Here is a 55,860-nt window from a genome sequence, read left to right as displayed (position 1 = left end):
TGACGGAGCGGTTCGTGCAGCAGGCGGCCGAAACCGGCGTCGACGTATTCCGCATTTTCGACTCGCTGAACTGGATGAAGGGCATGGAATCCTGCATCGGTTTCGTGCGCAACAAAACCAACCGCCTGGCCGAAGCCAGCATCTGCTACACCGGGGACATCATGGACCCGAACCGCACCAAATACACCCTCGACTACTACCTCAAGCTGGCCAAGCAGCTCGAAGATGCCGGCGCACACATCCTCTGCATCAAGGATATGGCCGGCCTGCTCAAGCCCTACGCCGCCACCGAATTGATTGAGGGACTGCGCAATACGGTGAAAATACCCATCCACCTGCACACCCACGACACGTCTTCGCTACAGCCCGCTACTTACGCCAAAGCCGTGGAGGCCGGCGTCAACGTTATCGACGTGGCCATTGGCTCGCTCTCGGGCCTCACCTCGCAGCCCAACTTCAATTCGGTGGTCGAAATGTTCCGGGGTACGCCGCGCCATCGCGAGTTCAACCAGCATTCTCTCAACGAGTTCAGCAACTACTGGGAGGCTGTGCGCGAGATGTACTACCCGTTTGAGTCGGGCCTGAAAGCCGGCACTTCGGAGGTGTTTCAGCATGAGATTCCCGGCGGGCAGTATTCCAACCTGCGCCCGCAGGCGGCCTCGCTGGGCCTGCTCGATAAGTTCGAGGAAGTGAAGCAGCGTTTCGCCGACGTGAACATGATGTTTGGCGACATCGTGAAGGTGACGCCCAGCTCTAAAGTGGTGGGCGACATGGCATTATTCATGGTGAGCAACAGCCTCACGCCGCAGGATGTGATGGAAAAAGGCGAGAGCCTGAACTTCCCCGAGTCGGTGCGCGAGCTATTCCGGGGCGACATTGGCCAGCCCGAAGGCGGCTGGCCCGCCGAGCTGCAAAAGCTGATTCTGAAGAACGAAACCCCGTTCACCGACCGGCCCAACGAGCACCTCGCGCCCATCGATTTCGACAAGGAATGGCCGGCATTCCAGGAGAAATTTGCCGGCGCGAAGTTCACGGATATGCTCTCGTCGCTGCTCTACCCCAAGGTGTTTGAGGAATACTGGGCATTCCGCCAGAAGTTCGGCAACGTGAGCAAGGTGCCCACTTCCACCTTCTTCTACGGCCTAAAATCGGGCGAGGAAACCATCATTGAAATTGCCCGGGGCAAGTCGGTAATCGTGCGCCTCGAATCGGTGGGCGATATTAACGAGGAAGGCTGCCGCACCATCTTCTTCACCCTGAATGGCCAGACTCGCAACCTGCAGGTGCGCGACCAGTCGGTGGCCGTCACTAAAATCAGCAACGCCAAAGTCGATAAAGCCAACCCGCACCAGATGGGCGCGCCGCTGCAAGGCATGCTCAGCAAAGTGCTGGTGAAGCCGGGCCAGGCCGCGCCCAAAAATACCCCGCTCTTCGTCATCGAAGCCATGAAGATGGAAACCACCATCACCGCCCCGCAGGACCTGACCGTGGCCGACGTGGTGCTGCCCGAAGGCACCCGCGTTTCGGCCGATGATTTGGTGCTGACGTTGGGGTAAGGACCTGCCAGCTATATTGCGCTACACATTCACCTTCCTTTCCTCATTTACCCCCATGCGCCCCTTCCTTTTGCTATTAGCTGGCTTTGGTTGCGTTGCGGCTCCTGCCGTTGCCCAGACCGTTGTGCTGCCATCTGCCCAAACTGCCTCCACCATCGCCCGTGAAAAAGCGGTGAAAGATGCGATAGCCGAAGCGGCTCTCGTCAATAAAATGACGGCTATTAACGGTGCCAATGATGGCGACGTGCTGGGGTTTGATACCCGGGCGCGTAAGGTGCGCGGCACTCCATTTCTCTTCCCCGGCTGGGCAATGGGCGATGCCCAGCTGAGTACCTCCGCCAAGCCCATGGCCGGAGTGTTCAAGTTCGATGCCTACAACCAGCAGCTGCGAGCTTTGCGGTCACAGGGCGACTCCATTATTTTGACTCCTGAAAAGTTGCAAGGGTTCACATTGCGGCCTACCGGTTCCGATGGTAAGCCGATGGAACGACACTTTGAGCTGTTGCCGAGCAGCCTTGTGCCCGATGTGCCCGTGGCCTACGCCGAAGATTTATCCATGGGAAAAGAATTGCGGCTGCTAAAATTTCAGCGCAAAACGGTTTTCAGTGAAAAGCCCGACCCTGCTTACTCCAGCGGTGCTCCCACGGATGCCTATCAGACAGCGACGCAATACTATTTGCGCTGGGCCGATGGCACCTATGTGCCTGTGAAAGGCAACAAGGCCAGCATACTGGCCACCATAGCCCAGCGCCAAGCCACCGCCGTAACAGCCGAAGCGCAGGACAAATCCAAAGCCCGCACCGATGCGGAGGTTGGAGCTTTGGTACAGCGCATAGATGCTCGGCTGGCGGCTAAGTAGTAGGGGCGTGCTCCATTAATGGCAACAAAGCGACTGCGCTGACTACCGCAAATACACCGCTTCCAGCCGCGCTACCGGTGTGCTCGTGGCGTTGAATAGCAGCAATGTGTCGCCGCTGATTCGGTAGCTGTTCGACTGTCCCAGAGCTTTGGTAAATTCGTTCTCGATGGCAATGGCCGCGCAGGCCATGCGGGTACTCATCAGCGGGCTGAATTTCAACTCGCCGGGTTTTTCGCTGAAGAAAGTGCCCCGGAAGCGGTTGCAGCTGCCGTTTCCCTCGGCCGTGCCGTCGGCACGGAGCAGCAGGTAAGGCTCTTGGGAGTCGGCCGGCACGGCCACTAGCTGGCCGGCCAACTGGCGCGGCACCCAGCGGGTTTCGCGCAGCTGGGCATCGGGCGCCACGCGAGCGCGTGGGGACGATGCCGCAGTTTCCTGAGGTGGGCGGGTTTGGCAACCCGCAACCAGCAGGGTCAGCAGAAAAAAGGAGAGACGCATAGCAAACAAGTTAAGAAGCTGATTTTACGTAAAAAGCCTGCGTTACTACGCAGGCTTTTTGCTGAACGTTGTTTTAGCGTGGTTCGCGCTAGCCGCCCTACTTGCCCACTTTGAACGTGAGCCCGGCCCCCAGCGTGGAGGTGCCGGCGGCCAGCCCGCTCACTGCCTGCCCGGCCGTGATGTCGAGGCGCATGGCTGGAATGGGGCGGAAATACAGCCCCGCCGTGGTACCGGCGGTCATAGTCTGGCGGCCGTAGCCGTAGGCTTCCACGAAGAAACCGGCCTTCTCGCTCAGGGGGCCATTCAGGGCCAGCGTGCCCAGAAACTGGCCTTTTTCAATGTCCTTGGTGGTGAGGCCGCGTTGGCTGAAGCCGAAGTTGGCTTCCAGCCCAAACCGCTCGCCCAACTGCTCGCTCACCAGCAGGCGGCCGCCGGGACCCCAGGTGGTGCCACGCAGGCCCGCGCTGCCGGAGCCCGGCACCGCCGACTCTACCAGAATAGCGACTTGCGTGCGGGTGTCGTAGTTAGGCGAAATCATGAACTTCGCGCCCACCACCACCGGGGCCCAGCCGCTGGAATCGACGCGGCCGGCCTCCGTCACCCGCGACGGGCCGTTGTGGAAGTAGGGCTGGCTCACGCGCAGCTCCATGCTGTTGAAGAAGCCGATGCGCAGCGTGGCCGCGCTCAGGCTCTGGGCCAAGCCCACGCCGCCAAACTGGCGCTGGAAGCCCGTTTCGAGCTGCAGGCGGCCGGGGCGGAGCACCTGAGCGGTGATGGTTTGGCCGGGGCGGTCGGCGCGAATGTTTCGCACGAACGGAGCGTCCACGTTGGGGTTGTTTTCGTCCGGCGTGTTCTGGGCCAGGGTGAGGCCGGGGCTGCCCAGCAGGGCGGCGGCGGCCAGCAGAGTGGTCTTGCGCATGGCCTAAAGACCGCCGACGGTACGGAATGATTCAACTTAGGTTGCGCTTTGCAGAAATTTCATCTGATAATACCATGTGCTTGTTTAATAATGCCACCATATGGCCGGATGCCGTACTTTTGCGTACAATCCTCTATTCTATGAAAACAACCGCTACTATTGCGTTTATGGGGCTTCTGCTGCTGGCTTCCGGGCGCTTGCTCGCACAGCAGACATTCCCGATTTACACGGGTACTGTGCCCGATTCCCAGCCCAGCGCGGTGCAGGAAACCAGCGTCACGCTAGCCAACGGCGGCGTGCGGATTTCCAACGTGGTGCAGCCCAACCTCACGGCCTTTCTGCCGGCGGCGGGTACGGCCAATGGCACGGCGGTTATCATCTGCCCCGGCGGCGGCTACACCCGGCTTTCCATCGATAGCGAGGGCTACGACGTGGCCAAGCGCCTGAACGAGTTCGGCGTGACGGCCTTCGTGCTGAAATACCGCCTGCCCAACGACGAAAGCCAGGTCGACAAGTCCATTGCCCCGCTGCTCGATGCCCAGCAGGCGCTGCGCCTCGTGCGCCAGCAGGCGGCTAAATACAATGTCAACCCCGAGCGCATTGGCCTGATGGGCTTTTCGGCAGGCGGGCACCTGGCGGCGTGGGCGGGCACCCAGTTTGCCCGGCCGGTGGGCGATAATGTGGGGCCGGCTTCGGTGCGGCCCGCGTTTCTGGTGCTCATGTACCCGGTTATCAGTTTCAGCGACACGCTCAAGCACACGGGCTCGCGCGATAACCTGCTGGGCAAAACCCCGTCGGCCGCGCAAATCCGGCAGTATTCCAACGAATTGCAGGTGACGGCCCAGACGCCGCCCACCTTCCTGGTACACGCTCAGGACGATAAAACGGTGCCTGTCAATAACAGCATCGTGTTCTACCAGGCCTGCCTGCGCCACGGCGTGCCGGCCGAAATGCACCTCTACCCAAAGGGCGGCCACGGCTTCGGGCTCAACAATAAAACCACCAAAGACCTCTGGACGGACCGCCTGCGCAACTGGCTCGACGCCAACGGCTGGCTCTCAAAATAATGCGCAATATAGTTGCCGTCGGGCTGCTGGCACTGCTGGCGGGCTGCGAGCAGAAGCTCCATTCTACGAGGTCGGATGCGCGGGCTATGCCCAGCGTGGCGGTTGCGCCTGCGCCGCTGCCGGAACCGCCGCCCGCCGCCCAGCCGCCCGTGGCCAAGCCCAAGCCGCCGCCCGAAATCCCCGGCTGGGCTCCGCCCGTTGCGGCCGATACGCTGGTGATGCTCAACGGCCAGCCCTACCACCTGCTGCTGGCCGCCGAAACCGATTCGACCCACCGCCTCACGGCTTCCTACGAGGAAACGCCCGGCCGCTTCAAGCGCGTGCGCGGCTTCGAGGGCTACTATACCGTGACGCTGCGCGAGAAGTCGGGCCGGCAGATTTTCAGCCGCAAGCTGCGCAAGGGCGCGTTTTTCAAGAAGGCCGGGGCTGATATCGTGACCGAGAGCGAGGCCTACCTGCCGCAGTTTCTGGGCTATAGCCGGCCGCTGGGCGCGCTGGTTTTCACCCTCGATTTCATGGTGCCCGACAGCGATGTGGGCGGCCAGGTGGTGCTCATGCTGGACCTGGCCGGCAACGTGCTGCGCCTGAGCGAAGGCCGGGGCCCCGGCGGCGGCCCCGAGGCCGAGCCCGCGCTCTCGCCCAACGGCTCGGCCCTGCTCACGGCGTCGGAGCTGCTGCGGCCCGGCCGTCCGCCCATGCGCTTAGAGCGGCCCGATGCCGAGCTGGTGGGCGCGTCCTTCCTCAGCGACAGCACCGTGCTGGTGGTGTACGCGCCCGGCAAGGCCCATCCCATTCGCTTTGCCGATGGCATGGAGGGCTACGGCCGCACGCCCACTGTGCAGCAGCTACGCGCGCCCAATGCCTTCGTGCGCAACATCCGCACCGGGCGCGTGCTGCGCCGCTTCCACTACAACGGCTACTACGAGGAAATGGGCTACACCATTCCCAGCTACCAATTGAAGGCCACCGCCACGCAGTACCTGCTCGATGACAAGCGCGGCCTCTACCTGCTGCCGCTGGGCGGCACGGGCGTGCCCGTGGAGATGCGCTTTGCCGCCATGCCGCGCTTCACACCGCCAAAAAAGCTGGCCGAGGTGCGCTTCGAAATCAACAGTGCTGAAACCAGCTTCGCCTTCTACGTGGATACGAGCAGCGTGCAGCCGCGCATCCGCTACCAGCGGCTGGCGGAGTAGCTGTAGCGCGGACTTTTAGTCCGCGTATACACCACGCACTCGCGGACTAAAAGTCCGCGCTACAACCCGGCCAGCACCCGTTCAATCTCCGCAAACAGCGGCCGGCCCGCCACTTCCGGCTGCACGCAGCGCCGCTGCAAATCCCAGAGCGCCGCAACCGCCGCCGGGGCCTTATCGGCCTCATCGCAATGCGTCAGCAATTCTTCCAGCAGGCAGCCGAAGGCCCGCACCTCCAGCCGCTGCAAGGCCTGGGCCGTGGCCGCATCCTCGGAATTGAAGAAACTGGCGGCCCCGAAGTCGCCCAGTAGGGCATTGCCTTCACGGGTTGTCAGAATGTTGTGGGCGTATAAATCGCCGTGCATGATGCCCTCATCGTGCAAATGCCCGGCGGCGGCGGCAATGCCTGAAGCAATAGCTAAAGCGGTTTCGAGGCTGAACGAGGTGCCGGGCGCGTACACGTCGCGGGTGCAGGTGGCCAGGCTGGGCGGGCCGGCCAGGTTGCCGAAAGCCTCGTCAATCAGCTCCAGCACCAGGCCTTCGGCTCCGGCGGGGTGGCCGCTCAGCTTGCCTTCCACCGCAATCAGATTGGGGTGCGCGCCGGCCAGCAGGCAGGCCAGCATCTCGCAGTGGGGCAGGCCGTCGCTGGTCACGGCGCCTTTGAAGAGCTTTACGGCCACCTCGGTGTCCTCCACATTGGGCTGCTCGCGGCGGGCGCGGTAAATGATGCCGGAAGCGCCTTCGCCCAGCTTTTCTTCCACCGTCAGGGTGCTCCAGGCGATGGGGCCGATGAGCTGCCGCGCCTCCACGCGGGCCTCAATGGCCGCGCTGAAGGGGTTGCCGGCGTAGGCCAGCCACGAGAGGCGCGGCAGGGCCAGCAGCCACGTCGGCAGCGCGGTGAGGCGGTTGGCGGCGATGCGCAGCAGCTCCAGGTTGGTGCAGTGGGCCAGGGTTGCGGGCAATTCCCGCAGCTGGTTGCCGGCCAGCATCAGCTTTTGCAGGTGCTGGCAGCGGCCGATTTCGGCGGGCAATGCTTCCAGCTGGTTATCGGTGAGAATGAGCCAGCGCAGGGCCGGGGTGAGGGCCGCCGCTGGCAGCGTCCGTATCTGGTTGGCCTTGAAGCCCACCATTTGCAGCCGGGGGCACTGGCCCAGCACGGCGGGCACTTCGGTGAACTGATTATCGGAGCAAAACAGCACCTCCAACTTATGCAGCCGGCCCAAATCATCGGGCAAAGACGACAGCGCGTTGCCGGTCAGGTTGAGGACTTCGAGCGTATCGGCCAGGGCGAAGATTTCGCGGGGAAATTCGGTGAGGCCTTCGGCTAAATCTAAGCGCGTGAGGCCGTGGAGCTGGCCGGCACGCAGTTGGGCAAGGGTGTGCATGGGGGCAAAGGTCGGCGTAGCGCGGACTATGAACGACAAAAAAGAACGTCATGCCGAGCGCAACGAAGCATCTTGCCCGCCACCGCTAACCTAATCGAAAGGGTATACTGGTGGCGGTAAAGATGCTTCGCTGCGCTCGGCATGACGTTCTATAATAACGCCTAAAAACCTGTACTAATAGCTTTCCTTCCGGAAGCCCCAGCTCCGCAGTTCCGCCTCAAACGTCTCCGGGAAATTGGCCTTCAGCGCATACACCACGGCTTGCAGCACCTTGCGCAGCTCCAGCTTGGCGGTGTCTTTCTGGCTCACCGACTTGCTGACTTTGCCGGCCAGACCGCCGGTCTGGTCCAGTAGCTTTTTGTATTCATCGAAGCGGGTTTGCCAGAACCCTGCGCCATAATCGCGGGCGGCGAAGGGCGCGCCGGCTACGGCGGGTATCAGCATGTCGCGCAGGGCCACGAGGCGCTCGTTGCGGTCTTCGCTCAGGGCGAAGCCGCGGCTTTTGCGCGTTATCAGCCCGAAGCCGGGCAGGCGGGCATCGGTGCGGGCCTTGTCGTAGCCGCTGTCTTCGTTGATGTATTTTTTCAGAATGCGCAGGCCCTCGTCAAACTGGTCGTCGAGCTCCTGTAGGCGCTGGCTTTGCGGGGTGCGGGCGGCGGCGGCGCTGCGCTTGTCGGTGATAGCCGCGCCAAATTCGGCGGCCAGCGTGGCAAAGTCGGCCTGGCTTTTCCAGCGCAGCACAAACCAGGGTTCCTTGCCCCAGGCCTCGGCCGCGAGCCGGCCCACCTCGGCCAGCGGGCCGTCTTTTTTGGGGATGAGTAATTTGGGGTTCACCACCGCATCGGCGGTAGAAGTGGGGGTGGAGGCACCGGCCGAAACGGGCGTGGTAGATTGGTCTGCCATGAGGTAAACAGGTAAAAATGAGGGATGAAAGGCACCGCAGAGTTACGGCCCGGCTAAGGTGCGTAAAATTTTGGTAAGCCCCCATTTTCCGCGCTGGCGTCGGCGGCCAGGAGCCGGGAGCCGGCGCGGTGCTCAACGGCTTTCGGCGGGTGGTGCCCGTGGCCGTCGCGGCGCTCAACGGCCACGGGCGCGTGGTGATATGGCCCGTCGCGGCGCTCAACAGCCCTTGTCACCTCGCGCCGGGTGCTCCCGCGCTGCTCGACGGCTCCCAACTCAAGGTGACAAGGGCCGTCGAGCATTTTTCCGGGCCGGGTGGCCCGCCCGCCTATCTTCGCCCCACGCGTAGGTAGTCCCCGGCCAGCGGTTGCCACTAAAAAGGCGAACCCCCGGCTACTGGAGTAGCCGAGGGTTCAGGAAGGGGGACAGCGAAACCCTTACTCAAATCCGATAACCCCGCAGACGCGCGCCAGTAGATGAATAGGGTTTGATGCTACTAGGTCAATGCATCAATGATTTCAAACGAGGTAGAATATCTTTTTTAAACCGTCTTAAAGCAGCATCAACTTCATTTTTGCTTTTTACTGTGTAATCAGTTCGTCCATCATCAAAAACCACATTCGTTATTCCCAACTCACAGCCCCACCTCAATTTGGAGCTTGGAGAAGTATTTACACAATTCATGATTTGTATTGCGTAAAATGTAGTACTCACTTTATCAAAAAGTATAAACAGACTTCTGCCTCTGCCATCAATTTCGTAATTATTCTTCTCAAAGAATTCCTTGTTAATCACGATGCCTCCCGATTTTGCCGCTATTGACTGTTCAATTTCAGCCCATCGCCGCTGGTTTATTTCTACTAGCTTTCCAGCTATGATGTTCTTCATCGCAACATCTATGTCGTCATAGTTTTTTGAGCGAATAGTATAAGTTGCTAACGGTCTGTTTTGGGCATGACCATTAAAGCTGTATACAAGAAATAGATACAGCAAGGCGAATTTTACTTTCATTAGATTTCTTGATGTATGTGAAAAACGAAGTTAGATTAAACCTCCTCACATCTCCACCACTTCTCCCGTCCCGAAATAATAAATAACCCCGCGCACCTCCGCGTACCCCAATTGCTCGAATAGCGTGGCGTAATTCCGCAGCAGACGCTGGTGTTTCTCCTGCGGCGGGGGCAGGCGGAAATCGAGCAGCGTGACGCGACCGCCCAGGCGGTGGTGGGCTTCGAGGGAGGGTTCGAGCACCACGCGGTCGGGCTTGTAGTCGCGCAGCTTCACGCCGCCCACCAGGATTTCGCGCTCCGTTTCCACGCTCAGGTGCGGGGCGAAGTAGGGGGCCAGGCGCGGGTCGCTCACTAGTTGCTCCAGGCTCTCCACCAGCGCGGGCCGCTCCTTGGCGCTGAGGATGCCCTCGGCTACGAGTTGGCTGGCCACCCGGCCCACATCGGCGGCCGTGAGCAGGCGGCGCAGGGCAAAGTGCAGCTTGCGGTTCCACTCGCCCTGGGCCTTTTGCTCGTCAAAATCGAAGAGCGTGGTGGCGTGGCGGCGCAGCTTCAGGCGCTCCTCCCAGGGCGCGGCGGCCAGGTTCGTTAGCTCGTAGGTAGCCGCCATTGGGGCGCTGCCGGCCTTTTTCTCCGCCGCCAACGAGCCTTTCGATACTACGAAAGACACCTGTTCGTCCTGCCACTCGCCGCGCCCCAGCAGGTAGCCGTGGAGCAGGTCGGCCACGGTGCGGGCGGCCGTGGTGGGCGCGGCGGCGTCCAACTCATCGGTTTTGGTGGTTTTCTTCTCTTCCGGCCGCTTGCTGATGACGTAGAGGCGGTGGCGCGGCCGGGTGAAGGCCACGTACAGCGTGTTCAGCCCTTCGAGGAAAGTTTTCTCACGCTCCTCGTCGTACTGCCCGCCCAATACCGTCTGCTGAATGCCCTTGCTCAGGCTCACCACCGCCACGTCGGGCATCAGTTCGATGGGCTTCTGACCCGCCTCCAGATGCCCCCACAGCAGCGTGCCCCGGTGCGGCTCCAGGCTCCAATCGGCAAACGGCACAATCACCACCCCATACGCCAAGCCCTTGGCCTTGTGCACCGTGGTGATGGTAATAGCCGCCCGCCCGCCCGGCGCGTTGATGCTGATGCGCCCCTTGCGCTCCTCCCAGTGCGTGAGGAAATTGCCCAGGTTGTTGCCAAATTTCAAGCTGTATTCCAGCGTCAAATCGAGGAAGCGGAACAGGTACTCGCTTTCCCCGTTGCGCCCCAGCAGCCCGAACAGATTCAGCAGCCGCTCGGCCAGCTCGTAGAGGCCCAGGTTGCCGGTTTCGGCCTCGTTCACGTCGTAGCCCAGGTCGCGCAGCTCCTCAAAAAACGACGTGCCGCCCGCCGCATTCGCCACTACCGCAATGTGCCGCGCCCGCGCCGGCGTGGGGGCCAGCCCGCGCACCACCTTGTCCACGAGCAGCAGGGCCTCGGCCCGCGCCAGCGTATCGGCCGGCTGGTGCAGCACCCGCAGAATGCTCACCAGCAAGTTCACCACCTCCGCAAATTCCAGCGCCAATGAGTCGGCCGAAATAATGGCGTAGCCCCGCTCTTTCAGGAACTTGGCAATGATTTTACTGGCCCCCCGCGTGCGGCACAGCACCGAAATATCCTGCAACTCGTAGCCGTCGCGAAGGGCCTGTTCCACCAGCTGTAGGGTGAGGTAGCAGGTGCTTTCATCGTAGCCCAGCAGCGCCTCCGCCGCGTGGCCGGGGAGGGGCTCGGCGGTGTAAGCGCCGGCGGCCGGGTCGAAAATCAGCGCCGGCGCATCCTTTTGGGTGAATAGCAACTCCACATGCCCCTGCTGGTCCGCTCGCTGCGATTCCGGCACCTGCTGCCCAAAATGCGCGTCATAAATCCCCGTCACCAGCCCCAGCACCTCGTGCCGCCCACTCACCGCCTCAAAAAACGAGTTATTAAAATCAATAATCTCCCGCGCCGACCGGTAATTCACCTGCAACGCCCGCGGCTCTAGCTTCCCCCGAAATGACTCATAGCGCCCCCGTAGCAGCTCGCGCATCTCCGGCTCGCGGGCCCGCGCCGCCAGCGCCTCCGTGTTGCCCTGGTGCAGCCTGAGAATCTGCTCCATCTCGCCCCCCCGCCAACGGTAAATGGCCTGCTTGGCATCGCCCACCGCCAAGCTGGAGTGCCCATTCGCCAGCGTATTTTCCACCAGCGGCAGCAAGTTATTCCACTGCAAAACGGACGTATCCTGAAACTCGTCAATCAAAATATGCTCGTATTTCTCGCCCAGCCGCTCATACAAAAACGGCACCGGCTCGGTGAGCACAATGCTGGCAATACGCCGGTTAAATTCCGAAATCAACACCACGTTTCTCTCGCGGCTAATTTGCTCCACTATTTTATTTAATTCACTTAATAAGGAAGCGTGAAATAAATACGGTTGCATCGCCGCCAGCAATACATAATTCGGCAAATACTCGGCGCGTAATTTATCCAGCGTCTCCACCAATTGGCCGAGCGGTTCCTTCACCGCATCCACCCGTTCCCGGTCGGCCACCGTCTTGATTTTGCCACTGTACCATTTGTCATCGGCCAGCGTAGCGCGCACGTAGCTATTCGGCCCGGCATCGGGCGCCAGCAAATCCACGCCCTTCTGTACGTAGCCAAAAATGCCGCGTTTGCCCTGGAAAAAGTCACCTTCCGTGGCCCCTGCGGCTTCCATCACCGCCAGGGCCACCTCCCGCGTCTGCGCAAAGGCAGTCTCAATTTCCCCCCGCCGCGCCCGAATCTCCTTGTCCAGCCGCCGAAAATCGGCCAGACTCAATCTGTCCAACTGCGCCACCGCCTCCTGCACCGTCTCATTAAACAGCACCCGGCCAAACCCGGCCAGCTCCTCCGGCAGGCGGCTCCAGCTTTTGCCTTCCTCGGCCTGCCCCAGCGCATATTCCGCCAGCGTCTGCGACAGCAGCTTGCTGTTCGGGTCGCGGTTCACCTTGTCCAGCAGCGCGGCCACTGCGCTTTGCAGCACTGCATCCGTGTCCAGCTCCACCTCAAATGTGGCCGGCAAACCCAATTCCCGGGTAAACGCCGTCACAATCCGCTGCACAAACGAGTCAATCGTGCTCACCCCAAAATCGGCGTAGTGGTACAGCACCAGCCGAAACGTTTCCGCCGCCCGCCGCCGCACTTCCGCCGCCGGCAGTTGCAGCTCGGCCGCAATATCGGCCAGCAGCGCATCCGTTTTGCCCGCCGTGGGGTAGGCAAAATTCCGCAGCGCATCCACAATGCGGTGCTTCATTTCCCCCGCCGCATCGTTGGTAAACGTAATGGCCAGCACGCGCTTGAAATACGCCGGGTCATCGCCCCCCAGCGCCAGCAGCAGGTATTCTTTCGTTAATTGGTACGTCTTCCCCGAGCCGGCCGAAGAGGAGTAGATGCGGAAGGAGGGAGGCATAATCTTGTTACGAATCTTGAAATGACAATTCCAGAAATTAAATTAATTCCCTCGCCAGATACAGAAGAAGCAAAAGCTGCTGCTGTTCACAAGTGGAATAAAGTAGCGGGTACAAGACATAAATTGGGTGGAGAACCTATTGGTGAAAATGTGGAAACTCCATCATGCACAATGTGCAAACAACCAATGACCTGCTATGCAACTATTGATTCTATTGGCGATGACTACGACTTGGGTGATTGTTGGGTAATCAATGTTTTTGTCTGTATGAAATGCGGTACAACAAGCAGTCAGATAGACCCTGCTTATGTCTAAGATGGGTTGTCACTTGGGCAGCAGCCAACTCACCATCTCCGCCGTCACGCGCACCGGCCGGCCGCTCTTGGGGTCGAGCAGCACCCAGGTCGTTTCCGCCTCGCACAGCAGCACGCCATCGGCGGCGCGGGTGAGGCGGGTGTAGCGCAGCGACGTGGCCCCGCTGGTTTCGCCCACCCAGGTGCTGGCCCGCAGCGTCTCGCCCGCGAAGGCCGATTGCAGGTAGCGAATCCGGTGCTCGCGCACCACCCAGATAATCTGGTCGCGCAGTTCAGCCGGGCAGATGCCCAGCCAGTGCGCGCCCGCCACGTCCTGCACCCAGCGCACGTATTCCACGTTATTGGCGTGGCCTAGCGCATCAATGGCACTTTCCGGAACTTTAAAATCGTGCGAAAAAGCGTGGGCTGGCGCGTCGGGCATACAGTATAGGTAGGAGGGGGAGCGGGCAAAGGTCGGTAGCGAATGAAAAAAATACCTATCGACTTGCTGATTTGGAAATTATGCCTATCTTTGACGCAACCTAAGAAACCAAGCCACGGTGGCCCAAAAGCTTAGGGAAACTCCACAACACAACCACCATGCCCACCGGAACGGTAAAATTCTTTAATGAGACCAAAGGCTTTGGTTTCATCAAAAACGACGAAACTGGCGATGACATTTTCGTACACATCAGCGACCTGCAAGTAAGCTCGATTCGCGAAAATGACAAAGTTCAATTCGAAGTAGCTCAGGGCAAAAAAGGCCCGAACGCTGTGAAAGTGACGCTGGTTTAGTCCTGTCCTAGCTTTGTTCTTGATAAGAAAGCCCGCCTTCCGGCGGGCTTTTTTTGTGCCCGATGGGCGATAGTCAGAACGAATAAAAGAACGAACCCAGAACGTCATGCAGAGCGGAGCGAAGCATCTTTACCGCTTCGTTGAACATTCTGATTACGCCATGTACGTCTACATTCTAACCAATATCGGCCGTACCGTTCTCTACATCGGCGTAACCAACGACCTCACTCGCCGCCTTTACGAGCACAGCACCGGCCGGGGCGATGCCAGTAAATTCACCGGCCGCTACCAAGCTGATTTGCTGGTTTACTTTGAGCAATTGCCTGATGCTGCTCAAGCCATTGCCCGCGAGAAAGTGATGAAAGGATGGTCACGTGCTAAGAAAGACGCGCTTGTTGCTGCGTTCAATCCTGAGTGGAAGCCGATTGCTTTGGAAACGTGGGATGGCTAACAACGAAGCGGTAAAGATGCTTCGCTGCGCTCTGCATGACGTTCGGGTTTCTTGTTCTTTGAAGAATATTAGCTTTTCCGAAATAAAAATCCTACCTTTGCACCCGCATTTGAGGACGGCCCAAGTCCGCGCAAGCCCGAGAGAGGCGCTAACGCATTGGCCGCGTAGTTTTTTGGTTGTTTTTTCCCGCCTGATTGTGACAAGGTAGAAGGAGGGGAAACGTCGCTGAGTACGGCTGTTTTCAGAGCTATGTCTCTTTTCCCCCTTATCAACTCCAATCATGGAAGCTGAAAAAATTGTGGTTCGCTTTGACGAACTGAACCTCTCCGAGGAAGTACAACGCGCCATCACCGAGATGGGCTACGAGGAAGCCTCGGCCATTCAGGCTGCTGCTATTCCCGTGCTGCTCGCCGGCAAAGACGTTATCGGCCAGGCCCAGACGGGTACCGGCAAAACCGCTGCCTTCTCCATTCCCGCCATCGATAACATCGATACCGAGAGCAAGGACGTGCAGGTATTGGTGCTCTGCCCCACCCGCGAACTCGCGGTGCAGGTTTCGGGCGAAATCCAGAAACTGGGCAAGTATAAGCGTGGCCTGATGGTAGTTCCCATCTACGGCGGCAGCCCTTACGACCGTCAGCTCCGCGCCCTGGAGCGTGGTGTGCAGATTGTTATCGGCACGCCCGGCCGCATTATGGACCACATCGAGCGTGGCACCCTGAAGCTGGAAAACACCACCAAAATTATTCTGGATGAAGCCGACGAAATGCTCGATATGGGATTCCGCGACGACATCGAGTTCATCCTGAGCAAGATGCCGAAGGAGCGCCAGACGGTGTTCTTCTCGGCCACGATGAGCAAGCCCATCATGGAGCTCACCAAGAAATACCAGCGCGACCCGCAGGTAGTGAAGGTGAACCACCAGACGATGACGGTGACCAACATCGAGCAGAGCTACTACGAGGTGCGCGGCCCCCAGAAAAAGGACGTGCTGAGCCGCTTGCTCGATATGTTCAACCTGAAGTCGACCATCGTTTTCGCCAACACCAAGCGTATGGTGGACGAAATTGTGGCCGACCTGCAAGCCAAAGGCTATTTCGCCGAGGGCCTGCACGGCGACATGGGCCAGCAGCAGCGCCAGAACACGCTGGATAAATTCCGCAAGTCGACCATCGAAGTGCTTGTTGCTACCGACGTAGCTGCCCGCGGTATCGACGTGGACAACGTGGAAGCCGTAGTAAACTACGACCTGCCGGCCGACGAAGAATATTACGTACACCGCATCGGCCGCACGGGCCGCGCTGGCAAGAGTGGCAAAGCCTTCACGTTTGTGAGCGGCCGCGACATTTATAAGCTGCGCGACATCATGCGCTTCACCAAGGCCCAGATTAAACTGGAGCAGGTGCCGTCGTTCGCCGATGTATCGGAGGTGAAAACCACGCTGTTCCTGAACCAGATTAAGGAAATCGTGGAGAAGGGCAACCTGGAGAAATACGTGGGTCGCGTGCAGCGCCTGCTCGACCAGGGTGAGGAAATGACCTCGCTCGACATCGCCGCTGCGCTGCTGAAAATGACCATGAAAGAGGACAAGAGTGCTCAGCAGAGCCTCGACGCCAGCAAGGCCGCCGGCCAAGCGCGCGCCGGTTTCACCCGTCTGTTCGTGACCATGGGCAAGAAAGACCGGATTCATCCCCGCGACATCGTGGACCTGATTTCGGAATCGAGCAACCTGACCGGTGCCAAAGTGGGCGATATCGCCCTCTACGACAAGTTTAGCTTTGTGGAAGTACCGTCGGAATACGCCGATGAGATTGTGAGCAAACTGGGCCGCACCAGCATCCAGGGCACTCCGGTTAGCTTCAGCATCGCCACTCCCGTGCAGGAAGGCGCAGCTAAAGAAGAAGGCTTCAACCGCATGGGCGGTGGTGGTCCCGGCGGCTTCGGCGGCGACCGTGAGCGTCGTCCCTTCAACGGCGGCGAGCGTCGTGAAGGCGGCAGCAGCTACGGCGGCGGCTACAAAGGCGGCAACCGCAGTGGTGGCAGCTTTGGCGGCGGCGAGCGTCGTGAGGGTGGCAGCGGCTACGGCGGTGGCTACAAAGGCAACCGCGACGGTGGCAGCGGCTATGGCAACAAGCCAGCTTACGGCAACCGCGAAGGCGGCACTGGCAAGTCGGGCTACGGTAACCGTCCGAGCTATGGCGACAAGCCCAGCTACGGCAACAAGCCGAGCTACGGCACGCCCCGCGAGTACGACACGCGCCCTGCGCCCCGTGCTCCCCGCAACGAGAGCTTCGACGAATAAGGACCGCAGATTTTAACGGATTTGACGGATAAGAACGGATTCGGTCGGGTTATTATAACCCGGCCGATATTCATCTCCATCAGTCCAGTTAATTGTTGATTATATATTTATTGTTTGTTGGTGATAATTAGCAAAGCTATTTATTGAAGTTAGTGCTATAAAAAAGGCCCCCTCGATTAATCGAGGGGGCCTTTTTTGATTTATCAAGATTATTAGAAACGTTCGAAACAGGTTGTCTGAATCCGTCGAATCCGTAATAATCTACGGTTTCTACTTCGACGAATCGCGCAGGGCTTTGATTTTGTCGTGGCCTTCAACCACGCCCTGGTACTGCTTTTCGATTACCGATTTCAGCGCAGCGGGGAGGCCTTCGGCTTTCAGTGCGGTTTGGTAGGCTTTCTTGGCGTAGTCTTCGCCGCGCTCGCACTCGGCGAGGATGCTGTGACGGTCTTTGCCGGTTACGGCCGATTTCAGGTCAATCCAGGCGCGATGCACGGCACCGGTGATGGAGCCGCTGGCACCTTCGTTGGTGTCGGGCTTGAGGTCCAGCTTGAACATCTGGTCCTCGATTTCATTGAGGTAGCTTGAGCGCTGGGCGGCGAAATGCTTGAACGTGTCCTTTAGGTCGGCGTCTTGCACGTCAACCATGGCTTCGGCGTAGCCTTTCTGGCCGTCTTTGAGGGTTTCAACCAATTCGTTGAGCAGGGCTTGGGTGGCTTTGGCTTCCATGAGGAAAGAGTATTTTGAGGTGAAATATTATGCCTCGTTTACTGCTGAGCCGCGCGGAAGGTTACACTGCCGATGCCAATGGTACGGCCATCGCCCGCCCGGCCAGAAAGCCGGTGGTCCAGGCGGCCTGGAAGTTGAAACCGCCGGTGATGCCGTCGATATCTAGCACCTCGCCGGCGAAATACAGGCCGGGTACGCGCCGGCTCTGCATGTTTTTGAGGTCGACTTCGTCGAGGATGATGCCGCCGCAGGTCACGAATTCCTCTTTGTAAGTGGTTTTGCCGCGCACGGCCAGCGGCATTCGGAGTAATAATTCGAGCAGGCGGTTCTGTGCTTTGGCGGGTAGGTCGCTCCAGCGGGTTTCGGCGGCGATGCCGGCTTGCTCGGCCAGGTTGCGCCAGAGGCGCTGCGGCAGGCCGAATTGCGGGTTGCTTACTACCGTTTTCTTGCCGTTTTCCTGCCGGAATTGTTGCAGCCAGGGGCGCAGGGTTTCTTCGGTAAAGGCTGGTATCCAATTGATAAGCGCAGTGCCTATGTAACCCAGCTCGCTGAGGCGGCGGGCGCCCCAGGCCGAGAGTTTGAGCACGGCCGGGCCGCTCACGCCCCAGTGCGTGACGAGTAGCGGGCCTTCGTATTGCAGCTTTTCGCCGGCCAGCACCACGCGGGCCTGAGGCACGCTCACGCCCATGAGCTCGCTTAAGGGCGAATTGGGTACGTTGAAGGTGAAGAGGGAAGGCACTGGCTCGGCGATGTGGTGGCCGAGGGCGCGCAGCCAGTCATAGTTGGCCGATTTGGGGTTGCCGCCGGTGGCGATGAGCAACTGCGAAACCAGCAACGATGCGCCCAGTTGCGTGCTGCCTGAGCCAGTAATTTTCAGGTTAAAGCCACCTTCGGGCAAGGGCTTGATTTCATCAACACTGGCATTGGTGACGATGCGGACACCGGCCCGCCGGGCAGCTTCTTCCAGCGCCTGGGCAATAGTTTCGCTCGAATCGGTGGTGGGAAACATGCGGCCGTCGGCCTCCGTTTTCAGCGCCACGCCGCGCTTGGCAAACCAGGCAATGGTTTCGGCCACGCCGAATTGCTGAAAGACAGCTTTGAGCTGCTTGCTGCCGCGCGGGTAGTGGGCCACTAACTGGGCGGGGGTGTCGCAGGCATGGGTCACGTTGCAGCGGCCGCCACCCGAAACGCGCACTTTTGCCAGCAATTTGCCGGTTTTTTCCAGTAAAATGACGGAGATGTTGGGGTTGGCTTCGGCGCAGGCAATGGCACCAAAAAAGCCGGCCGCCCCGCCGCCAAGAACGGCCACGAGGGGGGGAGCTACAGCAGATTTCACGGGGCAAAGGTACGGCTGGCTTGTAGCACATGCTTTAGCTTGTGCTCGGCTGGCATTCTACTGGGCACAAGCTAAAGCATATGCTACAAGCAGCGCCTTAGCAGTAGGCCAGTGAAGCCAGCACGTCGTCGTGCTTGAACTGATAAGGCACAATGCTGCGTACCAGACTACTGTCAATGGTTTTGCCGCTCACGCCCTGCTCGTCTTTAAAAGTGGGTGCGGTCAGATTGAGGTATTGGGCGGCGGCGGGGTAGAAATCGCGGCGGCGTGGGTGCTGGTCGGCGCACACGTTCAGAGTGTGGCCCCAGGCTCCGCGCTCGATGATGCAGGACAACACGCCCACCACATCGGTCAGGTGCACAAGGTTTACGGGGGCATTGCCTTGGTCGAGGCCCTGGCGGCCCGCCAGGAAGCGGCCGGGGGCCCGCTCCGGGCCAATGAGGCCGCCCAGGCGCACCACGGTGCTTTTCCATTGGCCGTAGCGTGGCACGAAATGGCCCTCTGCCCGCAGTACGTCCGAGGCCGCATCGCGGGTGCTGATGGCGTCGGTTTCGCGCATGAGGCGCGGCTCGTTCGGATACACGCTGGTCGAGCTCACGAATAGTACGTGCGGGGTGCCAGCAGCGGCCACGGCCCGGTGGATGGGGCGTAGCAAGGTGGGGTAGGCCCCGGCGGCGGCGGCGCGAGGCGGCACGTTCAGCACGAGCACGTCGGCAGCGCTGAGCAGGCGGTGCAGGAGAGCTTCGGCCGGCGCGCCAAAATCAGAACCTAGCCGCAGCAAGTGGCCTTTAATGCCAGCCGCAGCCATCAGAGGCAGGTTTTCGGGGGTGGTGGTGGTGCCCAGCACGGGGTGGCCCGAAGCCGCGAGCTGCCGGGCCAGGGCCATGCCCAGCCAGCCACAGCCCAGCACTAATACGGTAGGGAGCCCCGCTCCCGAAGTCGGGCTCGTGGAGCCCCCGGAAATGGAACTAGTCATGCAATGTCAGTACCTATTAATGCCTTCAAGCTGCGAAGGTGAGAAAAAAATATGAAACACTATATTCGGCATTGAAAATAAATAATCTGGCTTCTGAGCCGCGTTGAGCTAACATTCGCACCAGCAGGCTTGTACCTTCGGGCGGCGGACCACCCCGCTATTCCCACCCTCACCGACTTTTTTTCGAATGAACGCACCCTACACCCAGCCCATGCTGCGCGATAACGCCCTGGCTGGCAAAACCATCATCGTAACTGGCGGCGGCACCGGCCTGGGCCGGGCCATGACCACCTATTTCCTCCAGCTGGGGGCCAATGTCACCATCACCAGTCGCAAGCTGGACGTGCTGGAAAAAACCGCCGACGAACTTCGCCAGCAAACCGGCGGCAAAGTGCTGGCCATTGCCTGCGACGTGCGCAAGTACGACGAAGTGGAGGCCATGCTGGAGCGCACCATCCAGGAATTTGGCGGCGTTGACGTGCTGCTAAACAACGCAGCCGGCAATTTCATCAGCCCCACCGAGCGCCTGAGTCACAAGGCTTTTGATGTGATTGTGGACATCGTGCTGCGCGGTTCCTATAACTGCACGCTGGCCGTGGGCAAGCGTTGGATTGCCGATAAAAAGCCCGGCACTATTCTCAATATCGTGACAACCTATGCCTCCGTTGGCTCGGCTTTCGTGGTGCCCTCGGCCACGGCCAAGGCCGGCGTACTGGCCATGACGCGCTCATTGGCAGTGGAATGGGCCAAGTACGGTATTCGCTCCAACGCCATTGCCCCCGGCCCATTCCCGACGGAAGGGGCTTGGAGCCGCCTTTTCCCCGAGCCCTTGGCTAGTAAGCTCGACCCCGCCGCCAGCGTGCCGCTCAAGCGCGTGGGCCAATACCAGGAACTGGCCAACTTGGCCGCATACTTGGTATCTGATTTCTCGGCCTATGTGAATGGCGAAGTCGTGACCATTGACGGCGGTGAGTGGCTGAACGGGGCCGGCGAGTTCAATAAGCTCGAAATGCTGACGCCTGATATGTGGGATACCATTGAGAAAACCATGCGCCGCTAGACCACGGATTCGCTCGGATTTTTCGGATTCCACGGATTTTGTGGATGTCAATCTACTAATTGATATCATAATGAGTAAAAAAGGCTTGCCAACTGGCAAGCCTTTTTTGTTTTTTCTGCGTCCACAAAATCCGTGGAATCCGAAAAATCCGAGCGAATCCATGGTCTAGAGTTTGTAGTCTTTGTAATCCTTGGTGAATTCCTCCAGCGGAATGGGTTGGTTAGGAATTACATCCAGGAATTCAAATTTTTCAAACAGGCCTTTTTCATCATTCACCTGCACCATGGTGGGGAGGTAGGTCTTGGGGTCGACACAGAGAATAGTGCGGCGACCGTAAGAATTAGGCACTTGCAGCACTTTGCCTTCGGGTATTTTGTCGCCGATAGTCAGACCATTGCGCTCGATTATGCGGAATTCGCCGCAGCCAAAACGCTCGGCAACCGTGCCGATGGTTTCGTTTTTGCCCGCTTTGTAGCTCACGTAGCGGTACTGCGGGTAGTCGGAGCGGAGCACGTAATTGGTGCGGCCCAGCAGGGTGGTATCGCCCACGTAGCGGAACGAACGGCTGTAGGAATTATCCTGGCGCAGGCCGGTGGAGCGTAGCAGGTCTGAAATGGTGCCGAAACCGGCCTGCAACGCCGTGTGGTGCTGGCCGCTGCGCATCAGCTTGCCATTGGGGTCTAGGCTGAGGGTAACGTAGGGGAAAGCCGCTGGGTACACCCAGGCATCGCCGCCGTTCTGGCCAGCCAGCCAGAGCACTTCCACGCCTTTCTGGTTTTTGATGTAAATGCGTAGCGGCTTGTACGTCAGCTTCATGATGCTACGTGCCTGATGGATACTGCCTTCGATGCGCTCCTGGGCTTTCACGGTGCAGCGCAGGAATTTCAGGCCTTCGATGGCCGAGCTCATGCGCGTCGTGAGTTGCTCCGTGGTGATGGGGGGCGGGGGAGCGGGGGCCGTGGCGGCCATTAAAGCCAATATTCCTCCCGGAATAACGAAACGTAGCGTAGTAGAAAATGTAGCGGGAAAAGCAGGCATAAAAGGACAAAATGAGCGACCGACTGCTCCAGAATCAGGGAGCAAAGGCAGCATTAATTGAGGTTGATGTGGGGAAAGCGCGAGGCCGTGCTGTCGAAAATGAACAGCTCATCAATTTCCACGCCACGCAGGAACCGATAGAGCGGAAATTGTTCGACGAGGGCCTGCACTGCGGCGGCGTCATCGCCGTTCATGGTGACCCAGCCCCGGCTCCGGTCGCTGCTGATGGCGTAGGATTCCACGATTTTTTCGTTCAGCAGGCGGTTGATAAAGTCGCGGTGGCGCGGAATAACGGCGATAAACTCCTCGTTGAAGGCATCGGGCAGGCGCAGGGAAACTACGAAAGTCGGCATACGGGCGGAATGGAACGGTAGCTGGAAGCAAGCCGGCTAAACTGGAATCTGGCCAGGCGAAGGCAAACAGCGGCAAATAATCAGTTGTTTGGTCGGCAGAATAACGAAAAAAGCCCCAGCCGGGGCTGAGGCTCCAACATTAAAAGGCAATTTACGAATGCCCCAGTTCGGCTACACTGGGCTGGGCCTGGTCGCCACGGGCAGGCTCGGCGGCAGCATCCGGGCCGGGGCTGCTAACGGCGGCACGTGCACCGGTTTGCTCCCATTCCCGGAATTTGAGGATTTCGCCCTGGAATTTGCCCACAAACCAGCCAATCAGGCTCAAATCGTCGAGGAAGCCAATTACCGGAATAAAATCGGGTACCAAATCGATGGGCGACAACACGTAGAGCAACACCGCCAGGCCCGAAATAACGGTGCTGGTAGAAATGTCCCGGTACTGGCCGCTGATGAAGGCCCGCACCAGCCGTACCAGCGTAAGGGCCACGTCGAACAGCTGCTTGAATTTGTTGTCCTTGCTTTCCTTACTGGCCAGTTTATCAGCCGTTTCGTTCAGGACGGCAACTACTTTGAACGGCTTGCCCAGAAGCTTGGTAGCGCGGCCAATGAATACGTTGAAAAGTGCGTTTTTGGAAATTTTGAGGCCTTTTTCGGCCAGCGGAGACATGGGCATAACAATGCGAGTGAGAGAGTGTTGGGCGGGCTTTACGCGCAACGGCCCCGCGTTGTTCACGCCGGCTTCATCCAAGGCCAGCGGCCCTAGCGTTCGAACAGGGGCGTGGTGCCACCCACCCAATCTTTATTCTTGTTGAAATCGACCCCAATCATCTCGCCCCGGCTCAGGCGGCTCAGGCCGCAGAGGAGCATGGGACGTACCTGGTCAGGATGCCAGATGTAAAGCAGGCGAATCTCGCTTTTAACCAAGCCATCAGGGGACTGTACTACGGGTTCGTACTGCACTTTGCGCTGCAACAGATAATGTTCCTTGTCCTCAATGGCGTCCAAATCGGCGGCCGTGACGTGCAGGCGCACGCCGGCCCCGGCAAAGGAAAACAGAGGCTTGAGCACGTAGTTTTCCAGGTCGGCAGGGTAGGAACTTAGCTCGTGCAGATAGTAGCTGGGCGGTACAAATGGCCCGCTGAGCAACGGGAGCGTGTACTTGCTGACGCGAAAAAACCAGTTGGGGTGACCCACCCAAATCACGTTCACATCATCGGTCAGGTGAAACTCACCGGGCAAATTTGGGTAGCGCTCTAATTCGTCAAAAATAACACGGTTATAAATACGCTTAATTGGAATTTGGCGACCGTTTTTTTCGTAGAACAACTGCCGGCCATTTTTGCGAACTTTGGTGAGACAAACAGCCTCGATTCCCCAGAATTCTTTCGTTAAAACAAAGTCAATGCGAGTCTTTTGTTTCTCGGGATAAATTTCCAGCAGAATAACGTTTTCAGGTGCTTCACCGCCTAGTAAAAAACGCCTCATTTCTTCGCGGTAACCAATTGCATCCGGCGAATTTAGGAATGCGGAAACGGAATCTGAAATAGGGAAATGCCGGCCAAAAATACCTGGTAGCCAAGCTTGAAACGCGTAGAGCGAGGGGAATCCCTGCATCTCAATCAGCTGCGGTTCCAGTTCGCCGGCAGCATTGCGGCACACGGCAAAATCAAACGTTAAAAAATCCGGCCGGCCTTCATTGCCGGGCACGCGCTGATGCGTGGGAATTGCTCCTTCGGTTAATTCCTTGAAATTATCCTGCTGAATAACATCGATAATTGAGTCGCCGGCCGCAATTAATTTATCCCGTAAATCAGCTGGGATAAATACCGGTGTTTCGGCCACCCGAAAGTCTAATTGCCCGGGAAATTGCTGGTCGATGTCGGCCAGCATTTCCTGATATTTCTCGGGCGTGAAAGCGGCGTTGTAGCGGTGGCGGTGCTCAGGAATCATAAGGAAAGGAGCGGCTGAATGCGGGCCGGAATTAAGCGGCCGTGAGCTGGCCCAACTGGGCTAAAGCGCGACGTAAAAAAGTAGGCAGGATGATGGATTCGGTGTATTCAATCGTGTCGGGGTCGGCCAGTAGGCGCACCATTTCGTGGTATTTGGCTTCACCGTAAGTCGTGATTACCTGTTGCTTGCGCTCGTCGGTGAGCATATAGCGTAACATACCTTCGCCATCGGCTTCGGGGTGAAACTGCGTGCCGAATACTTCCGGCGAGAAGCGTATGGCCATTACGGCTCGGGCCAGGGGTATGTGGGGACGCTCTTTTTCCAGACACAGAATTTTAGCTCCCAACTCCTCAATGCGCGGCATATTGAGGTCCGCCAATTGATAATCACGCGAATCGACCACATAGAATGGGTCGGCTAAGCCCCGCAGCGTAGGCTCGGCCGCGCCGGCCGGTGTGAAATGCACCGGCAGCACGCCAAACGAGGTGGATTTGCGCCGGCTAATGGTGCCCACGCCCAAGTGGCGGCTCACTAACTGAAACGAATGGCAAATAAGTAACAGGTGCTTCTTGTTTTCATTTGTCTGATTATGAGCAAGTATTGCATCAATCAGCCGAAAGTACCGAGGTTCCCACAGCTCATCAGAGGGCAGGGGGCTACCGGGGCCGCCGCTCGAAACGTAAATGTCATAATCCAGGCCGGGCAACTCGTTTTCGGCTCGCACATTAAAGGTGTCGACGCGAAATCGGGCACCGTTTTCCTCCGCGCTACGGGCCAGCAGCTGCCGGATGCAGCGCATTCCTTCATTGCGCGCATTATCATACATATCCAGAATCGCAATGCGAATAGCTTTCATAGAGTATTTAATAAATAGGCTGTTGCAGCCAAAAAATAGAAAAAAGCCAAGCCAGAGCCGAGCTTAAAAACAAACAACGCCAACCGGGGGGCTGGCGTTGCGAAAACAAAGATAATTCAGTTACAGACCGAACGTGGTTTCGGCCAGAATGTAGTCGACCACCTTGGTCAGGTCGCCGGTTTCGCGGAAAACCTGTAGCTGGCGGTCGGCCCCGGTGCCCATCTCCATCATTTTCAGCACGTATTCTACTTCGTGGCGGCTGCCGAGGTCGTCCACCACGTCGTCGATGAAATCGAGCAGCTCCAGGATGAGCTTGCGGGTGGGCACTTCCTCCTGAATGCCGAAATCAATCATGTTGCCATCGAGGCCGTAGCGGGCGGCACGCCACTTGTTTTCCTTGATAAGAGCGCTACGGTAGATGCGAAAATTGAGGTTCTGAGCCTTGAGCTTGTAGATTTTGGCCACCAGCGCCTGCATGATGGCGGCCACGGCAATGGTTTCATCGGCGCGCATCATCATGTCGCAGATGCGGTACTCAATGGTGTCGAAGAAGGGGTGCAGGCGCACGTCCCACCAGATTTTTTTGCCGTTGTCGATGCAGCCGGTTTTTACCAGCAGCGCGATAAATTCATCGTAGTCGCTGGCGCTGTGGAAAAAGCCGGGAATACCAGTGCGCGGAAATCGCTCGAACACTTTGGTTCTGAATGATTTGTAGCCAGTTTCGCGGCCTTCCCAAAACGGCGAGTTAGTGCTGAGTGCGAACAAGTGCGGCAGGAAATACCGCAGCGTGTTCATCATGTACACGCCCATTTCCCGGTTTTCGATGCCGACGTGGACGTGCATGCCGAAAACGAGGTTTGAACGAGCGGCCTCCTGCAATTCTTCCACGATTTTATCGTAGCGCACATCGGGCGTGATGGGCTGGTCCTGCCAGCGCGAGAATGGGTGCGTACCAGCCGCCCCGATTTTCAGGCCCTGCCGGTCAGCCAGCTCAATTACCTGGCGGCGCAGGTGCAGTACTTCCGTACGAGCCTCGCCGATGTTCTGGCAAATATTGGTGCCCACCTCCACCACGGCCTCGTGCATTTCGGCCTTCACTTGCTCGTGGAGCGTGATTCTGCCGTTTTCGACGATTTGCGAGAGGTGCGAGCGAAGCTCCCGGGTTTCCGGGTCAATGGTCTGAAATTCTTCCTCGATGCCGAGGGTAAACGTAGGCGTGGCCATGAACGGAGCGACTGAAGAAAGGAAGAAAAAGGCAAGAATAGCCGCGCCCGATGGGGTGGAGCGCGGCTATTTGGTGGACAGGCGATTAAGCCTTTTTAGCAACTGGCTTTTTGGCGGCGGGCGCTTTGGGTGCGGCAGCTTTTTTGGCGGCCGGAGCTTTGGCTACAGGTACTTCGCCGGTGGGCGGCTCGGGCTTGGGGGCGCTGGTGGCTTTCTTGGGCGCGGCTTTTTTGGCGGTGGCCTTGGGGGCACCGGTGGCACCCAAGTCGTTGGTTTCGCTCACGGCGCTGCCTACCTGTACATCGGCTTTGCCAGCGGATTTCTTGGGTGCGGCACCTACTGAGTCCTGCACGAAGCTGCCCCAGGTGAGGTTGGTTTTGCCTGCCTGGTTGGCTTGAGCGCGCTCGATGGCCAGCAGCGCGGCATGTTCTACCACCCACTCAAAGTTCTCAGCACCAACGGAATTCACGTCGGCATCGGGGGCAGGGTTGCCGAAATCGATGGCGATGGGCACCCCGCCGCGCACGGCAAATTCTACCGTGTTGAAGTCGTAGCCCAAGCCCTGGCACAGGCGCAGGGTGTAGTCCTTGATGGTGTCGAGCAGCTTCTGACCAGCCTCACCTTCGGTTTTCATGGTCGTCTGGTAACGCTCGTGGGGAGCGTTGCGGGGCTCGTAAGGCATGATGAGCACGTGCTTGCCGCCCAGGCAGTAGCAGCGGAAGTAGTCGTCGAACTCAATGGCTTCCTGGTACAGCATCACCAGCTGGCCGGTTTCGTCGTAGGCGCGCCAGGCTTCTTCGGGGTTGTCTACTTTATACACGCTCTTCCAGCCGCCACCGGAGTGGGGCTTCATAAAGGCCGGAAAGCCAATGCGTTCGAACGCCCGCTCCCAGTTGAACATGGTCAGGTTGCGGAAGGAGTTTTCGGTGGTGTCGTCGGGGCGGGCCTTGCTGGGCAGTAGCAGCGTTTTGGGCACCGGCACGCCTAACTGTACGGCCAGGGCGTTGTTGAAAAACTTTTCGTCGGCGCTCCACCAGAAGGCGTTGTTGATAACGGCGGTGCCGGTCAGGGCCGCATTTTTCAGGTAGGCGCGGTAAAATGGAACGTCCTGCGAAATCCGGTCGATGATGACATCGTAGCCGCAGGGCACAGCCTGTTCAACTTGCTCAATCTTAACAAATTCAGCCGTGATGCCGTCCACGGCTTTCTCGTTTACACGGTCGACGAAGGCTTGCGGGAAGGTATTTTCCTGTCCGAAGAGGATGCCAATTTTTTTCATAGGTTGGGGTGTTTGGTTCGTTTTCTGGGGTGAAGAATTGGGGAAGCGAACGGAGGTGCTTAGCCGATGGTGGCCAGGTATTGGGGGAACATCTCGCGCCATACAGGCCAGTCGTGGTTGCCGAATGGCTTCACGTCCAGCGTATAGTGAATGCCTTTTTCGCTGAGCAGGCGCGCCATCTGGAAATTGGCTTCTTTGCAGAAGTCATGCTCGGCGGTGCCCAAGATGATGTTCATCCACTGGAAATGCTCGTTGTACGCGCCGGGCAGGTATTCGGGCGGGTTGTTGAAATACACGTTGTCGTCGTGGTAGCCGTCTACGAACTGGCGAATGTCGAAGGCCGCGCCCATCGTAAATAAATGTGCCACCTGGTCGGGGTGGCGGAAGGCAAAATTGAGCGCGTGGAAGCCGCCGAAGCTGCATCCCGCCACCGCAATTTTATCAACGTGGCACTCCTGCTGGAGCATTGGCACGAGCTCCTCGCTCAGAAACTGGTCGTAGAAAACGTGGTTCTGCACCCGGATGCGAGGCTCCAGGTGCTTGGCGTACCAGGAATGCTGGTCGACGCTGTCGATGCAGTAAAGCTTGACCCGGCCGGCTTCTACGAGCGGGCGCGCCGCCTCGATGAGCTTGAAGTCGCGGGCCTCGTATTCGCGGCCGCCGGACGTGGGAAAGATGACCACCGGGTAGCCCCAGGTGCCAAAAACCAGCATATCAATATCCTGGCCGAGGTGGTGCGAGTAAAAGCGACGATGTTGTTCCTGCACGGGGTGGGGGGAAGGGTGGCGAAGAAATATTTGAGGAGCGGTGCGGCAAACTAGTGAAGAAATCATGGACCGGCTGCATTTATCCGGTTTTTCTTTGATTAAGAAGCGCATTCCGACCGGGCGGCGTTACTTTGTTTGATGCTTGCAGACCCCACCAGCCCCTTAATATCATCCGTTGGCACCCGCCTTTGCCGGGAAGTGTTACCGTCCAGCTTTTTGGCGCGCGAGGTGGAACTAAGCATTCTGCTGCCCCCGGCGAGCCTGCCTACGGCCGCCTCCTATCCAGTGTTATATCTCAACGATGGGCAGGATTTTGAGCGGCTGCACCTGCAAGCCACGCTCGATGTGCTGTATGCCGGGGGAACGGTGCAGCCTTTTATAGTAGTAGGAATGCACGCCAACGAGCTGCGGGTGCAGGAATACGGTACGGCCGGCCACCCCGATTTCAACGGCCGGGGCAGTTTGGCCGGGGCGTATGCGCAGTTCGTGCTGGAGGAGCTATTGCCCTTTGTGCAAGAGAATCACCAGGCTTCTTCTAACCCGGCTGAGGCGGTGATGGCGGGCTTTTCGCTCGGCGGCCTGTCGGCGTTTGATTTGGTGTGGCACCACCCGGAGGCGTTTGCGCGGGCCGGGGTATTTTCGGGCTCGTTCTGGTGGCGGCAGCGGGCGGTGGGGGCCGGCTACACGCCCGCCGACCGCATCATGCACGGGCTGGTGCGGGCCGGTAGCCTGCATCCCAGCCACCGTTTCTGGTTGCAGGTGGGCACGCTCGACGAGCGCGGCGACCGCAACGAAAATGGCGTTATCGATTCTGTCGAAGACTGTCTGGATTTAATTGAGGAATTGATTTCCTGTGGTTTAAATACGCAAAATGCCCTGCGCTACGTGCAGGTAGAAGGCGGCCACCACCACCCCGATACCTGGGGCCGGGTGATGTCTGATTTTCTGATTTGGGCATTTGGCAAGGCAGAAGGTTCGGCTGCGCTCCCCGCCCCGCTGCCGGTGGTACGCCTGCAACTCGACCCGCATCTGGCCCCCGCTATTTTGCCGCCTTCGGCCCCGCCAGTCGCGCCGCCCGTCACCCCGCTGGTGCTGCCGACTTCCGAAAATGCCGTTGGGCAACCATTGCCGGCTGCATTAGTCCTTGCTACTCATTCAATTCCCACTCCCATGTCCCTGACCCGCCCTGCCGATGGCGACTTCCTGCCGTATGCCGCCGGCTATATCAACCTCGTGCCAACCGATGCCGACCCGCGCGAGGTGCTGCGCTCCCAACCCGCCGAAATTCACGCCGTTTTTGCTGGCCTAAGCGAAGAGCAGGCCGAAAAAGCCTACGCTCCCGGCAAGTGGAACCTGAAGGAAATGCTGCTGCATCAAATTGATTCTGAGCGGGTATTTGCCTACCGCGCCATGCGCTTCGCCCGCAATGATGGACAGAACCTGCCCGGTTTCGAGCAGGACGACTACGTAACGTACAGCGGGGCCAACGCCCGTTCTATTGCCAGCTTGCTGGCCGAGTACGATGCCACCCGCGCTGCTACCGTAGCCTTATTCGACTCCTTCACCGAGGAGCAACTGGACCGGCGGGGCACGGCTAACGGCGGCCCCGCTACGGTGCGGGCGTTGCTCTACATCGTGCCCGGCCACGAGCGGCACCACCTCAACATCATCCGCGAGCGGTATTTGCCCATTTTGTAGGGGATTTTCGGTAAAGTTTCTACCTTCGCCCAACTACAACACGCCGGCCCGGCCGTGCGTTGAAAGCCCCGAAACCCATTCCCTCACCTAAACTTCTTTTCAATCATGGCCAAAGCGCAGGATGCCCGCAAAGAGAAAAAGAAAGAACCCGTAAAAACCACCAAAGAAAAAAAGGCGGAAAAAGAAGAGAAGAAAGTAGCCCGCGCCCGCAAGCAGGAATAGACCACGGATTGGCTCGGATTTTTCGGATTCCACGGATTTTGTGGACGATTCATCTAGGTTACTCAATGAAAAAGGCCACTCAGTTGAGTGGCCTTTTCATTGAGTGCGGTTTGAATAATTCGTGACTTCTACAAAATCCGTGGAATCCGAAAAATCCGAGCGAAACGAAGTTCGGCGTAGCCAATCCGTGGTCAGGCAGTGTAGTACGGTTCCTTTTCCTTGTCATGGTGGCGGATGTAGCCGTGCAGCACCAGCTTTATCAGGGTTTGGTAGGCGCGGCGCTTGCCGAAATTTACCAGCTTCATGAACTGGGCCAGGGTGATGCGGGGGTGGGTTTTCAGGTAGTCGATAACGGCAAGTTCCTGCTTGTTGAGGGGGATTTGCTCGAATTGAGACTCAGGCTGCTGGCGTTCCAACAGCTTCTCGGTGAGGCCGCTGGTTTGCACGCTGGCATCGCGCACGCGCACGTAGCCGCGCCAGTCGTTGGGCGCTACCTGGGCTCGGTGGGGCTTGCGGGGGCTTTCGGGCACGGTCACGATGAGGACAGTGCGGCCATCTTCCTCCACTTCGTGGAAGTGCAGGCCGGCTAGGGGCGGGGCAATGTAGTGCGCGGCAGCATCGCGCAGCACAAATAATTCTTCCTCGGCATCGCGCACGCCCAGGATGCGGCCGGCATCATCGACACCTACCAGTACCTGCCCGCCGCGCGTGTTGGCCAGCGAAACCAGGGTGCGCGAAATGCGGTGCGGGTGGGTAGTTTTCTGCTTGAATTCCAGCGCCTCACCCTCGCCCCTTGCTATCAACTCGTGTAAGTCCATGGAATATTATACGCAAATCGGACATAAAAAATGCCGCTCCCGGGTACCGGAGGCGGCATTTTCATAAGCGTTATCAAGTAGCTGAGCTACCGGAGCAAACGGCTGGCCTTAGAAGGGCAGGTCGTTGTCGTCGTCGCTGGCGATGGGTGCAGCAGAAGGCTGGGCGCGCAGCGTGGGGTTCTGGTTTTGGGCAGCGGGGCGGGGAGCCGCTTGCTGCTGGCCACCGCCGCCACCGTAGTTGGCAGCACCGGCAGGCTCGATTTTCCAGGCTTCCAGGTTGGTGAAGTACAGCATCTGGCCGTTTTTGTTAAAGCCACGGCCGCGCAGGTTGAAGGTCACCTTCACTTCGTCGCCCATTTTGAAAGGGTCGATGAGGCTGGTTTTGTCCTGAACCATCTGAAACTTAATATGCTCGGGATACTGGCCGTCCTGGACTTCCAGCACGAACTCGCGCTTGCGAAACTTTTCGCTTACCTGCTGTTCGTCAAATATTTCGTGCAGCCGGCCGGTTACGTCGTATGCCATAAAAATGGGGTGTTTTTGGATTTGTAGACTTGAACATCAAACCTACGAAAAAAAACGCAAGCGGCCCCGCTGCCGTTCCCTCCGGCTACCTTTGCGGGCGCATTTCTCCCGACTTTTTTACTCCTTATATATATGTTCGCCCTTGCCATCCACGGCGGTGCCGGCACCATTGCCCGCGCTTCGCTTTCTCCCGCCGATGAACAGCTCTACCGCGCTGCCCTCGAAGCGGCCCTCAGCACTGGCTACGATATGCTGCGCGACGGGGCCGCCGCCCTCGACGCCGTGGAAGCCGCCGTGCGCAGCCTCGAAGACTGCCCGCTGTTCAATGCCGGGCGCGGGGCCGTGTTTACCCACGACGGCCACCACGAAATGGACGCCGCCCTCATGAGCGGCCACAACAAACTGGCTGGGGCGGTAGCCGGCGTGCGGCAGGTGCAAAATCCAATCCGGGCCGCCCGCCTGGTAATGGAGTATACCGAGCATGTTTTGCTGGCTTACCCCGGAGCCGATGAGCTGGCCCGCGAACACGGCCTGCCATTGCAACCAGAGGAATATTTCTTCACCCAAAAGCGTTTCGACCAGCTCCAGGATGCCATTGCTTCGGGCAAAATGCAGCTCGACCACGCTGCCGACCCGAACTGGAAAAAAGGCACCGTGGGGGCCGTGGCCCGCGACCAGCACGGCCACCTGGCCGCCGCCACCAGCACCGGCGGCATGACCAACAAGCGTTACTCCCGCATCGGCGACACGCCGCTCATCGGGACTGGCACTTGGGCCGATGCGCGTTGCGCCATCAGCTGCACGGGCAATGGGGAGTATTTTATCCGGGCGGTGGCGGCTTACGACGTGGCTTGTTTGATGGAATACAAGGGGTTATCACTGGAGGAAGCGGCCCGCATTGTGGTGCAGGACAAACTGGCACCGGTGGGCGGTGAAGGCGGTCTGATTGCCGTGGACGCGGCCGGGAACGTCACGCTGCCGTTTAATTCGGAAGGTATGTACCGCGCCAGCCGGGTTGAAGGAGGGGAGGCCGCGGTGGCTATCTATAAGGAGTAGCCGAACGACTATAGGCAAAAATCAGAACGTCATGCTGAGCGCAGCCGAAGCATCTCCATCGCAGTGGTAATCCAATCAACAGGATTTACTTGCACGGTAGAGATGCTTCGGCTGCGCTCAGCATGACGTTTTCTTTGTAATGCGCCGGTTACGATTACCAACTATAATGCACCATCGGCTTGATTTTTTCATCGTAAATCTCCCGCACGGCCTGCATTTGCTCCGCCGATAAGGCGGGAAGCTCGGCGGCTTGCAGATTCGAGAGAATCTGCTCGGGGCGGGAAGCGCCGGGGATGACGCAGCTTACTTCGTCGAACATCAGAATCCAGCGCAGGGCCTGGGCGGCGAGGGGCGTTTGAGGCCCGAAAACGTGTTTTAATTCTTCCACGGCGGCGAGGCCGGTTTCGTAATCCACGCCGGAGAAGGTTTCGCCTTTGTCGAAGGCTTCGCCATGACGGTTGAAATTGCGGTGGTCGTCGGCTGAGAAATGGGTTTGCGGGGAGAACTTGCCGGTGAGTAGGCCGCTGGCCAGCGGTACCCGCACAATCAGGCCGATATTGCGCCGGGCGGCTTCTTTGAACAGCAGCTCCGGCGGGCGCTGGCGGAACATATTAAAAATCAGCTGGACCGTCGTCACGTTGGGGAATTCGATGGCTTTAAGGCCTTCCTCCACTTTCTCGATGCTCACGCCGAGGTGTTGGATTTTGCCTTCTTCACGCAGGCGGTCAAACTCCCCGAAAATCTCCGGGCGGTAGTAGACCTCGGTGGGTGGGCAGTGTAGCTGAATTAAATCGATGGTTTCCAGTTGCATATTGCGCAGGCTGTCTTCCACAAACTGGCGGAGCACGGCGGGCTGGTAGGCCTCGGCCGTGTGGGGCTGGAGGCGGCGGCCGCATTTCGTGGCCACGAAAAGGCGCTCGGAGCGGGAGCGCACCAGCCGGCCCACGGCTTTTTCGCTCTCGCCGTCGCCGTACACATCGGCGGTATCAATGAAATTGATGCCGGCATCCACGGCGGTATTCAGGATTTTATCGGCGTTGGCGTGGCTGAACGGGTCGCCCCACTTGCCGCCAACTTGCCAGGTGCCAAGGCTGATTTCTGAAACTGAAAATCCGGTTCTGCCGAGCTTGCGGTAGTTCATATGGATGAAGTTTGATGGTGAAAGCGGCGAAAACAGGCCATTACGCCCGCGCTGCGGAGTGCTGCTTGCTGAGTAGCGTACGGCAAAATGGCTGCGATGGAAAGAAAAAGCCCGCTCATTTACGCAATGAGCGGGCTTTTTCTGGCAAAATCCGGCAGGCTTTACCCAATGGGCGTAATATCAATGGCCACGCTTGGGGTGGCAACGGGGGCCAGAACGTCTTTGCTGGGGTAGAATTTCCGCTCGCGCATGTCGTACACGTTGCCTTTGGCCAGGACGTGCATGGTTACGTTTTCGATGGAAAGCACCGTGCCTTTTTTTGCGGCGGCGGCGTTATTGTGCTGGATGTTGTGGCCGTCGAGGATGATAACCAGGTTAGAGCCAATGGTTTCGACCAGGTTGCCCTCGGTGATGAGTACGCCGGTGTCCTCGCCCAGGCCAATGCCGATGAGCTTGGGGTGCAGCGCCACCGATTCGATGAGCCGGCCGAAGCGGCCACGCTTCACGAAGTGCGAGTCGATGATGGCGGCGGGTAGCAGGCTCAGGCCGATGCCCATTTTCACGGCTCCTTTTAACAAGGCATCGGGCACCGAGCCGCCGCGAATCATGTAGTGCGACATGGCCATGGCCCCGGCGCTGGTGCCGGCAATTACGAAATTCGGCTCGGCGTAGTACCGCTGAATCATGCGGTCGAGGAAATCGGTTTCGCCGAACATCTCGCGCAGGCGCGACTGGTTGCCGCCCGAAAACATGACCACATCGGCGGCCAGCAGGCGCTCTAAGTACTCGGGCTGGCGGGCATCCTCGGGCGTGCGGATGTCCATAATGCCCACGTTCAGGCAGTTGAGCATGGCGAAGGAGCCGGTGTAAATCGGCCCAACTTCCTCTGGAATCATAGAAGCGGTGGTCACGACTTCGATGCGCGGGTCGGTTTTGCCGGTTTCGAGCACGATGCGCTTCAGGATGCCCAACTCGAAAAAGTTGAGGTAATACTTGCGGCGGGTCCGGGGGTTGGGGTACGTGCCCTTGTCCTCGTTGCCGCCCACGGCGATGAGCTTGCCGAGCGGAATGATGGTTTTCAACGGATGGCGGATGTTACGGAGTGATGCAAAAACGAAATGGCCAGACGGTAGCCGGGCCGTAGCCCGTGGCAAAGTTCGGGCCGGATGGGGATTAATGACGCTCGGCCCGGGTGGCAAGTAGGGCATCGAGCGTGCCGGTGGTCACGGAGTGATAGTTGCGCCGGGCTTCGGTGTAGATGGCGTGGGCCCGCGCCGGGCCATCGGGCGTGGCCAGCAGGGCCTGGTAGAGCGGCACCACAAATTTGCGACGGCCCACGTGATGCAGAAATTTTTTCACGGCTTCGTCGGCCGCCGCGTAGCCGGCCCGCAGCGTGTGCGGAAACCAGGCGGCCAGAATTTCGGCATTGCCGGAAGTAGTGAAGTGGAAGGCCGCGTCCAGCGCCGCCAGCTGCTCGGCCGTCAGGGTCGGGGAGAGGCGGTGCAGAAAATGGACCCACTCGTGGCTGCTCCATTCGGTGGTGGCCGTCCGGAGGGCCGTTGGTGCGGTGCCTGCCTCCAGGTTGGCCAATGCCTGGTCGACCTTGGCAAATCGGTCGGATGTTGGCGTTGGCGCGTTGGGTGGGAGGCCGGGGCCATCGACCCAGGCGGCCAGGTTCAACTTGGCTTCGAGGCCGGGCTCTTTGTCCAGCAGCTCGGCGCGGAGGTAGTGTAGGAAGGTGGCGGTGTCCATCGCCTGAAAGCTGAAGCGGGCGAAATACTCCTTAATAAAGGTGTCGAGCCGGGGCCGGCCAATGAGTGACTCCAGCGTCAGGAGCAGGGCGCAGCCTTTCTCGTAGGCAATTTCGGTGAGGCCTTCGTCGGGGTCGCGGCCGGCCAGGGCCAGGTGCAGATGGGTATCGGGACTGGCCGCCCCAATTTCTTCAATGGTATGATGCAGCGCGGCCCGGCCCAGTACTTGGAGCATATCGGCGTATTCGCGGCCATACAAATGTTCCATGATGCGGCGCTCGAAATACACCGTAAATCCTTCGTTCAACCAGAAATCATTCCACGTTGCATTTGTAACCAGGTTGCCCGACCACGAGTGAGCCAGCTCATGGGCCACCAAACTGGTCAGGCTGCGGTCGCCCGCAAGGATGGTTGGTGTTACAAATGTTAATCTAGGGTTTTCCATTCCGCCGAAAGGGAAGGAGGGAGGCAGCACCAGCAAATCGTAGCGCTCCCAGCGATAAGGACCGTACAGTTGCTCGGCGGCGACCACCATGTTTTCGAGGTCGACAAACTCGTGGGTTGCTACCGGCAGCGTGGCCGGCTCGGCGTAGATGCCGGTGCGTCCGCTGAGCGGGGCAAAGGCCAGGTCGCCCACCGCCAGCGCCATGAGGTAGGCCGGAATAGGCTGCGCCATGCGGAAGTGGTACTCGCCGGTGGGGCTTAGCTTCTGCGGGTTCTCGGCGCTCATCAGGGCCAGCAGGTGGGCGGGCACGCGCACCGTGGCCTCGTAGGTGAAGCGGATGCCCGGCGAGTCCTGGCACGGCAGCCAGGTGCGCGCCAGAATGGCCTGCGACTGCGTGAAGAGGAACGGCTCGGTGCCGGCCGTCTGCTCCGCCTTCAGCCACTGCAAAGCTGCCGCCTGCGGGGCCGTGCGGTAGCGGATGCGGACGGCCGTGGTCGCGGGCATCAGCGTCACGCGCAGGGCCTGGCCCAAAATGGCATCGGGCGAACCTAGGATGAAATCAGTGGTCGTGGCCAAGCCTGTGGCATCGAGCGCCTCCACGGCTTCGATGGTGAGGTCGCGGGTGTCGAGCACGAAATCGGCCGCCGCCCCGGGATTGGCGAGGTGCCAAGTAGCGGTGCCAGCCAGGGTATGCTGGTCGAAGTCGACCGTCAGGGCCAGGGCGAGGTGCTGCACCCGCACCGGACTGCTACCGGCGTGGCTATGCGGGTCGGTGGGGAGGACGGTGGGGGTCAAGTCGGATGAGAGAGGGGCCATGCGGGAAATGGAGAAGAGATAGTCGGAAAAGCCGGGACGGAAATCGATGACCGTGCTAGCCAGTACTTCGCTAAACGCCGGCCCGAAATAACAACCAGGCTGGTGGATTGGGCTCAAAAGAAGACGTCGGTTGCCAGATAAGGGCTGCCGGAAGCCAGCTACGCCCGGCAAATAAGGCTATTCGGGCCGCCCCGCCCCTCGGAACGGTACTTTTTGCCCGGAATTGGCACGATTACCGCCTTATGGCAACACGCTGTGCCCCGCAGTAGCGTACTTTGCAACCGGACTGCCTGCGGGCGGCCCGGCGCAACCCTGCCAGCAGCCTGGCAGTACAACGCCCAGCCTTCGGCCACGGCCGAGGCTATTTTTCCGCCCGCTTTTTTTCCTTCAATGACTTTTCTCCTCCGAATTACTTCCCTGCTGTGGCTGCTCCTATTGGCGGCTCTCGGCAGCACTACTCTTGCCTCCTGCGGCTCCTCTGACTCGCAGAACCAGACCGCCGGGCAAACGGCGGCCGACTCTTCGGTGACTAATGTGGCCGGCCCCCAGCCGCTGCTCGATAGCACGGAGGTTATCAAAGCCTTTCAGGCCGAGCCTAAATTCAAGGCTCAGTTACTCCCCGCCCGCCGCTTCTACCGGGAGCGGGGCTTCAAATTAGGCTGGTTTAAGGACCACCAGCCGGTGGCTCGGGTTAAAACCTTACAGGATATTATTGCTAAAGCTGGAAATGAAGGCCTGAATTCTAAAGACTACCAGGTTAAGGATATATCCAAGATGCTGGCCGAGCTGGAGAAGGTGCGTGGCGACTCCGTGCGCCGCAATGCGCTGGAGCGCCAGGTTGATATTGCCCTGACCGGAACGTATATGAAGTGGGCCAACGACTATTACCGGGGCGTGGCCAATCCGCACGATAAAAAGGATACCTCGTGGCTGGTCAAGCCCAATAAAATCAAGCTCAATAAGGCCCTGCTCACCTTCCTGGGTGAGCGTAAAAGCCGCTATAATTACTACGAGTTTGCCCCCCTTCACCCCGAGTACGACCAGCTGAAAAAGGCCCTCGCCACCTACCGCGCTCAGGAGCGCGCCGGCGGCTGGCCCACCCTTCCGGCCACCCTCAACCTGAAGCCCGGAGCCGCCTCGCCGGCTGTGGCCGCCCTGCGCAAGCGTCTGCTCGATAGTGCCGGTGGGGCCGCCGCCAGCACGCCCCCGGCTAACCCCGCCCAGCCCGGAACCCCGGCCGCCGCAGTTCCTGCCGCCCAGGTTTACGACCCCGAACTGGTGCAGGCCGTCAAATTATTTCAGCAGGATGCCGGCCTGAAACCGACCGGCATCGTCAGTGGCGAGACACTGAAGCAACTCAACGTGCCCATTGGCACGCGCATCGACCAGCTCATTCTGAACATGGAGCGCTGGCGCTGGCTGCCCAAAAAGTTTGAAGAAAATTACCTGTTGGTGAACATTCCCGAGTACACGTTGCACGTGATTGAGGGGGGCAAAGAGGCATTCAACATGCGCGTTATCGTGGGTAAAGTGCTGCACGAAACGCCGGTGTTCAGCGACAAAATGGAGTACGTGGTGCTGGCTCCGTATTGGAATGTGCCGTTCAGCATCATCGATAATGAGCTGCGCGATAAACTCGTGGCCAACCCCAACTACCTCGACCGCCTCGATATGGAGGTGGTGAAGGGCTACGGCCGTAAGGCCACCGTCATCGACCCGGCCTCCGTCGACTGGGCCAACGTGACGCAGGCGACGTTCAAATACACGCTGCGCCGCCGCCCCGGACCCAAGAATGACCTCGGCAATGTGAAGTTTATCTTCCCCAACTCGAACGATATTTACCTGCACGACACGCCCCACGACGAGCTGTTTTCGCAGAGCAACCGCAGCTTCAGCCACGGTTGCGTGCGCCTTTCCGAGCCCATCAAACTGGCTACCTACCTACTGCGCGACCGGCCCGAATGGGACCAGGCCACCATCCTGGACTCCATCGCAACCCGCCGCGAAAAGTACATTACCCTCAAAGAAAAGCTGCCCGTGTACCTAGTCTATTTCACGGCCTGGGCCGATGCCGCCGGCCATCCACACTTCCGCGACGACATCTACGGGCTGGATAAAAAGCTCGCCCGCGAGTACTTCGACTAGCCAAAACGCTGGCTCTGCACCCCCTCTGCGTGTGGGGCTGATGATTCAAAAGGCCCGATAACCGAGAGGTTGCCGGGCCTTTTTTCGTGCCGTTGGTTCAGGGGAATAAGCAAAAGCGAGAAGTTAAACCGGGTAGAAATCCCATCCCCTTATTGCATCGTTGCGCTGCGGAAATATTGCCACGAGACAGTGGCCGAGGCCAGTAACGAATTGTGATAATGCGAATCCAAGCGTACCAAGAAGGGCAATATTTACAACATTTGGGCTGATTACATTTGTTTTGGGTGGGGATGTGCCATGGCAAGCCCCATTTGATTTACAGATGTAAATACAGCATGTGACACTGGGCTTATACAATTGTAATCAATGCTTTTTAATTGGCGTTAATGCTCTCCTGATTTCAGGCGCTACATTTGTAACTAAAATCCCGACTATGGTTGAGCGCATCAGAACCCTATTAGAAAGCCGACAGCTTACGCCTACGCAGTTTGCCGATGTTATCGGCGTGGCCCGGCCCATTGTCAGCCACATTTTGTCGGGGCGCAACAAACCTAGCCTGGAAGTTGTCCAGCGCATCTTGGCCGCTATGCCCGATTTGGCCATGCCGTGGCTGCTGAATGGTACCGGGCCAATGTTGGCCGGCACCAGTGCTGCGGCAATCCTTTCCGTGCCATCGGAGGCTACAGCTATACCCGTTACGCCGGTTGCGGCAGCTGCACCAGTATCAGTTGAGGCTGCTGAGAACCGCCCAATTGTTATGGAAACGGCCGTGGAGGCCCCACCGGCACCTGTGCACGGTAATGAACATATTGAACAAGAGCCTGTTCGGTATGATATGCCCAAGGCGGTCCCACTACGAACCAGCATACCTGCTCCAGGTCGTACCCGGGTTATGCCCAAGCGCTTTGTAGCGAATGCAGCACCGATGGATGCGTTACCTCAACTTCCGGACAGCCTCCAAGCTCCAACCCAGCGCTTGGCAGTGACGAGCGAACAGGCCCCGGCAGCAGTTCCAGTTCAGGATACTACACCCAGCCCGCCTATTCCCACGCCCACCCCTACGGCAGACGTGTCTGATGCGGCAGCTACGCTTCAGCTGGTGCCGGCCAATGAAACGACTGGTGCAACTTTGGCTTCCGCTCTATTTGCTGGAGGCGACAAGCCCATCCGTCGGATTGTGATTTTCTATCGCGACGGTTCCTTTGCCGATTATCAACCCGAGTAGGTTGCGACTCCAATAGAAGTGCCGTTTTCCATTGCTGCAATCTCATTGCAGATGGTTGCTACCTGACCATGGCCAGGCGCGAGGACAGAATCTGCCAAGCTTAATTCGGCGTATATAATGCGTGTATACGCCAGTAAAACAGCGTCACGCAGGGTGCTTAGCAGGGCATTCCCTAGTACTTTATTTGGCCTTGCCATATTGGACGCTGCTATTGAAGCCCAAGTGATATTCAGGTTTTGAGCCTCCCTGCCTTAATTGGAGGTTAGGTCACTTCTGCAGCCATTGTTCAATTTGTCATGCGCTTGGGCTTCGCGCTTGGGTGCCCTCGTTGGTAGGGTTGTAATGAACTTAATGCTCTTGGAAACGGCAATATTTAATTGTATTGACTGCTAACTTTTGTAGGGCCAATTTTAACTGATTTGCTTTAATGTTTTTTATTTTCATAATATATTGTATTTCACCGAATTAAATTAAGCTAACGAAAGCAATGGTTTGATGGATTGAGTGGTGTGATGTAGAAGCTGGGTAGGGAATTATCGACTTTATAATCCCAGCTATTTGAGCAGTCGGACAGCAGATGTTACACCGGGTAGCTGCATGGTGCTGCTAATGAATTTGACATGGTGGCTAAAATAACCAACATGGTTGAGTACAATGTCAGGTTGATTGCAAACTAACGTGTGCTAACATAGTGAGACGGATTGTTGGAGCATGGGTTAGCTGCTGTAGGGCAGAATGGGAGTAGCGCCAACTGCTTTTGGATAGCTGAAAGCTGTGCCAGACGTAGTGGGTAAAGTATCCGTTGCGTTTGGGCAGGTAAGCAGGGGTGTTGTCAATTGTAAATGAAGGGTAGCTTGTTTTCTGCTCCCAAAGCATAGCCGGCAATAGTGCGCAAGAGCGGCCCGAAATACATAGGTTGTGCGGATGCCCTGCTGGTCGGGTTGTTCGTTTGGCGACCGTGGGCTACCTTCGTGGCATGAAACTGACCCGCACGAATCTTTGGTTGGCCGCCGCAACGGCCATGCTCCTGACGGCCTCTTGTGCCCAGGCCCCCGATGCCGCCGAGGCTGAGAAAGACCCTTCCGCTGACGCCGCTTACAAGCGTGCCCACCGTGCCGAAGGCTACCGCGAAGCCCAGCGTTCCAACGTGACCCGCAACTAAGGCCAGCGGTTGGCTAAGCCGCCGACCGTCCTGAAAAATAAAAAAGCCCCTGCCAAAAATTTGGCGGGGGCTTTTTCTGTGTCATCAGTTTTGGCCGTCATGGGCCAGGCAACTTGAAAGGCTTAGCGAGCGGCGGCCATTACCGGCGTGGGTACGGGCGCGGCGTCGAAGTTCGGCAGGCTGATACCGGCCAGCAGGTCGCGCTCCAGCAGGTCGGCCCAGGTGCTGAGGTAGAGCACCACGTCGTCGCGCTGGTTGTGGCGAAGGCTGTCGCGCCGCTCGAACGGGATAGCGGCCCGAATGGTGGGGTCGGAGATGCGCTCGAGGTGGGTGAGGTCGCGGCGCGAGAAGCCGAGGGCCAGCATTTCGTCGATGGTCTGGTCGATGGGCAGGCCGCTGGTGGGGCAATAGTCGGTAATCTGGCGCTCCCAGTCGCCGTAGCGCTGCATGGCGCGGGCATGGATTTCGGCTTTAGTGAGGCGCGTGACGGTTTGGGCGAGGTGGCCGCAGTTGCAGCTGCCCATGTGGCCCCACTGGTAGGGTGCTTGGGTGGCGAGGCGCTGGGCCGTATCGCGCAGGGCCTGAATGACGGGAAGCGTGGGCTGAGCCATATTAACGGAGGAATTATTCGCGGAAAAAGCAAGTAATCAGCCATAAAAAGCAGAAGGACCCGGAAAAAGTTTTCCGGGTCCTTCTGCTTTGTGTTGAATCTATTCGTCCGTAAAAAAGAACGTCATGCTGAGCGCAGTCGAAGCATCTCTACCGTGTAACTAATCCTGTCGATTGGATTACTCTTGCGGTAGAGATGCTTCGGCTGCGCTCAGCATGACACCCTAATAAAGACGTTGCTTAGAACGAGCCGCGGCGCGTGCCACCGGCATCGCCCCGGCGACGGCCGCCCAGGTCACCACCTTCGCGGTTGCCGCCCACATTCACGCGGGCCCCGCCGCTGCCGAAGCGACGAGCGGTATCGGACTGACCACTGCTGGCAGGTGCGGCCGGACGGCTGCGCTCGCCGCTGGGACGGCCACCGCCGGTGCGCTCGCCACTAGGACGCTCGCCGCTGGTACGGCCGCCACCCGAGCGCCCGCCGCCCTGGCCACCGCCGGAACGACCGCCGCCGCCATTACCGCCCTCGCGGGGGCCGGAGCGGGCCGGGCGACCAGCCGGACCCTTGGGCCGGATGATGCGCTCGTTGCCGTGCAGCATTACGGGTTTGATGCGGCCCGACACGAAGGGATGCTCAGCTTCCACGTCAATCTGACGGCTGATGAGCTTCTGGATATCCTGGAGGTAAGCGCGCTCCTCATCTTCCACGAAGGAGAAGGCGGTGCCAAAAGCGCCGGCTCGGCCGGTGCGGCCGATGCGGTGCACGTAGGTTTCGGGCTCGTTGGGGATTTCGTAGTTGATGACGTGGGTCAGTTCGTCCACATCGATGCCGCGGGCGGCGATGTCGGTGGCCACCAGCACGCGGGTGCTGCCGGCTTTGAAATTCGACAGGGCGCGCTGGCGGTGGTTCTGGCTTTTGTTGCCGTGAATGGCTTCGGCCTGTATTTGATTCGCGGCGAGGGCTTTCACAACCTTATCAGCTCCGTGCTTGGTGCGGGTGAAGACGAGGACACGCTTGATGCCTTTGTCCTCCAGAATGTGGCGGAGCAGGGCGGGCTTGTCGTTGTTTTCAACCAGGTATACCGATTGGGTAACGGTGTCGGCGGTGCTGCTGACGGGCGTTACGGCCACGCGCACGGGGTTGGGGCGTAGGATGGTGCTGGCGAGCTCCTGAATCTGGCCGGGCATGGTGGCCGAGAAAAATAGGGTCTGGCGCTTGGTGGGCAGCTTGGGCAGGATGCGCTTGATGTCGTTGATGAAGCCCATGTCGAGCATGCGGTCGGCTTCATCAAGCACGAAAACTTCTACCTGACGCAGGTCCACGAAGCCCTGATTCATGAGGTCGAGCAGGCGGCCGGGAGTGGCGATGAGCACTTCTACGCCGCGCTTGAGGGCCTGTACCTGCGGGTGCTGGCCCACGCCACCGAAAATAACGGTGTGGCGAATCTGGCTAAGATGGCGGCCGTAGGCACCGAAGCTTTCGTTGATTTGGATGGCCAGCTCGCGGGTTGGCGTGAGCACGAGGCAGCGAATGGCGCGCGGGGCGTGGTTAGCAACCTGCGCCGTGCGGTGCAGCACTTGCAGGATGGGCACGGTAAAGGCGGCCGTTTTGCCGGTGCCGGTCTGGGCCACGCCGAGGAGGTCTTTGCCTTCCAGAACGTGGGGAATGGCCTGCTCCTGGATGGGAGTAGGGGTAGTGTAGCCTTCTTCTTTGAGGGCTTTGAGAATGGGGTCAATCAGATTTAAATCGTCAAACGTCATAGGTTGGCTTTAGTACTGGGTACTTGGGTATCGTGTTGGCAGACAGTGGTCCGCGCAATAAGTGGTTGGGCCTGCGCCGTAGCATAGGCGGGCATGTCCACGCCGGACGAGGCCAGGCGTGGGCGGGGTTGATGGCTCGTCGGAGGCCGTCAGATTCCCTGAATGAAGAGGAATTGGGGTGAGGTGCGCTTACTTCGCGGAGACAGCCGAGGCGCGGGGCTTTGCCCGACGCAGCCGGGCAGCGGGCTGCTCCGACGGCGGCCCTGGTGACAACAAAGGTACAACACACAAATCCGACGATGCAGATTATCGAGCGCACCCGGGTCTTCAATGGCCACTACAAAGTCAACCAGCTAATCGTTCAGGACGGCGAGCACCAGCTCCGGCGCGAGCAGTTCGCGCCCGGCAAAGCTGTAGCCGCGCTAGTCTACGACACGGCCCGGCAGGTGTACGTGCTCACCCGCCAGTTCCGCATCGGCCCGGAAGCGGAGATTCTGGAAATCGCCGCCGGCATGATTGATGGCGACGAAGCGCCCGAAACGGCCGTGCGCCGCGAGATTCACGAGGAACTGGGCTACGAGGTAGATAAGCTGGAGGAAATTGTGTGCATCTGGCCCTCGCCGGGCACCAGCTCCGAGGAAATCACCGTGTACCACGCCGAAGTGAGCCACCGCACCGGAGAAGGTGGTGGGCTGGCCGAGGAGCACGAGAACATCGAAATGGTGGAGCTGAGATGGGAAGCGCTGGTAGCGGAGCCGCTGCGGGATGCGAAGACGGTGATTGCCGTGCAGTGGGTGCGGCTGCGGAAATAGGTGTTCCGAATATTCGTACGGCTGAGTTCCTTGGGGCAAATAAGCTGAAATTAACTATTGGCTTTTGGAAGGCCTTTGCCAGGGCGTCATCGTCTCGGCATTCAATAAAAGTGCCTCGGCCAACGGGCTGACGGATAAATCAACGAAGCGGACGCCGTAGGATATTTCCTGTGGCGTCTCCACCTCGCGGCTGCCGAAGCTGATGACGCGGCGAAGTCGCTGGGCATTGCGCCAGTCGCGAAGGGCTACGGCGTTGCCGAAGGCGAAAGCATTGGCCGGGATGCTGTAGCCCAAAATCAGCGGGCCGCTGTCGACATCGCCCTCGCTGGTTTCGTATTTGCCAGCCCGCTCGTGGTAGAGGCGGATGACGCCGAAGTTGGTGCTGAAGTGCTGCTGGTAACGTTGGTATTGCTCGGCGGCGTAGGCGGGGGCGAAGCGGTAGAGGAAGAAGATGCTCCAGCCCAAGTGAGAGCCGCGCGGCTCTTCGGCCGCCTGGTGGCGGGTGGCCGGCTTGGAGAGCAGCAGCCCAGTGGTAGGGTCGGAAAGATGCTGACGGGCGTAGGTTACCCACTGCTGGCAGAAGGCGCGATAGCGACTGCCCGTCAGGTCGCTATGGAGTTGCAGTGAGGCCAGAGCTACGGTATTGTCGGGCACCCATACTCCGCCGGGATACGATTCGAGGCAGTGGTTGGGCGCGCTAACGAGCCGGCGGTGCAGGCTGGCAGAAAGAGAGTCGTGTAACGTTTTATAAGGAGAATTAGGGTCGAGCAGGCGGTGGCAGCCCAGCATCAGGTTGAGGTGGCCCAGGTAGAGCACAGAGGTTACCGAATCAGCTGCGACGGTGGCAGCTGAGTTGCGGAATGCCTGGGCGATATTGCCAGCCAGCATTTTGCCAATAGCCAGCTGGGTGTATTGTGCGGCTTCGCGGCGAAAGCTGCTGTCCAGTTGCGCCATATTTGTGAACGCATACGCTGAATAAGACATCGAGAACAGCGACCATTCCGCATTGCCCAGCGCATTTAATTCGGCCGCTTCGCCCTCGGGTGCCTGGATAATACGCTCCAGATAATGGGCTTTTTGACGCAGTTCGGTCGGGGCCGGGTATTGGTAAGCCGGCCGACTGGACATAATAACTACTCCCAGCAGCAACACAATGAAAACGAGGGCTGCTTTGCGCTTCATGCTGATTCGACTGGTAAGCGGAGTATGAGGAAATAAAAAAACAGGGCGACATCCGCCGCCGCGAATGTCGCCCCATCGAAGCGAAAAGAAGATATTGCGGCTACTGCGCCGCCGGCAGTTCCAGCGTGTAATCAAACGTCTGGTAGAGCTTCGCGTCGCGGATGCTGACGTTCAGCTCCTGCGGGTCCATTTTGGGGAAGGGGATGACGGCTTTGCCTTGGTAGAGGTCGCGGCCGAAGAAGCGGCCGGTGGCGGGGGCCAGGGTTTGGGTGAAGACCTCCTTGCCGGCTTTGTCGGTGGCGGTGAGGGTGAGGTTGGACATTTCCACGCCTTTGGGGCCCTGGCGGTGCACGATGACCACCAGCGCGCCGCCGGCCGGAATGGCGGCCACGCGGCGCTGGTAGGTGGTATCGGCCCAGTCGTGCAGCTTTTTGAGGGCCGTGAGCTCGGTGAGCATGTCGGAGTAGGAGCGGTAGCCGAGGCGGGTGAAGGAGCCGTCGACATCCTGCTCATCCTCGGTGTTTTTGGTTACATTCTTCACGTAAGGCGACTCTTCGTCTTTCTGGGCGAAGGTGTAGCGCTTGCGGCCTTTGGCGGCTTTGCCGGTGGGCTGGGCCAGGGCGGCTCCGGCGCACAGCAGGAGCAGGGCCACAACGAAGAAATGACGGGCCAGACGGGGTAGAAACTGCATAATAAGCGGTAAAATGAGGAACGAAATAAGGTGAGGCTAACCAACCGATAATTGGGGGAACAAAGAAACGGAAACCCGGCCGAAATCTGGCAAAATGCGGACGGGGCAGAATTGGACTGCGCAATTATTGCCAAGCGTGATTTAACCTTAATGCGGCCGTAATCAAGACTTAATAGAAGAAGTGGACCTTTGAAAGCAGGATTTTCACTGGTTATAACCATTCCTGCTATGTACTTCCCGGCATTGATTTCGGGGCTGCGCCGTTTGGGGCGATGGCTCGTGTACGAGTTGTTTCAACTGGCCTTGTGGGTGGCGTATGCGCTGCACACGCTGGGCAGCCTGCGCTCGGCCCTAGGGGGCGAGTTTGGCCGGCGCACGGCGGGGCCGGCCATCCGGCCGCGCCGCTCGGTGGGGCCGGCGCGTGGAGGACGTTTCACCCAGTCGGCTGCCGCATGAGCGTAGCAACTGTTTTGGTGCCCGAAAACCCGCCGGTTGTTCCCGCCCGCCCCGCCGCCCGCCGCAAGCGCCGGGTGCAGGTGGCCGTCATATCCGATGTGCATTTGGGCACGTATGGCTGCCACGCCACCGAACTGCTACGCTACCTCAAGAGCATCCGGCCGCAGGTGCTGGTGCTTAATGGCGACATTGTGGACATCTGGCAGTTTAGCAAAAACTACTGGCCGCCGGCCCACATGCGCGTGGTGCGCTACCTGGCCGGCCTGGCTGCCAAGGGCGTCAAAATCCATTACCTGACCGGCAACCACGACGAGCTGCTGCGCAAATTCGCCGGTCTGAAGCTGGGCAATTTCCGCCTCGATAACAAGCTGGTGCTTGACCTGCCCCACGGCCGCACCTGGCTGTTTCACGGCGACGTGTTCGACGTGACCATGCGGCACTCGCGCTGGCTGGCCAAGCTCGGCGGCCACGGCTACGATTTATTGATTTTGATAAATCGTTTCGTGAATTACCTACTGGCAAAGCTGGGCCGCCCCCGCGTGGCCCTGAGCAAGCTGGTGAAGGAACGGGTGAAATCGGCCGTATCGGCGGTGAGCAACTTCGAGGAAACAGCCGCCGCCATCGCCGCCGATGAAGGCTACCGCTACGTGGCCTGCGGGCACATTCACCAGCCCGAAATCAAGACCCTGCATACCGAAAAAGGGGAGGTGATTTACCTGAATTCCGGCGATTGGGTGGAGAACCTGACGGCGCTGGAGTACACGGCCGAGGCCGGCTGGCAGCTCTATTATTATAATAACGACCCGGCCATGCAACAGGCTGTGGAAACGGAAGCAGCAGACGCCGCCGAGGAGCTGGCCGATGCCAACCCGGCGCAGCTGCTGGAAGGATTGTTGGCCGAGTTTAAGATTAAGGCGTAAACGACGCAGTTGCGTTGAACAACAATAAAGAACGTCATGCTGAGCGCAGCCGAAGCATCTCTACCACGACAGTAATCAATGGCATTGCAACGAAGTGGTAGAGATGCTTCGGCTACGCTCAGCATGACCGGCCAGAATTTAGAATCAATAATAAATGTCCCGAATTCTCTACGCCATCCAGGGCACCGGCAATGGCCACCTCAGCCGCGCCCTCGATGTGGTGCCACTGCTGCAAAGCCGCTGCGAGCAGCTTGATGTGTTGGTGAGCGGCCCGCCCGCCGATTTGCCGCTGCCTTTTGACGTGAAATACAAGGCGCAGGGCATGGGCTTCATGTTCGGCAAAAAGGGCGGCATCAACTTCGTGAAGACCTTCGCGCAGTTCAACTCGGTGAAGTTTCTGCACGAGGTGCGGCACCTGCCGGTGGAAGAATATGATTTGGTTATCAGTGACTTTGAGCCGGTGAGCAGCTGGGCTTGCAAAATGCGGCATGTGCCCTGCATTGCCCTCAGCCACCAGAGCGCCGTGCTGCACCCCGCCGCCCCGCGCCCCGACCGCGAAGACCCGGCCGGCCGCGCCGTGCTGAAGCACTACGCGCCGAGTACGGACCAGTACGGCTTCCATTTTCAGCGCTATGCACCGGAGATTTCCACGCCCGTTATCCGCCAGCAGGTGCGCGAGCTGAGCCCGACCAATGAGGGCCATTACACGGTGTACCTACCGGCCTACGAAGAAGAAATTCTGGTGGAGCGGCTGCAGCACCTGAGCCGTAGCATCCGGTGGGAGGTATTTAGCAAGCACAGCCACGAACCCGCCGAGTACGGCAACGTGCGGGTGTGGCCCGTGAGCGGCCCGGCCTTTCTCGACAGTCTGGCCCGCTCGGCCGGCGTGCTGTGCGGCGCGGGCTTTGAAACCCCCGCCGAAGCGCTCTACCTGGGCAAAAAGCTGTTGGTGATGCCCATGAAGCAGCAATATGAGCAGCAGTGCAACGCCGCCGCGCTGGAAAAATTGGGCGTGCCCGTCATCAAAAGCTTCAAGGACAAAAACCTGGATAAGGTGGACCAGTGGCTGAATCAGGACCAGGTGATTGCCGTTGACTACCCCGACCAGACGGCCGCCGTAATTGACCAGTTGCTGCGGGAGCAATTGCCGGGCAATGGTGTTGGGCCGGTACACCATAAGAAAGCGCGTCACGCGTGGCGTGATTAATTCCATCCATTTGATTCCTCCGCGCCCCGCGCATGATAAAGCTTCCCCCCAGCTATTCGGAGCCGCTACCGGCGGCCTTCTATCCGGCCTCGGCCCCGCTGCCGTTTTCAAGGGCCGATTTCGGGCCCGATTTTCAGTGGGGAGCCTCAGCAGCCGCTTACCAGACCGAGGGTGCCTGGCAGCACCAGGGCAAAGGTCCCAGCATCTGGGATGATTTTACGCGCCGCAAGGGGACCATCCGGCGCAACGAGCACGGGCGCGTGGCCGCCGATTTCTACAACCGCTACGAAACCGACCTGGACCTGGCCAGCAGCCTGGGCCTGACGGATTTTCGCTTCTCCGCCGCCTGGCCCCGGGTGCTGCCCGAAGGCATCGGGGCCGTGAACCGCCGCGGCCTCGACTACTACGACCGGCTGGTGGATGCCTGCCTGGAGCGTGACCTGCGGCCCATGCTCACGCTCTATCACTGGGATTTGCCCAGCGCCCTGCAAGCGCGCGGCGGCTGGGCCAACCGCGACATTGTGAACTGGTTTTCGGACTACGCCCAAATCATGGCCCGCCGCCTCGGCGACCGGGTGCCGAACTGGTGCGTGCTGAACGAGCCCATGGTATTTGTGGGGGCGGGCCACTTGCTAGGCATTCATGCGCCCGGAAGGCGGCACTTGGGGGCTTTCCTGGCGGCGGCCCACCATGCCACGCTGGCCCAGGCCGAGGGGGGGCGGGCGTTGCGCGCTGCGCTGCCCGACACAGCCCAAATCGGCACTACGTTTTCGTGTTCGCACCTCACGCCGCACCGCCCCGGCAATGCTTACGACGAAGCCGCCAACCGCCGCGCCGATGCCCTGCTGAACCGCTTTTTCGTGGAGCCCACCCTCGGCCTGGGATACCCGGTGGCCGAGCTGCCGGCCCTGCGCTGGCTGCTGGAACGCTACCAAAAGCCCGGCGACGAGCAGCGCATGGCCTTTGATTTCGACTTCTGGGGCATCCAGAATTATACCCGCGAGGTGGTAAAATTCTCGCCCTGGCTGCCCCTGCAATGGGCCGCACTGGTGCCCGCCAAGCAGCGCGGCGTGCCCTATACCGACATGGGCTGGGAGGTGTATCCAGAGTCGATTTACCAAATGTTGAAACAGTTTGCCGCTTATCCAAATGCGCCAACGCTGCTCGTAACTGAAAGTGGTTCAGCGTTTCCGGACGTGGCAATGGATGGCCGGGTGCACGATGCTGCCCGCCGGGCTTACCTGCAGGCAGCCATCGGCCAAGTGCTGCGCGCCCAGCGCGAGGGCATGGATGTGAGCGGTTACTTCGCCTGGAGCCTGACCGATAACTTCGAGTGGGCCGAGGGGTACGGCCCGCGCTTCGGCCTCATTCACGTTGATTATGAAACGCAGGAGCGGATTGTGAAGGACTCGGGGCGCTGGTACCAGGAGTTTTTGGGCGGCGCAGCGGTGGCCGGTACTGCAGATGCCACAATGCGCGCCGGAACGATGCGGTAGTTAGGCGCCGAGACGCGACCCTTCGCGTCTCGGCGTTGAACGAGTACCGTCAGTATGGCGCGAACAACGAGACGTGAAGGGGCGCGTCTCTACAGCAGCATATCGCGGCAGCTCATAAAATGCTCAATCAGCTGCTCCGGCTGTTGCTCATCAAATTCCCCAAAACCCAGCACGAAGGCCGGCGCGGGCTGCACGAAATGGATGGCCTCGTTCACAGCTTTTAAATAGGGGCTGATGCGGTTTTTGTCGCCTCCGGCGGCGGCAAACTCCTTGTCCCAGCGCAATAATTCCGGGTCTTTGCGCACCAGAAACGGAATAACGAAGGGGACGAAGCGGCCAAAAATTGGGTTTTCGTCGGTGGTTAGGCGGGTGTCGGACCAGACGTGGTATTCGGCGAACGAAGCCGGTGGCACCACTACAAATTGTGCTTTTTCCAGCGTCATTTCGGCAAACATTTCGAGTCGATTGGGCTGCGCGTAGAACTGCGCATAGGCCGCGTACCACACCGAGATGCCACCCGGACCCACCAGTTGATAAGGGTGGAACGAGCTGGCGATACCCAAGCCGCCGTGGTTGCCGATGACGAGGCTGTACAGTTCGCCAAACTTCGTTAAGTCAGGCGATTGCTGATAGGGATGGTTGGTGAGGCCGTAGAGATAAAAGCAGGCAAAATCGGCGAGGGATGGACCGATGGGAGCGGCGGGAGCGGTGTCGGGCACGAGCAGGCGGAGCAGGAAAAAGGAGTGGAGCCGGTCGTAAACCGGCCTAATCAACCGCAAACCTACTTCTCCTTCGCCAACCCGGCCCTGCATCGGACGTGGCCATGGTACATTCGGCCTCCCGAATTTCTACACTGCCCTCAAGTGCCGGGGCCGCGAGTGCCTACGCATCATCTACGGCCCCGACTACCTGCTGCCCGGCCACCTCGACCGCCTCCGCCAGCGCAACGTGAAGGCCAAGAGCAACCTCGCCCTGCGCGAGTTCGCCCTCGGCGTCGAGGGCGAACTCGCTTCGTGGCCGGCCAGCCCCTGCGCCGCGTACATCAGTGAGTCTTCGGCGTGCTATCGCTGGAAAACGCGGAGGTGGACCCACGGCTGTAGGACTCAAATTATTAGAAAGGCCTTAAACTTGGAAATAAACTCTCAGAATCATACACAGCTACATCCTTCTTCGTGAATAAATTACGAAAGAATGAGCTTTCTTGCTCTAATTGCTCAAGACTCTTGTTTCCTTTATAAATGCTGATTGCGACTTGGTTTACCTTGCTTTTGTTCACAAAGTCAAGAATGTGTTTGTCAGAGTCGCCGAATGAGAAGCCGTAAAAGACCAAGTTTCTACCTGAGTTCTGGAGTTTGCTGGCGCAAAAGCTTAAATAAGCATTGTTATTAATAGTGCGCAGTTTGTCATCAGCATAGCCTTCGGCGACAAAAATAGGAAAATTATTGTTTTCTATTTCTCTTCTAATCAGGTGAATATATTCAATACGTGCTTCCTCTAATCTGCGGAGTTTGTACGTAGAGCGCTGATTATCGAAAATATATAGAAATAGTGACCCGTGTAAATAGTACACACTTCGAGGATTGCTGTAGGGGATAACGCTGGAAAATTTGAGTTGAGTCGGGCTTGCTTTCTCATAGAAATAGTCTTGAAATGGCGCTTCTAACTTTTGGTATTGATACTCTGAAATAACCTGTAAAATACTTTTGTAAAGAAATACGTCATAATTAGTGGTAAAAATATCTCTAAAATCAAGTAGTTCATATCCAGGCTTCAATAATTGTGGGTAATGTATTTCGCTGTGAGTTGGGTGGTTGTCCTGGACGGTCTTAATCAACCCACTTCTGAGTGCGTCTCTTAGTTTTTCAATCTTATTGCTGGAAATGCCTAGAATGTTATTGATTGTTTCTGTATTATTCAAATTCTGCATAACCAGCTCAAAATTGAATGTTTTGAAGCTGTTGAAAATCTTAAGTAATTCAGGGTTTGTAGTAACTTTGAATTTCTCAAATAAAGATTTGTAAGAAAGTCGTTTGCAAAGAGAAATAGAAAATCCATTTCCCAAGAACAAGTTAGCGTCTTGGAAGCCATCTACAATTGACTCCCATTGGAATACACCAATGTCATTGAGTTCTTTTTCTGTGTGGCTCATAAGGATTACTGGTGTTTTTAAAATGGGATTTGAAATTCGAAGTATAATTAATGAAATTATGCCACTCCAGCGCCCAAGCTACTCCCGCATCTCCCGTCAAGTCCGCGAAGCGGCCGCCGCTACCCAGCGTGTTTCCCTTGGGCTTTAGCCACCAGCGTGCGCTTAATGCGCCGGTCGGGGAAACAGCAGCGCCCGTTTAGGAGTTAGGCAGCAGTTGCGGCACCTACCACGTACTTGTGGCTAAGCATTTAAGCTGACCTTGCCTATCCATGAAAAAACGACTTATCCTTCCGCTCATCGTTACCTGTCTGGGCTTTTTGCTGACCAGCGCCGCCATTGCCCCAACCACTTCCACCGAGCGCCCAACGTATTTTGCGCTGAAGGTATATCACTTAAAAACTGCTCGGCAGGAAGGCCTGATTGACAGTTTTCTGCAGCGGCAATACCTGCCGACTATGCACGCGGCGGGCATTGCTACCATTGGGGTGTTCAAGCCCATCGGCAACGACACGGCCGCCGATAGGCGCGTGTATGTATTCACGCCATTTACTTCCCTGAAACAGTGGGAGAAAGTCGATAAAGAAACGACTGCCAAGCTGCTGGCCGCGGGTGGCACCTACGTCAATGCCGCCTACAACGACCCGGCCTACACCCGGCACGAAACCATGCTCATTCGCGCTTTTGATGAGATGACTGGCTTGACTGCCCCCCGGTTCGAAGCTCCTAAAAATGAGCGGGTGTACGAGCTGCGCAGCTACGAAGGCGCTAGCGAAAAGCTGTTCCGCAACAAAGTTCAGATGTTCAATGCCGGCAAAGAAATCAGGCTGTTTGACCGGCTGGGATTCAATGGCATTTTCTACGGCGAAGTAGTCTTCGGTGCCAAAATGCCCAATCTCATGTACATGACGTCCTTCGCGAACATGCCGGCGCGGGAAGCACACTGGAAAGCCTTTGGCAGCGACCCCGAATGGAAAAAACTATCCGCCCTGCCCGAGTATCAGCATAACGTGTCCCACATCGACATCACATTCCTGCGGCCAACTGATTATTCGGGGCTCTAAAACGAGGTGATAATAGGGGCACGGCTCTACAGTCGTTCAGGCTTTATCCACCAGCGTGCGCTCGATGCGCCGGTCGGGGATGAGCCACATCAGCGCCACGGCTACGTAGATGCCGCCCGCCAGCCACGGTTGCCAGAAGCTGGCCGCAATGCCCGCCAGGTAAAGCGGGGGCGACGACAGGCCCTTGAAGTCGCGCCCAATGGCGCGGGCCAGCGTCGAATCCGGGCCTTCGATGGCGATAATGCAGTTTTGGAGCACGAAATAGGCCACGCCGGCCATGAGCAGTATCACGCCATACACGGCCAGCGTGGCGGGGGCGAAGTGGTTTTCGCCCATCCAGCCCGTGGCGAAGGGCACCAGCGACAGCCAGAACAGCAGGTGCAGATTGGCCCACAGCACGCCGCCGGAAACCTTGCTCGTGCCGGCCAGCATCATGTGGTGATTGTTCCAGTAGATGCCGATGTAGATGAAGCTCAGCACGTAGCTGAGAACCACGGGCAGCAGCGGGCGCAGGGCCGCGAAATCGGCCCCGTGCGGCACCTTGATTTCCAGCACCATGATGGTGAGGATGATGGCCAGCACGCCATCGCTGAAAGCTTCGAGTCGTCCTTTGTGCATGCGGGAGGGGCGGCGGACTGCCGGGGAGCAAGGGGTGAGGCGCTAAAGTAGCGCCGTGCGGCGGCTCCTGCTACTTTCGAAATGCTCAACCCGTCATGCTCACTGGCATCCCGACACAGGAATAAAAACAATGTATCACAAGTTTCAATAATTATTGAAACTTGTGATACATTTGCTTCGCCCAACAGGGACGTCCCGGAACCAACCGGATGGCGGGTCCCCAACACAGGGCAGGAGCGTATGCAACAGCCAAAAATGGTAATCGTCGGGGGCAATGGGTTTCTGGGAAACCACTTGCGCCAGCACTTTCAGCAGTTGGGATACCGGGTGGTCATCATCAGCCGAAATCTGCATACCGGGCCGGATAGTGTGCAATGGGATGCTCGCACGCTGGGCCCGTGGGCCGCCGAGCTGGAAGGGGCCGCCGTGTTGATGAACATGGCCGGCCGCACAGTGGATTGCCGCTACTCCGAAGCCAATAAGCGCGAAATCATCGCCAGTAGGGTAGAAAGTACGCGGGTGCTGGGCGAGGCCGTGGCCGCCTGTGCCGTACCCCCCAACGTTTGGCTCAATTCCTCCACGGCCACAATTTATGCCGATACCGAAGGCGACAAACCAGCCAATACTGAGGCTGCGGGCGTTATCGGCACGGGCTTTTCGGTGGAAGTAGCCAGGTCCTGGGAAGCGGCATTCGACGCGTGCTTTGCGCCGGCCACGCGCAAGGTAGCCTTGCGCACTTCCATTGTGCTGGGGCGGGATGGTGGTGCCTTCCCGGTGATGGCGAAGCTGGCCCGGCTGGGCTTGTGCACGCCCCAGGGCACCGGGCGACAGTGGGTGAGCTGGCTGCACATTACGGATTTCTGCCGCGCTGTGGAGTTTCTGATTTCGCAAACTGAGGAAGCCGGTGCGTTCAACGTATGCGCGCCCAACCCCTTGCCAAACCGGGAATTCAATGCCTTGCTGGGCCGGCAGCTGCGGCCGTTGTTGCGCCTGCCGCAGCCGAAATGGCTGCTGGAAATTGGTGCATTCTTCCTGCGTACTGAAACCGAACTGATTCTCAAAAGCCGCAAAGTATATCCGCAGCGGCTGCTGGAGTTGGGCTTTGAGTTTCGGTATCCCACTTGCGGGCAGGCTATTACGGACTTACTTGCCAGCTAACCTGATTTCAACAATGCAACCAACCGATAATTCTCCCGCACTCACCCTGGCCGAGGCCAAAGCCCAATTCATTCATACCTGGGGTGTATCGGGCGCGAGCTGGGGCGTGAGCAAAACCCTGGCGCAGGTGCACGCCCTGCTGCTGGTGAGCCCTGCCGCCCTGAGTACCGAAGACCTGATGGAGCAACTCACCATCTCGCGCGGCAATGCCAGCATGACGGTGCGCGAGCTACTCGACTGGGGGCTGATTTACAAAGAGCTGCGCCCGGGCGAACGCCGCGAATACTTCATCGCCGAGAAGGATATGCTGCAAGTCACGCGCTGCATCATCCGGGCCCGCAAGCGGCGCGAACTCGACCAGATGAAGCGCAGCCTCGACCAGTTGGCCGCCCTTCCCGGCGATGCGGCCGATGCCGACTACCGTGCTTTCCACAGCGCGCTAACTGACATTCAGCAGCTGGCCACGGTGTCGGATAAATTGCTCACGCGCCTCATGCAGGC

The 55,860-nt window shown here is 58.8% G+C and carries 52 protein-coding genes and 1 pseudogene (1 of these 53 only partly in view); 23 read left to right on the top strand and 30 right to left on the bottom strand.

Annotation, left to right across the window (positions count from 1 at the left end; all coding sequences use genetic code 11):
* Nucleotides 1-1,556 carry the final stretch of a pyruvate carboxylase gene (locus AAFH49_RS04845; protein ID WP_342296373.1) on the top strand. 1,885 nt of this gene lie to the left of the window's left edge, so the window shows 1,556 of its 3,441 coding nt (coding positions 1,886-3,441); the start codon falls outside the window, past its left edge; the stop codon is at nt 1,554-1,556.
* A 55-nt stretch (nt 1,557-1,611) separates the two neighbouring features.
* A complete protein-coding gene (locus tag AAFH49_RS04840; protein ID WP_342296372.1) occupies nt 1,612-2,415 on the top strand; it encodes a hypothetical protein in 804 nt (267 codons plus the stop codon).
* A gap of 42 nt (nt 2,416-2,457) precedes the next feature.
* Here the strand turns inward: AAFH49_RS04840 and AAFH49_RS04835 are convergent, their stop codons facing one another.
* Nucleotides 2,458-2,910: an META domain-containing protein gene (locus AAFH49_RS04835; protein WP_342296371.1), complete on the bottom strand. Its 453-nt coding sequence runs from the start codon at nt 2,908-2,910 to the stop codon at nt 2,458-2,460.
* A 97-nt stretch (nt 2,911-3,007) separates the two neighbouring features.
* On the bottom strand, nt 3,008-3,829 hold the full coding sequence (locus tag AAFH49_RS04830) for a transporter (protein ID WP_342296370.1): 822 nt from the start codon (nt 3,827-3,829) through the stop codon (nt 3,008-3,010).
* Nucleotides 3,830-3,969: 140 nt separating this feature from the next.
* Here AAFH49_RS04830 and AAFH49_RS04825 point away from each other — a divergent pair, with 140 nt between their 5' ends.
* The gene (locus tag AAFH49_RS04825) at nt 3,970-4,896 is read left to right on the top strand and encodes an alpha/beta hydrolase (RefSeq protein WP_342296369.1); all 927 of its coding nucleotides are present in this window, start codon (nt 3,970-3,972) and stop codon (nt 4,894-4,896) included.
* Nucleotides 4,896-6,089, top strand: coding sequence for a hypothetical protein (locus tag AAFH49_RS04820; protein WP_342296368.1), 1,194 nt, complete (start codon nt 4,896-4,898; stop codon nt 6,087-6,089). The genes AAFH49_RS04825 and AAFH49_RS04820 overlap by 1 nt, the downstream gene beginning before the upstream one ends.
* Before the next feature lie 59 nt (nt 6,090-6,148).
* Here AAFH49_RS04820 and AAFH49_RS04815 read toward each other — a convergent pair whose 3' ends face one another.
* The 4 genes from AAFH49_RS04815 to AAFH49_RS04800 form a co-directional block, all read right to left on the bottom strand.
* Nucleotides 6,149-7,471 carry a leucine-rich repeat-containing protein kinase family protein gene (locus tag AAFH49_RS04815; protein ID WP_342296367.1) on the bottom strand — a complete coding sequence of 441 codons (1,323 nt, stop codon included), beginning with the start codon at nt 7,469-7,471 and terminating at the stop codon, nt 6,149-6,151.
* Nucleotides 7,472-7,645: 174 nt separating this feature from the next.
* Nucleotides 7,646-8,374: a hypothetical protein gene (locus AAFH49_RS04810; RefSeq protein WP_342296366.1), complete on the bottom strand. Its 729-nt coding sequence runs from the start codon at nt 8,372-8,374 to the stop codon at nt 7,646-7,648.
* 498 nt (nt 8,375-8,872) lie between these two features.
* Nucleotides 8,873-9,382 (bottom strand): hypothetical protein, encoded by a 510-nt coding sequence (locus AAFH49_RS04805; protein ID WP_342296365.1) that lies wholly within the window; start codon nt 9,380-9,382, stop codon nt 8,873-8,875.
* Between the two features lie 45 nt (nt 9,383-9,427).
* Entirely contained in the window at nt 9,428-12,826 is a 3,399-nt protein-coding gene (locus tag AAFH49_RS04800; RefSeq protein ID WP_342296364.1) for a UvrD-helicase domain-containing protein, read from the bottom strand.
* Between the two features lie 21 nt (nt 12,827-12,847).
* On the opposite strand from AAFH49_RS04800, the gene AAFH49_RS04795 reads away from it, so the two are divergent.
* Entirely contained in the window at nt 12,848-13,141 is a 294-nt protein-coding gene (locus AAFH49_RS04795; RefSeq protein WP_342296363.1) for a hypothetical protein, read from the top strand.
* A 9-nt stretch (nt 13,142-13,150) separates the two neighbouring features.
* On the opposite strand, the gene AAFH49_RS04790 is transcribed toward AAFH49_RS04795, so the two are convergent.
* Nucleotides 13,151-13,561 carry an acyl-CoA thioesterase gene (locus AAFH49_RS04790; RefSeq protein WP_342296362.1) on the bottom strand — a complete coding sequence of 137 codons (411 nt, stop codon included), beginning with the start codon at nt 13,559-13,561 and terminating at the stop codon, nt 13,151-13,153.
* A gap of 158 nt (nt 13,562-13,719) precedes the next feature.
* Between AAFH49_RS04790 and AAFH49_RS04785 the strand changes: the two genes are divergently transcribed.
* The 3 genes from AAFH49_RS04785 to AAFH49_RS04775 all read left to right on the top strand — a co-directional run bounded on the left by AAFH49_RS04785 (nt 13,720) and on the right by AAFH49_RS04775 (nt 16,667).
* Nucleotides 13,720-13,914 carry a cold-shock protein gene (locus AAFH49_RS04785; RefSeq protein WP_168673032.1) on the top strand — a complete coding sequence of 65 codons (195 nt, stop codon included), beginning with the start codon at nt 13,720-13,722 and terminating at the stop codon, nt 13,912-13,914.
* A gap of 160 nt (nt 13,915-14,074) precedes the next feature.
* Nucleotides 14,075-14,365, top strand: coding sequence for a GIY-YIG nuclease family protein (locus AAFH49_RS04780; protein ID WP_342296361.1), 291 nt, complete (start codon nt 14,075-14,077; stop codon nt 14,363-14,365).
* Between the two features lie 280 nt (nt 14,366-14,645).
* Nucleotides 14,646-16,667: a DEAD/DEAH box helicase gene (locus tag AAFH49_RS04775; protein WP_342296360.1), complete on the top strand. Its 2,022-nt coding sequence runs from the start codon at nt 14,646-14,648 to the stop codon at nt 16,665-16,667.
* Between the two features lie 270 nt (nt 16,668-16,937).
* Here the strand turns inward: AAFH49_RS04775 and AAFH49_RS04770 are convergent, their stop codons facing one another.
* From AAFH49_RS04770 to AAFH49_RS04760, 3 genes are all read right to left on the bottom strand, one after another.
* On the bottom strand, nt 16,938-17,396 hold the full coding sequence (locus AAFH49_RS04770; protein ID WP_342296359.1) for a PA2169 family four-helix-bundle protein: 459 nt from the start codon (nt 17,394-17,396) through the stop codon (nt 16,938-16,940).
* Between the two features lie 61 nt (nt 17,397-17,457).
* Entirely contained in the window at nt 17,458-18,732 is a 1,275-nt protein-coding gene (locus tag AAFH49_RS04765) for a BaiN/RdsA family NAD(P)/FAD-dependent oxidoreductase (protein ID WP_342296358.1), read from the bottom strand.
* Nucleotides 18,733-18,829: 97 nt separating this feature from the next.
* Nucleotides 18,830-19,708 (bottom strand): Rossmann-fold NAD(P)-binding domain-containing protein, encoded by an 879-nt coding sequence (locus AAFH49_RS04760; RefSeq protein ID WP_342296357.1) that lies wholly within the window; start codon nt 19,706-19,708, stop codon nt 18,830-18,832.
* A 187-nt stretch (nt 19,709-19,895) separates the two neighbouring features.
* On the opposite strand from AAFH49_RS04760, the gene AAFH49_RS04755 reads away from it, so the two are divergent.
* Nucleotides 19,896-20,768, top strand: a complete 873-nt coding sequence (locus AAFH49_RS04755) for an SDR family oxidoreductase (protein ID WP_342296356.1) — start codon at nt 19,896-19,898, stop codon at nt 20,766-20,768.
* Nucleotides 20,769-20,933: 165 nt separating this feature from the next.
* Here AAFH49_RS04755 and AAFH49_RS04750 read toward each other — a convergent pair whose 3' ends face one another.
* From AAFH49_RS04750 to AAFH49_RS04715, 8 genes and pseudogenes are all read right to left on the bottom strand, one after another.
* Nucleotides 20,934-21,806 (bottom strand): DUF1571 domain-containing protein, encoded by an 873-nt coding sequence (locus AAFH49_RS04750; protein WP_342296355.1) that lies wholly within the window; start codon nt 21,804-21,806, stop codon nt 20,934-20,936.
* Nucleotides 21,807-21,859: 53 nt separating this feature from the next.
* On the bottom strand, nt 21,860-22,159 hold the full coding sequence (locus tag AAFH49_RS04745) for a YciI family protein (protein WP_342296354.1): 300 nt from the start codon (nt 22,157-22,159) through the stop codon (nt 21,860-21,862).
* A gap of 313 nt (nt 22,160-22,472) precedes the next feature.
* A pseudogene (locus tag AAFH49_RS04740) lies at nt 22,473-22,595 on the bottom strand (YkvA family protein); the annotation flags it as partial.
* 323 nt (nt 22,596-22,918) lie between these two features.
* The gene (locus AAFH49_RS04735) at nt 22,919-24,109 is read right to left on the bottom strand and encodes a hypothetical protein (protein WP_342296353.1); all 1,191 of its coding nucleotides are present in this window, start codon (nt 24,107-24,109) and stop codon (nt 22,919-22,921) included.
* A gap of 31 nt (nt 24,110-24,140) precedes the next feature.
* Nucleotides 24,141-24,965, bottom strand: a complete 825-nt coding sequence (locus AAFH49_RS04730) for a type 1 glutamine amidotransferase (protein WP_342296352.1) — start codon at nt 24,963-24,965, stop codon at nt 24,141-24,143.
* A gap of 120 nt (nt 24,966-25,085) precedes the next feature.
* Nucleotides 25,086-26,189: a carboxylate-amine ligase gene (locus AAFH49_RS04725; protein ID WP_342296351.1), complete on the bottom strand. Its 1,104-nt coding sequence runs from the start codon at nt 26,187-26,189 to the stop codon at nt 25,086-25,088.
* 85 nt (nt 26,190-26,274) lie between these two features.
* The gene (locus tag AAFH49_RS04720; RefSeq protein WP_342296350.1) at nt 26,275-27,468 is read right to left on the bottom strand and encodes an ATP-grasp domain-containing protein; all 1,194 of its coding nucleotides are present in this window, start codon (nt 27,466-27,468) and stop codon (nt 26,275-26,277) included.
* A gap of 59 nt (nt 27,469-27,527) precedes the next feature.
* Nucleotides 27,528-28,235 carry an esterase family protein gene (locus AAFH49_RS04715; protein WP_342296349.1) on the bottom strand — a complete coding sequence of 236 codons (708 nt, stop codon included), beginning with the start codon at nt 28,233-28,235 and terminating at the stop codon, nt 27,528-27,530.
* 138 nt (nt 28,236-28,373) lie between these two features.
* Here AAFH49_RS04715 and AAFH49_RS04710 point away from each other — a divergent pair, with 138 nt between their 5' ends.
* Nucleotides 28,374-29,933 (top strand): alpha/beta hydrolase-fold protein, encoded by a 1,560-nt coding sequence (locus AAFH49_RS04710; RefSeq protein ID WP_342296348.1) that lies wholly within the window; start codon nt 28,374-28,376, stop codon nt 29,931-29,933.
* Nucleotides 29,934-30,346: 413 nt separating this feature from the next.
* Here AAFH49_RS04710 and AAFH49_RS04705 read toward each other — a convergent pair whose 3' ends face one another.
* Together AAFH49_RS04705 and AAFH49_RS04700 are read right to left on the bottom strand one after the other, a co-directional pair.
* The gene (locus AAFH49_RS04705; protein ID WP_342296347.1) at nt 30,347-30,973 is read right to left on the bottom strand and encodes an AlbA family DNA-binding domain-containing protein; all 627 of its coding nucleotides are present in this window, start codon (nt 30,971-30,973) and stop codon (nt 30,347-30,349) included.
* A 108-nt stretch (nt 30,974-31,081) separates the two neighbouring features.
* Nucleotides 31,082-31,498 carry a DUF3127 domain-containing protein gene (locus tag AAFH49_RS04700; protein ID WP_342296346.1) on the bottom strand — a complete coding sequence of 139 codons (417 nt, stop codon included), beginning with the start codon at nt 31,496-31,498 and terminating at the stop codon, nt 31,082-31,084.
* A gap of 132 nt (nt 31,499-31,630) precedes the next feature.
* Between AAFH49_RS04700 and AAFH49_RS04695 the strand changes: the two genes are divergently transcribed.
* A complete protein-coding gene (locus AAFH49_RS04695) occupies nt 31,631-32,554 on the top strand; it encodes an isoaspartyl peptidase/L-asparaginase family protein (protein ID WP_342296345.1) in 924 nt (307 codons plus the stop codon).
* A 154-nt stretch (nt 32,555-32,708) separates the two neighbouring features.
* Here the strand turns inward: AAFH49_RS04695 and AAFH49_RS04690 are convergent, their stop codons facing one another.
* From AAFH49_RS04690 to AAFH49_RS04680, 3 genes are all read right to left on the bottom strand, one after another.
* Nucleotides 32,709-33,695, bottom strand: coding sequence for an aldo/keto reductase (locus AAFH49_RS04690; protein WP_342296344.1), 987 nt, complete (start codon nt 33,693-33,695; stop codon nt 32,709-32,711).
* Between the two features lie 161 nt (nt 33,696-33,856).
* The gene (locus AAFH49_RS04685; protein ID WP_342296343.1) at nt 33,857-34,777 is read right to left on the bottom strand and encodes a cyanophycinase; all 921 of its coding nucleotides are present in this window, start codon (nt 34,775-34,777) and stop codon (nt 33,857-33,859) included.
* A gap of 91 nt (nt 34,778-34,868) precedes the next feature.
* Complete coding sequence (locus AAFH49_RS04680) at nt 34,869-36,707, bottom strand: M1 family metallopeptidase (RefSeq protein ID WP_342296342.1); 1,839 nt, start codon at nt 36,705-36,707, stop codon at nt 34,869-34,871.
* A gap of 390 nt (nt 36,708-37,097) precedes the next feature.
* On the opposite strand from AAFH49_RS04680, the gene AAFH49_RS04675 reads away from it, so the two are divergent.
* The 3 genes from AAFH49_RS04675 (at nt 37,098) to AAFH49_RS04665 (ending at nt 41,239) form a co-directional block, all read left to right on the top strand.
* Nucleotides 37,098-38,852 (top strand): L,D-transpeptidase family protein, encoded by a 1,755-nt coding sequence (locus tag AAFH49_RS04675; protein ID WP_342296341.1) that lies wholly within the window; start codon nt 37,098-37,100, stop codon nt 38,850-38,852.
* Between the two features lie 337 nt (nt 38,853-39,189).
* Nucleotides 39,190-40,077: a helix-turn-helix domain-containing protein gene (locus AAFH49_RS04670; protein WP_342296340.1), complete on the top strand. Its 888-nt coding sequence runs from the start codon at nt 39,190-39,192 to the stop codon at nt 40,075-40,077.
* A gap of 976 nt (nt 40,078-41,053) precedes the next feature.
* Entirely contained in the window at nt 41,054-41,239 is a 186-nt protein-coding gene (locus AAFH49_RS04665; protein ID WP_198068736.1) for a hypothetical protein, read from the top strand.
* A gap of 122 nt (nt 41,240-41,361) precedes the next feature.
* Here the strand turns inward: AAFH49_RS04665 and AAFH49_RS04660 are convergent, their stop codons facing one another.
* Both AAFH49_RS04660 and AAFH49_RS04655 read right to left on the bottom strand, forming a co-directional pair.
* On the bottom strand, nt 41,362-41,850 hold the full coding sequence (locus AAFH49_RS04660; RefSeq protein WP_342296339.1) for a hypothetical protein: 489 nt from the start codon (nt 41,848-41,850) through the stop codon (nt 41,362-41,364).
* 238 nt (nt 41,851-42,088) lie between these two features.
* Nucleotides 42,089-43,609: a DEAD/DEAH box helicase gene (locus tag AAFH49_RS04655; RefSeq protein WP_342296338.1), complete on the bottom strand. Its 1,521-nt coding sequence runs from the start codon at nt 43,607-43,609 to the stop codon at nt 42,089-42,091.
* A gap of 299 nt (nt 43,610-43,908) precedes the next feature.
* On the opposite strand from AAFH49_RS04655, the gene AAFH49_RS04650 reads away from it, so the two are divergent.
* Nucleotides 43,909-44,421 carry an NUDIX domain-containing protein gene (locus AAFH49_RS04650; RefSeq protein WP_342296337.1) on the top strand — a complete coding sequence of 171 codons (513 nt, stop codon included), beginning with the start codon at nt 43,909-43,911 and terminating at the stop codon, nt 44,419-44,421.
* Nucleotides 44,422-44,475: 54 nt separating this feature from the next.
* On the opposite strand, the gene AAFH49_RS04645 is transcribed toward AAFH49_RS04650, so the two are convergent.
* Nucleotides 44,476-45,603, bottom strand: coding sequence for a hypothetical protein (locus AAFH49_RS04645; protein WP_342296336.1), 1,128 nt, complete (start codon nt 45,601-45,603; stop codon nt 44,476-44,478).
* A gap of 100 nt (nt 45,604-45,703) precedes the next feature.
* The gene (locus tag AAFH49_RS04640) at nt 45,704-46,294 is read right to left on the bottom strand and encodes a hypothetical protein (protein WP_342296335.1); all 591 of its coding nucleotides are present in this window, start codon (nt 46,292-46,294) and stop codon (nt 45,704-45,706) included.
* A 228-nt stretch (nt 46,295-46,522) separates the two neighbouring features.
* Between AAFH49_RS04640 and AAFH49_RS04635 the strand changes: the two genes are divergently transcribed.
* The 4 genes from AAFH49_RS04635 (at nt 46,523) to AAFH49_RS04620 (ending at nt 50,373) form a co-directional block, all read left to right on the top strand.
* Entirely contained in the window at nt 46,523-46,750 is a 228-nt protein-coding gene (locus AAFH49_RS04635) for a hypothetical protein (RefSeq protein ID WP_342296334.1), read from the top strand.
* Nucleotides 46,747-47,670 carry a UDP-2,3-diacylglucosamine diphosphatase gene (locus AAFH49_RS04630; protein ID WP_342296333.1) on the top strand — a complete coding sequence of 308 codons (924 nt, stop codon included), beginning with the start codon at nt 46,747-46,749 and terminating at the stop codon, nt 47,668-47,670. Before AAFH49_RS04635 ends, AAFH49_RS04630 begins: the two co-directional genes overlap by 4 nt.
* A 154-nt stretch (nt 47,671-47,824) precedes the next feature.
* Nucleotides 47,825-48,877: a glycosyltransferase family protein gene (locus AAFH49_RS04625; protein WP_342296332.1), complete on the top strand. Its 1,053-nt coding sequence runs from the start codon at nt 47,825-47,827 to the stop codon at nt 48,875-48,877.
* Between the two features lie 32 nt (nt 48,878-48,909).
* Nucleotides 48,910-50,373 carry a GH1 family beta-glucosidase gene (locus tag AAFH49_RS04620; RefSeq protein WP_342296331.1) on the top strand — a complete coding sequence of 488 codons (1,464 nt, stop codon included), beginning with the start codon at nt 48,910-48,912 and terminating at the stop codon, nt 50,371-50,373.
* Between the two features lie 89 nt (nt 50,374-50,462).
* Here the strand turns inward: AAFH49_RS04620 and AAFH49_RS04615 are convergent, their stop codons facing one another.
* A complete protein-coding gene (locus AAFH49_RS04615) occupies nt 50,463-51,092 on the bottom strand; it encodes a hypothetical protein (RefSeq protein WP_342296330.1) in 630 nt (209 codons plus the stop codon).
* Between the two features lie 49 nt (nt 51,093-51,141).
* Here AAFH49_RS04615 and AAFH49_RS04610 point away from each other — a divergent pair, with 49 nt between their 5' ends.
* The gene (locus tag AAFH49_RS04610) at nt 51,142-51,549 is read left to right on the top strand and encodes a hypothetical protein (RefSeq protein WP_342296422.1); all 408 of its coding nucleotides are present in this window, start codon (nt 51,142-51,144) and stop codon (nt 51,547-51,549) included.
* Here AAFH49_RS04610 and AAFH49_RS04605 read toward each other — a convergent pair.
* A complete protein-coding gene (locus tag AAFH49_RS04605) occupies nt 51,485-52,522 on the bottom strand; it encodes a DUF4917 family protein (protein WP_342296329.1) in 1,038 nt (345 codons plus the stop codon). The genes AAFH49_RS04610 and AAFH49_RS04605 overlap by 65 nt on opposite strands.
* Nucleotides 52,523-52,791: 269 nt before the next feature.
* Between AAFH49_RS04605 and AAFH49_RS04600 the strand changes: the two genes are divergently transcribed.
* Complete coding sequence (locus AAFH49_RS04600) at nt 52,792-53,583, top strand: NIPSNAP family protein (protein ID WP_342296328.1); 792 nt, start codon at nt 52,792-52,794, stop codon at nt 53,581-53,583.
* Between the two features lie 36 nt (nt 53,584-53,619).
* Here AAFH49_RS04600 and AAFH49_RS04595 read toward each other — a convergent pair whose 3' ends face one another.
* The gene (locus AAFH49_RS04595) at nt 53,620-54,201 is read right to left on the bottom strand and encodes a TMEM175 family protein (RefSeq protein WP_342296327.1); all 582 of its coding nucleotides are present in this window, start codon (nt 54,199-54,201) and stop codon (nt 53,620-53,622) included.
* Nucleotides 54,202-54,456: 255 nt separating this feature from the next.
* Here AAFH49_RS04595 and AAFH49_RS04590 point away from each other — a divergent pair, with 255 nt between their 5' ends.
* Entirely contained in the window at nt 54,457-55,359 is a 903-nt protein-coding gene (locus AAFH49_RS04590; protein ID WP_342296326.1) for a TIGR01777 family oxidoreductase, read from the top strand.
* A gap of 13 nt (nt 55,360-55,372) precedes the next feature.
* The coding region (locus AAFH49_RS04585; protein WP_342296325.1) for a GbsR/MarR family transcriptional regulator at nt 55,373-55,860 on the top strand (488 nt) is incomplete at its 3' end.

It is taken from the genome of Hymenobacter segetis, from assembly GCF_038448715.1.
Lineage (GTDB): Bacteria > Bacteroidota > Bacteroidia > Cytophagales > Hymenobacteraceae > Hymenobacter > Hymenobacter segetis.
Note: the sequence above shows the minus strand (reverse complement) of the source record. Positions and strands in the feature narration are given on the sequence as shown.

What these genes read in the sequence shown, in the direction of transcription:
- AAFH49_RS04830 (WP_342296370.1), bottom strand. Translation starts at nt 3,829, where the DNA reads ATGCGCAAGACCACTCTGCTGGCCGCCGCCGCCCTGCTGGGCAGCCCC.
- AAFH49_RS04720 (WP_342296350.1), bottom strand. Translation starts at nt 27,468, where the DNA reads ATGAAAAAAATTGGCATCCTCTTCGGACAGGAAAATACCTTCCCGCAA.
- AAFH49_RS04620 (WP_342296331.1), top strand. Translation starts at nt 48,910, where the DNA reads ATGATAAAGCTTCCCCCCAGCTATTCGGAGCCGCTACCGGCGGCCTTC.
- AAFH49_RS04710 (WP_342296348.1), top strand. Translation starts at nt 28,374, where the DNA reads ATGCTTGCAGACCCCACCAGCCCCTTAATATCATCCGTTGGCACCCGC.
- AAFH49_RS04785 (WP_168673032.1), top strand. Translation starts at nt 13,720, where the DNA reads ATGCCCACCGGAACGGTAAAATTCTTTAATGAGACCAAAGGCTTTGGT.
- AAFH49_RS04630 (WP_342296333.1), top strand. Translation starts at nt 46,747, where the DNA reads ATGAGCGTAGCAACTGTTTTGGTGCCCGAAAACCCGCCGGTTGTTCCC.
- AAFH49_RS04835 (WP_342296371.1), bottom strand. Translation starts at nt 2,910, where the DNA reads ATGCGTCTCTCCTTTTTTCTGCTGACCCTGCTGGTTGCGGGTTGCCAA.
- AAFH49_RS04635 (WP_342296334.1), top strand. Translation starts at nt 46,523, where the DNA reads ATGTACTTCCCGGCATTGATTTCGGGGCTGCGCCGTTTGGGGCGATGG.
- AAFH49_RS04810 (WP_342296366.1), bottom strand. Translation starts at nt 8,374, where the DNA reads ATGGCAGACCAATCTACCACGCCCGTTTCGGCCGGTGCCTCCACCCCC.
- AAFH49_RS04695 (WP_342296345.1), top strand. Translation starts at nt 31,631, where the DNA reads ATGTTCGCCCTTGCCATCCACGGCGGTGCCGGCACCATTGCCCGCGCT.
- AAFH49_RS04725 (WP_342296351.1), bottom strand. Translation starts at nt 26,189, where the DNA reads ATGGCCACGCCTACGTTTACCCTCGGCATCGAGGAAGAATTTCAGACC.
- AAFH49_RS04690 (WP_342296344.1), bottom strand. Translation starts at nt 33,695, where the DNA reads ATGAACTACCGCAAGCTCGGCAGAACCGGATTTTCAGTTTCAGAAATC.
- AAFH49_RS04700 (WP_342296346.1), bottom strand. Translation starts at nt 31,498, where the DNA reads ATGGCATACGACGTAACCGGCCGGCTGCACGAAATATTTGACGAACAG.
- AAFH49_RS04825 (WP_342296369.1), top strand. Translation starts at nt 3,970, where the DNA reads ATGAAAACAACCGCTACTATTGCGTTTATGGGGCTTCTGCTGCTGGCT.
- AAFH49_RS04625 (WP_342296332.1), top strand. Translation starts at nt 47,825, where the DNA reads ATGTCCCGAATTCTCTACGCCATCCAGGGCACCGGCAATGGCCACCTC.
- AAFH49_RS04675 (WP_342296341.1), top strand. Translation starts at nt 37,098, where the DNA reads ATGACTTTTCTCCTCCGAATTACTTCCCTGCTGTGGCTGCTCCTATTG.
- AAFH49_RS04780 (WP_342296361.1), top strand. Translation starts at nt 14,075, where the DNA reads ATGTACGTCTACATTCTAACCAATATCGGCCGTACCGTTCTCTACATC.
- AAFH49_RS04750 (WP_342296355.1), bottom strand. Translation starts at nt 21,806, where the DNA reads ATGCCTGCTTTTCCCGCTACATTTTCTACTACGCTACGTTTCGTTATT.
- AAFH49_RS04640 (WP_342296335.1), bottom strand. Translation starts at nt 46,294, where the DNA reads ATGCAGTTTCTACCCCGTCTGGCCCGTCATTTCTTCGTTGTGGCCCTG.
- AAFH49_RS04735 (WP_342296353.1), bottom strand. Translation starts at nt 24,109, where the DNA reads ATGATTCCTGAGCACCGCCACCGCTACAACGCCGCTTTCACGCCCGAG.
- AAFH49_RS04745 (WP_342296354.1), bottom strand. Translation starts at nt 22,159, where the DNA reads ATGCCGACTTTCGTAGTTTCCCTGCGCCTGCCCGATGCCTTCAACGAG.
- AAFH49_RS04730 (WP_342296352.1), bottom strand. Translation starts at nt 24,965, where the DNA reads ATGAAAGCTATTCGCATTGCGATTCTGGATATGTATGATAATGCGCGC.
- AAFH49_RS04840 (WP_342296372.1), top strand. Translation starts at nt 1,612, where the DNA reads ATGCGCCCCTTCCTTTTGCTATTAGCTGGCTTTGGTTGCGTTGCGGCT.
- AAFH49_RS04760 (WP_342296357.1), bottom strand. Translation starts at nt 19,708, where the DNA reads ATGACTAGTTCCATTTCCGGGGGCTCCACGAGCCCGACTTCGGGAGCG.
- AAFH49_RS04705 (WP_342296347.1), bottom strand. Translation starts at nt 30,973, where the DNA reads ATGGACTTACACGAGTTGATAGCAAGGGGCGAGGGTGAGGCGCTGGAA.
- AAFH49_RS04805 (WP_342296365.1), bottom strand. Translation starts at nt 9,382, where the DNA reads ATGAAAGTAAAATTCGCCTTGCTGTATCTATTTCTTGTATACAGCTTT.
- AAFH49_RS04755 (WP_342296356.1), top strand. Translation starts at nt 19,896, where the DNA reads ATGAACGCACCCTACACCCAGCCCATGCTGCGCGATAACGCCCTGGCT.
- AAFH49_RS04815 (WP_342296367.1), bottom strand. Translation starts at nt 7,471, where the DNA reads ATGCACACCCTTGCCCAACTGCGTGCCGGCCAGCTCCACGGCCTCACG.
- AAFH49_RS04590 (WP_342296326.1), top strand. Translation starts at nt 54,457, where the DNA reads ATGGTAATCGTCGGGGGCAATGGGTTTCTGGGAAACCACTTGCGCCAG.
- AAFH49_RS04800 (WP_342296364.1), bottom strand. Translation starts at nt 12,826, where the DNA reads ATGCCTCCCTCCTTCCGCATCTACTCCTCTTCGGCCGGCTCGGGGAAG.
- AAFH49_RS04680 (WP_342296342.1), bottom strand. Translation starts at nt 36,707, where the DNA reads ATGGCCCCTCTCTCATCCGACTTGACCCCCACCGTCCTCCCCACCGAC.
- AAFH49_RS04605 (WP_342296329.1), bottom strand. Translation starts at nt 52,522, where the DNA reads ATGAGCCACACAGAAAAAGAACTCAATGACATTGGTGTATTCCAATGG.
- AAFH49_RS04600 (WP_342296328.1), top strand. Translation starts at nt 52,792, where the DNA reads ATGAAAAAACGACTTATCCTTCCGCTCATCGTTACCTGTCTGGGCTTT.
- AAFH49_RS04790 (WP_342296362.1), bottom strand. Translation starts at nt 13,561, where the DNA reads ATGCCCGACGCGCCAGCCCACGCTTTTTCGCACGATTTTAAAGTTCCG.
- AAFH49_RS04665 (WP_198068736.1), top strand. Translation starts at nt 41,054, where the DNA reads ATGAAACTGACCCGCACGAATCTTTGGTTGGCCGCCGCAACGGCCATG.
- AAFH49_RS04595 (WP_342296327.1), bottom strand. Translation starts at nt 54,201, where the DNA reads ATGCACAAAGGACGACTCGAAGCTTTCAGCGATGGCGTGCTGGCCATC.
- AAFH49_RS04820 (WP_342296368.1), top strand. Translation starts at nt 4,896, where the DNA reads ATGCGCAATATAGTTGCCGTCGGGCTGCTGGCACTGCTGGCGGGCTGC.
- AAFH49_RS04660 (WP_342296339.1), bottom strand. Translation starts at nt 41,850, where the DNA reads ATGGCTCAGCCCACGCTTCCCGTCATTCAGGCCCTGCGCGATACGGCC.
- AAFH49_RS04655 (WP_342296338.1), bottom strand. Translation starts at nt 43,609, where the DNA reads ATGACGTTTGACGATTTAAATCTGATTGACCCCATTCTCAAAGCCCTC.
- AAFH49_RS04775 (WP_342296360.1), top strand. Translation starts at nt 14,646, where the DNA reads ATGGAAGCTGAAAAAATTGTGGTTCGCTTTGACGAACTGAACCTCTCC.
- AAFH49_RS04645 (WP_342296336.1), bottom strand. Translation starts at nt 45,603, where the DNA reads ATGAAGCGCAAAGCAGCCCTCGTTTTCATTGTGTTGCTGCTGGGAGTA.
- AAFH49_RS04770 (WP_342296359.1), bottom strand. Translation starts at nt 17,396, where the DNA reads ATGGAAGCCAAAGCCACCCAAGCCCTGCTCAACGAATTGGTTGAAACC.
- AAFH49_RS04650 (WP_342296337.1), top strand. Translation starts at nt 43,909, where the DNA reads ATGCAGATTATCGAGCGCACCCGGGTCTTCAATGGCCACTACAAAGTC.
- AAFH49_RS04795 (WP_342296363.1), top strand. Translation starts at nt 12,848, where the DNA reads ATGACAATTCCAGAAATTAAATTAATTCCCTCGCCAGATACAGAAGAA.